The 54,722-nt window shown below is 68.5% G+C and carries 62 protein-coding genes, 1 tRNA gene and 4 pseudogenes (2 of these 67 running past the window's edge); 60 read left to right on the top strand and 7 right to left on the bottom strand.

From position 1 onward, the window contains the following. Positions 1 to 104, top strand: partial view of a MaoC family dehydratase gene (locus HEK131_RS27850; RefSeq protein WP_244337530.1) — the final stretch only. The gene continues 325 nt to the left of window position 1, outside the view; the window shows 104 of its 429 coding nt (coding positions 326-429); the start codon falls outside the window, past its left edge; its stop codon occupies positions 102 to 104. Positions 105 to 180: 76 nt separating this feature from the next. After that, on the top strand, positions 181 to 1,236 hold the full coding sequence (locus HEK131_RS27845; protein ID WP_244337528.1) for a UDP-N-acetylmuramate dehydrogenase: 1,056 nt from the start codon (positions 181 to 183) through the stop codon (positions 1,234 to 1,236). An 8-nt stretch (positions 1,237 to 1,244) separates the two neighbouring features. On the opposite strand, the gene HEK131_RS27840 is transcribed toward HEK131_RS27845, so the two are convergent. The 3 genes from HEK131_RS27840 to HEK131_RS27830 form a co-directional block, all read right to left on the bottom strand. Continuing rightward, entirely contained in the window at positions 1,245 to 1,877 is a 633-nt protein-coding gene (locus HEK131_RS27840; protein ID WP_244337526.1) for an NAD(P)-dependent oxidoreductase, read from the bottom strand. Next, on the bottom strand, positions 1,874 to 2,917 hold the full coding sequence (locus HEK131_RS27835; protein ID WP_244337524.1) for an adenosine deaminase: 1,044 nt from the start codon (positions 2,915 to 2,917) through the stop codon (positions 1,874 to 1,876). Before HEK131_RS27835 ends, HEK131_RS27840 begins: the two co-directional genes overlap by 4 nt. A 125-nt stretch (positions 2,918 to 3,042) precedes the next feature. Then, positions 3,043 to 4,269 (bottom strand): pyridoxal phosphate-dependent aminotransferase, encoded by a 1,227-nt coding sequence (locus HEK131_RS27830; RefSeq protein ID WP_244337522.1) that lies wholly within the window; start codon positions 4,267 to 4,269, stop codon positions 3,043 to 3,045. 260 nt (positions 4,270 to 4,529) lie between these two features. Here HEK131_RS27830 and HEK131_RS27825 point away from each other — a divergent pair. The 50 genes and pseudogenes from HEK131_RS27825 (at position 4,530) to truA (ending at position 42,279) form a co-directional block, all read left to right on the top strand. Beyond that, positions 4,530 to 4,602, top strand: a tRNA-Trp gene (locus tag HEK131_RS27825). Positions 4,603 to 4,712: 110 nt separating this feature from the next. Further along, entirely contained in the window at positions 4,713 to 4,997 is a 285-nt protein-coding gene (gene secE / locus HEK131_RS27820; protein ID WP_030811625.1) for a preprotein translocase subunit SecE, read from the top strand. An 80-nt stretch (positions 4,998 to 5,077) separates the two neighbouring features. Continuing rightward, the gene (gene nusG / locus HEK131_RS27815; protein ID WP_244337520.1) at positions 5,078 to 5,959 is read left to right on the top strand and encodes a transcription termination/antitermination protein NusG; all 882 of its coding nucleotides are present in this window, start codon (positions 5,078 to 5,080) and stop codon (positions 5,957 to 5,959) included. A gap of 170 nt (positions 5,960 to 6,129) precedes the next feature. Beyond that, positions 6,130 to 6,564, top strand: a complete 435-nt coding sequence (gene rplK, locus HEK131_RS27810) for a 50S ribosomal protein L11 (RefSeq protein ID WP_018543896.1) — start codon at positions 6,130 to 6,132, stop codon at positions 6,562 to 6,564. Positions 6,565 to 6,661: 97 nt separating this feature from the next. Beyond that, the gene (gene rplA / locus HEK131_RS27805) at positions 6,662 to 7,387 is read left to right on the top strand and encodes a 50S ribosomal protein L1 (RefSeq protein WP_217461853.1); all 726 of its coding nucleotides are present in this window, start codon (positions 6,662 to 6,664) and stop codon (positions 7,385 to 7,387) included. A 163-nt stretch (positions 7,388 to 7,550) separates the two neighbouring features. Continuing rightward, complete coding sequence (locus HEK131_RS27800; protein ID WP_244337518.1) at positions 7,551 to 8,417, top strand: hypothetical protein; 867 nt, start codon at positions 7,551 to 7,553, stop codon at positions 8,415 to 8,417. A 306-nt stretch (positions 8,418 to 8,723) separates the two neighbouring features. After that, complete coding sequence (gene rplJ / locus HEK131_RS27795) at positions 8,724 to 9,254, top strand: 50S ribosomal protein L10 (RefSeq protein WP_217461855.1); 531 nt, start codon at positions 8,724 to 8,726, stop codon at positions 9,252 to 9,254. 116 nt (positions 9,255 to 9,370) lie between these two features. Beyond that, positions 9,371 to 9,754 carry a 50S ribosomal protein L7/L12 gene (gene rplL, locus HEK131_RS27790; RefSeq protein ID WP_161146647.1) on the top strand — a complete coding sequence of 128 codons (384 nt, stop codon included), beginning with the start codon at positions 9,371 to 9,373 and terminating at the stop codon, positions 9,752 to 9,754. A gap of 567 nt (positions 9,755 to 10,321) precedes the next feature. Next, entirely contained in the window at positions 10,322 to 13,807 is a 3,486-nt protein-coding gene (gene rpoB / locus HEK131_RS27785) for a DNA-directed RNA polymerase subunit beta (protein ID WP_217461856.1), read from the top strand. Positions 13,808 to 13,904: 97 nt separating this feature from the next. Beyond that, on the top strand, positions 13,905 to 17,804 hold the full coding sequence (locus tag HEK131_RS27780) for a DNA-directed RNA polymerase subunit beta' (protein WP_161146649.1): 3,900 nt from the start codon (positions 13,905 to 13,907) through the stop codon (positions 17,802 to 17,804). Between the two features lie 326 nt (positions 17,805 to 18,130). Continuing rightward, positions 18,131 to 18,595, top strand: coding sequence for a DUF1707 and DUF4190 domain-containing protein (locus HEK131_RS27775; protein ID WP_217461940.1), 465 nt, complete (start codon positions 18,131 to 18,133; stop codon positions 18,593 to 18,595). Positions 18,596 to 18,917: 322 nt separating this feature from the next. Continuing rightward, on the top strand, positions 18,918 to 19,289 hold the full coding sequence (gene rpsL / locus HEK131_RS27770; protein WP_003948652.1) for a 30S ribosomal protein S12: 372 nt from the start codon (positions 18,918 to 18,920) through the stop codon (positions 19,287 to 19,289). A 2-nt stretch (positions 19,290 to 19,291) separates the two neighbouring features. Then, positions 19,292 to 19,762, top strand: a complete 471-nt coding sequence (gene rpsG / locus HEK131_RS27765) for a 30S ribosomal protein S7 (protein WP_003992340.1) — start codon at positions 19,292 to 19,294, stop codon at positions 19,760 to 19,762. Between the two features lie 39 nt (positions 19,763 to 19,801). Next, the gene (fusA, locus tag HEK131_RS27760) at positions 19,802 to 21,928 is read left to right on the top strand and encodes an elongation factor G (RefSeq protein ID WP_217461857.1); all 2,127 of its coding nucleotides are present in this window, start codon (positions 19,802 to 19,804) and stop codon (positions 21,926 to 21,928) included. Between the two features lie 143 nt (positions 21,929 to 22,071). Further along, complete coding sequence (tuf, locus tag HEK131_RS27755) at positions 22,072 to 23,265, top strand: elongation factor Tu (protein WP_031180867.1); 1,194 nt, start codon at positions 22,072 to 22,074, stop codon at positions 23,263 to 23,265. Positions 23,266 to 24,021: 756 nt separating this feature from the next. After that, complete coding sequence (gene rpsJ / locus HEK131_RS27750) at positions 24,022 to 24,330, top strand: 30S ribosomal protein S10 (protein ID WP_003948644.1); 309 nt, start codon at positions 24,022 to 24,024, stop codon at positions 24,328 to 24,330. Positions 24,331 to 24,347: 17 nt separating this feature from the next. After that, complete coding sequence (gene rplC, locus HEK131_RS27745) at positions 24,348 to 24,992, top strand: 50S ribosomal protein L3 (protein ID WP_018543906.1); 645 nt, start codon at positions 24,348 to 24,350, stop codon at positions 24,990 to 24,992. Between the two features lie 5 nt (positions 24,993 to 24,997). After that, entirely contained in the window at positions 24,998 to 25,654 is a 657-nt protein-coding gene (gene rplD / locus HEK131_RS27740; RefSeq protein ID WP_161146651.1) for a 50S ribosomal protein L4, read from the top strand. Then, on the top strand, positions 25,654 to 26,073 hold the full coding sequence (gene rplW, locus HEK131_RS27735; RefSeq protein WP_217461861.1) for a 50S ribosomal protein L23: 420 nt from the start codon (positions 25,654 to 25,656) through the stop codon (positions 26,071 to 26,073). The genes rplD and rplW overlap by 1 nt, the downstream gene beginning before the upstream one ends. Before the next feature lie 40 nt (positions 26,074 to 26,113). After that, a complete protein-coding gene (rplB, locus tag HEK131_RS27730; RefSeq protein ID WP_030811669.1) occupies positions 26,114 to 26,950 on the top strand; it encodes a 50S ribosomal protein L2 in 837 nt (278 codons plus the stop codon). Positions 26,951 to 26,962: 12 nt separating this feature from the next. After that, on the top strand, positions 26,963 to 27,244 hold the full coding sequence (gene rpsS, locus HEK131_RS27725) for a 30S ribosomal protein S19 (protein ID WP_005481224.1): 282 nt from the start codon (positions 26,963 to 26,965) through the stop codon (positions 27,242 to 27,244). A gap of 43 nt (positions 27,245 to 27,287) precedes the next feature. Then, entirely contained in the window at positions 27,288 to 27,635 is a 348-nt protein-coding gene (gene rplV / locus HEK131_RS27720; RefSeq protein WP_030619142.1) for a 50S ribosomal protein L22, read from the top strand. After that, positions 27,635 to 28,465, top strand: a complete 831-nt coding sequence (gene rpsC, locus HEK131_RS27715) for a 30S ribosomal protein S3 (RefSeq protein WP_030811675.1) — start codon at positions 27,635 to 27,637, stop codon at positions 28,463 to 28,465. The genes rplV and rpsC overlap by 1 nt, the downstream gene beginning before the upstream one ends. 5 nt (positions 28,466 to 28,470) lie before the next feature. Then, on the top strand, positions 28,471 to 28,890 hold the full coding sequence (gene rplP / locus HEK131_RS27710) for a 50S ribosomal protein L16 (protein ID WP_003956458.1): 420 nt from the start codon (positions 28,471 to 28,473) through the stop codon (positions 28,888 to 28,890). Next, positions 28,890 to 29,114, top strand: coding sequence for a 50S ribosomal protein L29 (gene rpmC, locus HEK131_RS27705; RefSeq protein ID WP_007494763.1), 225 nt, complete (start codon positions 28,890 to 28,892; stop codon positions 29,112 to 29,114). The genes rplP and rpmC overlap by 1 nt, the downstream gene beginning before the upstream one ends. Then, positions 29,114 to 29,398, top strand: coding sequence for a 30S ribosomal protein S17 (rpsQ, locus tag HEK131_RS27700; protein ID WP_030811683.1), 285 nt, complete (start codon positions 29,114 to 29,116; stop codon positions 29,396 to 29,398). Before rpmC ends, rpsQ begins: the two co-directional genes overlap by 1 nt. A gap of 128 nt (positions 29,399 to 29,526) precedes the next feature. Beyond that, positions 29,527 to 29,895, top strand: coding sequence for a 50S ribosomal protein L14 (rplN, locus tag HEK131_RS27695; protein ID WP_003992364.1), 369 nt, complete (start codon positions 29,527 to 29,529; stop codon positions 29,893 to 29,895). Positions 29,896 to 29,897: 2 nt separating this feature from the next. Then, positions 29,898 to 30,221: a 50S ribosomal protein L24 gene (gene rplX, locus HEK131_RS27690; RefSeq protein ID WP_161146652.1), complete on the top strand. Its 324-nt coding sequence runs from the start codon at positions 29,898 to 29,900 to the stop codon at positions 30,219 to 30,221. Continuing rightward, positions 30,221 to 30,778 (top strand): 50S ribosomal protein L5, encoded by a 558-nt coding sequence (rplE, locus tag HEK131_RS27685; protein ID WP_217461862.1) that lies wholly within the window; start codon positions 30,221 to 30,223, stop codon positions 30,776 to 30,778. Before rplX ends, rplE begins: the two co-directional genes overlap by 1 nt. A gap of 5 nt (positions 30,779 to 30,783) precedes the next feature. Continuing rightward, positions 30,784 to 30,969, top strand: coding sequence for a type Z 30S ribosomal protein S14 (locus HEK131_RS27680; RefSeq protein WP_003948630.1), 186 nt, complete (start codon positions 30,784 to 30,786; stop codon positions 30,967 to 30,969). 212 nt (positions 30,970 to 31,181) lie between these two features. Further along, positions 31,182 to 31,580 (top strand): 30S ribosomal protein S8, encoded by a 399-nt coding sequence (gene rpsH, locus HEK131_RS27675; protein WP_030420829.1) that lies wholly within the window; start codon positions 31,182 to 31,184, stop codon positions 31,578 to 31,580. Positions 31,581 to 31,604: 24 nt separating this feature from the next. Next, positions 31,605 to 32,144 (top strand): 50S ribosomal protein L6, encoded by a 540-nt coding sequence (gene rplF / locus HEK131_RS27670; RefSeq protein ID WP_217461863.1) that lies wholly within the window; start codon positions 31,605 to 31,607, stop codon positions 32,142 to 32,144. A 3-nt stretch (positions 32,145 to 32,147) separates the two neighbouring features. Further along, positions 32,148 to 32,531, top strand: coding sequence for a 50S ribosomal protein L18 (gene rplR, locus HEK131_RS27665; RefSeq protein ID WP_030811697.1), 384 nt, complete (start codon positions 32,148 to 32,150; stop codon positions 32,529 to 32,531). Positions 32,532 to 32,572: 41 nt separating this feature from the next. Next, positions 32,573 to 33,178 (top strand): 30S ribosomal protein S5, encoded by a 606-nt coding sequence (gene rpsE / locus HEK131_RS27660; RefSeq protein ID WP_007494753.1) that lies wholly within the window; start codon positions 32,573 to 32,575, stop codon positions 33,176 to 33,178. Next, complete coding sequence (rpmD, locus tag HEK131_RS27655; protein ID WP_052580766.1) at positions 33,178 to 33,357, top strand: 50S ribosomal protein L30; 180 nt, start codon at positions 33,178 to 33,180, stop codon at positions 33,355 to 33,357. The genes rpsE and rpmD overlap by 1 nt, the downstream gene beginning before the upstream one ends. Positions 33,358 to 33,359: 2 nt before the next feature. Beyond that, a complete protein-coding gene (gene rplO / locus HEK131_RS27650; RefSeq protein ID WP_161146654.1) occupies positions 33,360 to 33,815 on the top strand; it encodes a 50S ribosomal protein L15 in 456 nt (151 codons plus the stop codon). Positions 33,816 to 34,004: 189 nt separating this feature from the next. Continuing rightward, complete coding sequence (gene secY, locus HEK131_RS27645) at positions 34,005 to 35,318, top strand: preprotein translocase subunit SecY (RefSeq protein WP_217461864.1); 1,314 nt, start codon at positions 34,005 to 34,007, stop codon at positions 35,316 to 35,318. Next, entirely contained in the window at positions 35,318 to 35,983 is a 666-nt protein-coding gene (locus tag HEK131_RS27640) for an adenylate kinase (RefSeq protein WP_217461865.1), read from the top strand. Before secY ends, HEK131_RS27640 begins: the two co-directional genes overlap by 1 nt. Positions 35,984 to 36,084: 101 nt before the next feature. Continuing rightward, on the top strand, positions 36,085 to 36,921 hold the full coding sequence (map, locus tag HEK131_RS27635) for a type I methionyl aminopeptidase (protein ID WP_161146657.1): 837 nt from the start codon (positions 36,085 to 36,087) through the stop codon (positions 36,919 to 36,921). 106 nt (positions 36,922 to 37,027) lie between these two features. Then, positions 37,028 to 37,186: pseudogene (locus HEK131_RS27630) on the top strand (type I methionyl aminopeptidase); the annotation flags it as partial. A gap of 106 nt (positions 37,187 to 37,292) precedes the next feature. Beyond that, positions 37,293 to 37,451, top strand: a pseudogene (locus tag HEK131_RS27625) (type I methionyl aminopeptidase); the annotation flags it as partial. A 106-nt stretch (positions 37,452 to 37,557) separates the two neighbouring features. Beyond that, positions 37,558 to 37,716, top strand: a pseudogene (locus HEK131_RS27620) (type I methionyl aminopeptidase); the annotation flags it as partial. Positions 37,717 to 37,822: 106 nt separating this feature from the next. Further along, positions 37,823 to 37,981, top strand: a pseudogene (locus tag HEK131_RS27615) (type I methionyl aminopeptidase); the annotation flags it as partial. 153 nt (positions 37,982 to 38,134) lie between these two features. Beyond that, complete coding sequence (gene infA / locus HEK131_RS27610) at positions 38,135 to 38,356, top strand: translation initiation factor IF-1 (protein WP_003948620.1); 222 nt, start codon at positions 38,135 to 38,137, stop codon at positions 38,354 to 38,356. A 60-nt stretch (positions 38,357 to 38,416) separates the two neighbouring features. Then, positions 38,417 to 38,530, top strand: coding sequence for a 50S ribosomal protein L36 (gene rpmJ / locus HEK131_RS27605; protein ID WP_003974245.1), 114 nt, complete (start codon positions 38,417 to 38,419; stop codon positions 38,528 to 38,530). Between the two features lie 187 nt (positions 38,531 to 38,717). Continuing rightward, positions 38,718 to 39,098 carry a 30S ribosomal protein S13 gene (gene rpsM, locus HEK131_RS27600; protein WP_217461866.1) on the top strand — a complete coding sequence of 127 codons (381 nt, stop codon included), beginning with the start codon at positions 38,718 to 38,720 and terminating at the stop codon, positions 39,096 to 39,098. A gap of 70 nt (positions 39,099 to 39,168) precedes the next feature. Next, entirely contained in the window at positions 39,169 to 39,573 is a 405-nt protein-coding gene (gene rpsK / locus HEK131_RS27595; RefSeq protein WP_003956432.1) for a 30S ribosomal protein S11, read from the top strand. Positions 39,574 to 39,695: 122 nt separating this feature from the next. Beyond that, positions 39,696 to 40,718 carry a DNA-directed RNA polymerase subunit alpha gene (locus tag HEK131_RS27590; protein WP_003966937.1) on the top strand — a complete coding sequence of 341 codons (1,023 nt, stop codon included), beginning with the start codon at positions 39,696 to 39,698 and terminating at the stop codon, positions 40,716 to 40,718. A 116-nt stretch (positions 40,719 to 40,834) separates the two neighbouring features. Then, the gene (rplQ, locus tag HEK131_RS27585) at positions 40,835 to 41,320 is read left to right on the top strand and encodes a 50S ribosomal protein L17 (RefSeq protein WP_217461867.1); all 486 of its coding nucleotides are present in this window, start codon (positions 40,835 to 40,837) and stop codon (positions 41,318 to 41,320) included. A gap of 104 nt (positions 41,321 to 41,424) precedes the next feature. Next, on the top strand, positions 41,425 to 42,279 hold the full coding sequence (gene truA / locus HEK131_RS27580) for a tRNA pseudouridine(38-40) synthase TruA (protein ID WP_217461868.1): 855 nt from the start codon (positions 41,425 to 41,427) through the stop codon (positions 42,277 to 42,279). Between the two features lie 31 nt (positions 42,280 to 42,310). On the opposite strand, the gene HEK131_RS27575 is transcribed toward truA, so the two are convergent. After that, positions 42,311 to 43,186, bottom strand: a complete 876-nt coding sequence (locus tag HEK131_RS27575; RefSeq protein WP_244337516.1) for a hypothetical protein — start codon at positions 43,184 to 43,186, stop codon at positions 42,311 to 42,313. 331 nt (positions 43,187 to 43,517) lie between these two features. Here HEK131_RS27575 and rplM point away from each other — a divergent pair, with 331 nt between their 5' ends. The 3 genes from rplM (at position 43,518) to glmM (ending at position 46,063) form a co-directional block, all read left to right on the top strand. After that, positions 43,518 to 43,961: a 50S ribosomal protein L13 gene (rplM, locus tag HEK131_RS27570; RefSeq protein ID WP_161146661.1), complete on the top strand. Its 444-nt coding sequence runs from the start codon at positions 43,518 to 43,520 to the stop codon at positions 43,959 to 43,961. Positions 43,962 to 44,003: 42 nt separating this feature from the next. Continuing rightward, positions 44,004 to 44,525: a 30S ribosomal protein S9 gene (gene rpsI, locus HEK131_RS27565; protein ID WP_030811723.1), complete on the top strand. Its 522-nt coding sequence runs from the start codon at positions 44,004 to 44,006 to the stop codon at positions 44,523 to 44,525. A gap of 179 nt (positions 44,526 to 44,704) precedes the next feature. Further along, positions 44,705 to 46,063, top strand: coding sequence for a phosphoglucosamine mutase (gene glmM, locus HEK131_RS27560; RefSeq protein WP_244337514.1), 1,359 nt, complete (start codon positions 44,705 to 44,707; stop codon positions 46,061 to 46,063). Here glmM and HEK131_RS27555 read toward each other — a convergent pair. Together HEK131_RS27555 and coaA are read right to left on the bottom strand one after the other, a co-directional pair. Next, on the bottom strand, positions 46,060 to 47,007 hold the full coding sequence (locus HEK131_RS27555) for a DUF389 domain-containing protein (RefSeq protein WP_244337512.1): 948 nt from the start codon (positions 47,005 to 47,007) through the stop codon (positions 46,060 to 46,062). The genes glmM and HEK131_RS27555 overlap by 4 nt on opposite strands. A gap of 22 nt (positions 47,008 to 47,029) precedes the next feature. Then, positions 47,030 to 48,019: a type I pantothenate kinase gene (gene coaA, locus HEK131_RS27550; RefSeq protein ID WP_217461872.1), complete on the bottom strand. Its 990-nt coding sequence runs from the start codon at positions 48,017 to 48,019 to the stop codon at positions 47,030 to 47,032. A gap of 234 nt (positions 48,020 to 48,253) precedes the next feature. On the opposite strand from coaA, the gene HEK131_RS27545 reads away from it, so the two are divergent. After that, the gene (locus HEK131_RS27545; RefSeq protein ID WP_244337510.1) at positions 48,254 to 49,039 is read left to right on the top strand and encodes a hypothetical protein; all 786 of its coding nucleotides are present in this window, start codon (positions 48,254 to 48,256) and stop codon (positions 49,037 to 49,039) included. A gap of 24 nt (positions 49,040 to 49,063) precedes the next feature. Here HEK131_RS27545 and HEK131_RS30200 read toward each other — a convergent pair whose 3' ends face one another. Further along, entirely contained in the window at positions 49,064 to 50,593 is a 1,530-nt protein-coding gene (locus tag HEK131_RS30200; RefSeq protein WP_279614281.1) for an FG-GAP-like repeat-containing protein, read from the bottom strand. A gap of 173 nt (positions 50,594 to 50,766) precedes the next feature. On the opposite strand from HEK131_RS30200, the gene glmS reads away from it, so the two are divergent. From glmS to alr, 4 genes are all read left to right on the top strand, one after another. Next, complete coding sequence (glmS, locus tag HEK131_RS27525) at positions 50,767 to 52,614, top strand: glutamine--fructose-6-phosphate transaminase (isomerizing) (RefSeq protein WP_244337508.1); 1,848 nt, start codon at positions 50,767 to 50,769, stop codon at positions 52,612 to 52,614. A gap of 23 nt (positions 52,615 to 52,637) precedes the next feature. After that, a complete protein-coding gene (locus tag HEK131_RS27520) occupies positions 52,638 to 53,009 on the top strand; it encodes a holo-ACP synthase (protein WP_217461876.1) in 372 nt (123 codons plus the stop codon). A 46-nt stretch (positions 53,010 to 53,055) separates the two neighbouring features. Beyond that, positions 53,056 to 54,489: an NAD(P)H-hydrate dehydratase gene (locus HEK131_RS27515; protein ID WP_244337506.1), complete on the top strand. Its 1,434-nt coding sequence runs from the start codon at positions 53,056 to 53,058 to the stop codon at positions 54,487 to 54,489. 81 nt (positions 54,490 to 54,570) lie between these two features. Beyond that, a protein-coding gene (gene alr, locus HEK131_RS27510) for an alanine racemase (protein ID WP_244337504.1) crosses the window boundary here: on the top strand, positions 54,571 to 54,722 show its beginning. 1,003 nt of this gene lie beyond the right edge of the window; only the first 152 of its 1,155 coding nucleotides appear in the window; the start codon lies at positions 54,571 to 54,573; the stop codon falls past the right edge of the window.

The raw sequence follows: 54,722 nt of genomic DNA, 5'->3' as shown, positions 1-54,722 counted from the left end.
TCGCGGCCAAGCTGGACGACAACACCGTCCGCGTCGACCTGCTCGCCACCAGCGCCGGCCAGAAGGTCCTGGGCATGTCCAGGGCGGTCGTACGACTGGCCTGACGGCAGCGAGGGGCAAGGGGCGTCCGGCAATGGCGGGCGCCCCTCACCGTTTCCTCCGTCTCGTAGTCTTGGCCCCGTGCACGTACTCCACGACGCCCCCCTGGCCCCGCTGACCACCTTCCGGCTGGGCGGTCCCGCGACCCGGCTGGTCACCGCCACCACCGACGCCGAGGTGATCGACGCCGTCCGTGAGGCCGACGACAGCGGCACCCCGCTGCTGGTCATCGGCGGCGGCTCCAACCTGGTCATCGGCGACAAGGGCTTCGACGGCACCGCGCTGCGCATCGCCACCCGTGGCGTCGAACTGCGCGGCACCACCCTGGAACTGGCCGCCGGCGAGGTCTGGACCGACGCCGTCGCCCGCACCGTCGAGGCCGGGCTCGCCGGGATCGAGTGCCTGGCCGGCATCCCCGGCTCGGCCGGCGCCACGCCGATCCAGAACGTCGGCGCCTACGGCCAGGAGGTCTCCTCCACCATCACCGAGGTGGTCGCCTACGACCGCCGCGCGGGCGAGACCGTCACGCTCACCGGCGAGGAGTGCGCCTTCTCCTACCGGCACAGCCGCTTCAAGTCCGACCCCGAGCGCTACGTCGTGCTCCGCGTCCGCTTCGAGCTGGAGGAGGCGGGCGGCCTGTCGGCGCCGGTCCGGTACGCGGAGACCGCGCGCGTCCTCGGTGTCGAGCCCGGCGACCGGGTGCCGCTGGCCGACGCCCGCGAGACGGTGCTGAGGCTGCGGGCGGGCAAGGGGATGGTCCTCGACCCCGAGGACCACGACACCTGGTCCGCCGGGTCCTTCTTCACCAACCCGATCCTGGACGACGAGCACTTCGCCGCGTTCCGGGCCCGCGTGCACGAGCGCCTCGGCGCGGACGCCGAACCGCCCGCCTACCCGGCGGGGGAGGGGCGTACGAAGACCTCCGCGGCCTGGCTGATCGACAAGGCGGGCTTCACCAAGGGCTACGGCACCGGACCCGCCCGCATCTCCACCAAGCACACCCTCGCCCTCACCAACCGCGGCGAGGCCACCACCGAGGACCTGCTGGCCCTGGCCCGCGAGGTCGTCGCCGGGGTCCACGAGGTCTTCGGGGTCACGCTGGTCAACGAGCCCGTGACCGTGGGCGTCAGCCTCTAGTACGCCACCTAGTACGCCACCCCGACGCCCTGCCGGACCGTCGCCGGGTCACCGGTCATCGCCAGCATCGCGTGGGCCACGTCCGCGCGGCCGATGGTCCGGCCACCGGGCGGGAAGCCGCCCACCACCGTCCGGTAGCGGCCGGTCGGGGGCCGGTCCAGCAGGCGCGGCGGGCGTACCGAGGTCCACTCGGTGCCACTGCGGGCCAGCTCCGCCTCCGTCTCGCGCAGGTCGGCGTAGACGTCCTTGAAGACCGCCGACACCACGGACCGCAGCGCGCGGTCCAGGAGGCCGTCTTCCTCGGGGGCGGGGCCGACCGGGGCGGCGCTGACGATCAGCAGGCGCCGTACGCCCTCGGCCTCCATCGCGGCCAGCACCGCGCGGGTCAGCCGGGTCGTGACCCCCGCGGCCTTGCGGGACCGTGCGCCCAGACCCGACAGGACCGCGTCCCGGCCCGCCACGGCGGCCCGCAGCGCCTCCGGACCGGACAGGTCGGTACGGACGACGTGCAGCCGGTCCCCGGTGACGGTGAGCCGCGCGGGGTCCCGGACGACGGCCGTCACCTCGTGCCCCGCGTCGAGCGCCTGCCGGACGATCTCGCCACCGACACCGCCGGTGGCGCCGAGAACGGTCAGCCTCATGAGCCCGCCGGCTGGGCCAGCCAGTCGTCGACGCCCGCCAGGAGGCGTTCCTTCGTCTCCGCCGGGGCCGCCGAGCCGCGTACCGACTGGCGGGCCAGTTCGGCGAGTTCGGCGTCGGTGAAGGCGTGGTGGTGGCGGGCGATCTCGTACTGGGCGGCCAGCCGGGAGCCGAAGAGGAGGGGGTCGTCGGCGCCGAGGGCCAGCGGGACCCCGCTTTCGAACAGAGTGCGCAGGGGGACGTCCTCGGGCTTCTCGTAGACGCCGAGGGCCACGTTGGAGGCCGGGCAGACCTCGCAGGTGATGCCCCGATCCGCCAGCCGCTTCAGCAGGCGGGGGTCCTCCGCCGCGCGCACCCCGTGCCCGATCCGGGTGGCGTGCAGATCGTCCAGGCAGTCGCGCACCGACGCCGGGCCGGTCAGCTCACCACCGTGCGGCGCCGACAGCAGACCGCCCTCGCGGGCGATGTGGAAGGCCCGGTCGAAGTCGCGCGCCATGCCGCGCCGCTCGTCGTTGGAGAGGCCGAAGCCGACGATGCCCCGGTCCGCGTACCGCACCGCGAGCCGGGCCAGCGTGCGCGCGTCCAGCGGGTGCTTCATCCGGTTCGCGGCCACCAGCACCCGAATCCCGAGCCCGGTCTCGCGGGAGGCGGTGTCCACCGCGTCCAGGATGATCTCCAGCGCCGGGATCAGCCCGCCCAGCCGGGTGGCGTACGAGGTCGGGTCGACCTGGATCTCCAGCCAGCCCGAGCCGTCCCGGACATCCTCCTCGGCGGCCTCGCGGACCAGCCGCTGGATGTCCTCGGGCTCACGCACGCACGAGCGCGCCGCGTCGTACAGCCGCTGGAAGCGGAACCAGCCGCGCTCGTCGGTGGCCCGCAGTCTCGGCGGCTCGCCGCTGGTCAGGGCCTCGATCAGCGTCTCGGGCAGGCGCACGCCGTACTTGTCGGCCAGCTCCAGGACGGTGCCGGGGCGCATCGAGCCGGTGAAGTGCAGATGCAGATGGGCCTTGGGAAGCTCCGAGAGATCACGTACACGCTCCATCCAGAGATCCTGCCGTACTCGGGCGCCACACCGGAAGCCGGTTCCCCTTTAGTGGGCTTGCTCGCACACAGAAGCGGGGCCCTACCCACTCTTGAGAGTGGACAGGGCCCCGCTCATGGACGATCTCAGTCGCGGGCCTCCGCCAGGAGCTTCTGCATCCGGCTGACGCCCTCGATCAGGTCCTCGTCACCCAGCGCGTAGGACAGCCGCAGGTAGCCCGGCGTGCCGAACGCCTCGCCCGGGACGACCGCGACCTCGGCCTCCTCCAGGATCAGCGCGGCCAGCTCGACCGTGGTCTCCGGGCGCCTGCCCCGGATCTCCTTGCCCAGCAGGTCCTTCACCGACGGGTAGGCGTAGAAGGCGCCCTCGGGCTCGGGGCACAGCACGCCGTCGATCTCGTTCAGCATCCGCGTGATCGTCCGGCGGCGCCGGTCGAACGCCTCGCGCATCTCCGCCACGGCCTTCAGGTCACCGGAGACGGCGGCGAGCGCGGCGGCCTGGGCCACGTTGGAGACGTTGGAGGTGGCGTGCGACTGGAGGTTGGTCGCGGCCTTGACCACGTCCTTCGGGCCGATGACCCAGCCCACCCGCCAGCCGGTCATGGCGTACGTCTTGGCCACGCCGTTGACCACGATGCACTTGTCGCGCAGCTCGGGCAGGATCGCCGGGAGCGAGGTGAACGTGGCGTCGCCGTAGACCAGGTGCTCGTAGATCTCGTCGGTCAGCACCCACAGGCCGTGCTCGACGGCCCAGCGGCCGATGGCCTCGGCCTCGGACTCGCTGTAGACGGCGCCGGTCGGGTTGGAGGGGGAGACGAAGAGGACGACCTTCGTCTTCTCCGTGCGGGCCGCCTCCAACTGCTCGACGCTGACGCGGTAGCCGGTGGTCTCGTCGGCCACGACCTCCACCGGGACACCGCCCGCGAGGCGGATCGACTCCGGGTAGGTGGTCCAGTAGGGGGCCGGGACGATGACCTCGTCGCCCGGGTCGAGGATCGCGGCGAACGCCTCGTAGATGGCCTGCTTGCCGCCGTTGGTCACCAGGATCTGGGAGGCGTCGACCTCGTAGCCCGAGTCCCGCAGGGTCTTCGCGGCGATGGCGGCTTTCAGCTCCGGCAGGCCGCCGGCCGGGGTGTAGCGGTGGAACTTCGGGTTCCGGCAGGCCTCTACGGCCGCCTCGACGATGTAGTCCGGGGTCGGGAAGTCGGGTTCACCGGCGCCGAAGCCGATCACCGGACGTCCGGCGGCCTTGAGGGCCTTGGCCTTGGCGTCCACGGCGAGGGTGGCGGACTCGGAGATCGCGCCGACTCGGGCGGAGACCCGGCGCTCGGTGGGAGGGGTTGCAGCGCTCATACGCCCATCGTTCCAGACCGGAAACACGGCGGGCACACGGGTTTCACAGAGTGAACGGCACCGGGCGGGCACCGGAACAAGGGTCCGAATCCGGCCCGCGGCCAGGACGATCTTCCACACCGGGCGCCCGGCCGGGCACTTTCTGTTCGACGCCGGGCCGTTGAACACGTACACTCTCACCTCGTTGGCCTCCAGCAGCCACCGCACGACCGGTCTACACCGAGCGGTCGAGCGGATGCGGTAGGTTGGGGGACACACAAAGGGTCGTAGCTCAATTGGTAGAGCACTGGTCTCCAAAACCAGCGGTTGGGGGTTCAAGTCCCTCCGGCCCTGCTACACACACCGCCAGGATGTGTGCGCATGTACGTACAGCAATGCACCGCCGTGCGGCTCTGATTCACCGGGCGCGGCACGGCCACGATTCCGGGATCAGGTGAGGATGCATGACGGACGCCGTGGGCTCCATCGACACGCCTGATGCCCAGGACGAGCTGTCGGATGCCAAGAAGCCGCGCAAGGGCGGCAAGCGAGCCAAGAAGGGCCCGCTGAAGCGTCTTGCCACCTTCTACCGCCAGATCATCGCGGAACTCCGCAAGGTCGTCTGGCCGACCCGCAATCAGCTGACGTCGTACACGACCGTAGTGATCGTCTTCGTCGTCATCATGATTGGCTTGGTCACCGTGATTGACTATGGCCTCAACCACGCGGCCAAGTACGTCTTCGGCTGAGCCAAGAGCGAAGGGCGCCGTGGTACCGGCGCCTTTTTTCGCATGTTCCACCCCTATGTATCCAGGAAGAAGCAGCCATCGTGTCTGACCCGAACCTGAACGACGCCACCGAGCCTCGCCGAGACACCGTCGAGGCGGTGGACGCCGAGCTCGACATCGTCGAGGGCGCGGACGAGCAGGACGAGTTCGAGGCTGCCGAGGCCGCGGCGGGCGAGCCCGCCGAAGAGGCCGCTCTGCACGTCGACGGTGACGCCGAGGCGGTCGCCGAGACCGACGAGGACGTCGTCGAGGCGGACGAGACCGCCGAAGCCGTCGAGATCGTCGAGGAAGAGCCGGCCGAGCCGGTCGACCCGATCACCGCGCTCCGCGAGGAGCTGCGCACGCTGCCCGGCGAGTGGTACGTCATCCACACCTACGCGGGTTACGAGAACCGCGTGAAGACGAACCTGGAGCAGCGCGCCGTCTCGCTGAACGTCGAGGACTTCATCTTCCAGGCCGAGGTGCCGCAGGAAGAAGTCGCTCAGATCAAGAACGGCGAGCGCAAGACCATCAAGCAGAACAAGCTCCCGGGCTACGTCCTGGTCCGCATGGACCTGACGAACGAGTCCTGGGGCGTCGTCCGCAACACCCCCGGCGTCACCGGCTTCGTGGGCAACGCCTACGACCCGTACCCGCTGACCCTGGACGAGATCGTCAAGATGCTCGCCCCGGAGGCCGAGGAGAAGGCCGCCCGCGAGGCCGCCGAGGCCGAGGGCAAGCCGGCTCCGCAGCGCAAGGTCGAGGTCCAGGTGCTGGACTTCGAGGTCGGCGACTCGGTCACCGTCACCGACGGCCCCTTCGCCACCCTCCAGGCCACGATCAACGAGATCAACGCCGACTCGAAGAAGGTCAAGGGCCTCGTCGAGATCTTCGGCCGCGAGACCCCGGTCGAGCTGAGCTTCGACCAGATCCAGAAGAACTAGTTCTTTCTGGGCACACCGCTTCCGAAGCAGGTCAGACCGGCTGTCACAGCCGGTCTGACCTGCTCGGTTTTCAGCCGCGCATCTATACCCGTTATCGTTGTGCGGTATGCCTGCGTCCGGGTGGTTCACCGGACGTCGGCAGGACCCGAATCGAAAGGACCCGGAGAGCAATGCCTCCCAAGAAGAAGAAGGTCACGGGGCTCATCAAGCTCCAGATCAACGCCGGTGCGGCGAACCCGGCCCCGCCGGTCGGCCCCGCGCTCGGTCAGCACGGCGTCAACATCATGGAGTTCTGCAAGGCCTACAACGCCGCGACCGAGTCGCAGCGTGGCTGGGTGATCCCGGTGGAGATCACGGTCTACGAGGACCGTTCCTTCACCTTCGTCACCAAGACTCCGCCGGCCGCGAAGATGATCCTCAAGGCCGCGGGCGTGGAGAAGGGCTCCGGCGAGCCGCACAAGACCAAGGTCGCCAAGATCACCGAGGCGCAGGTCCGCGAGATCGCCACGACCAAGATGCCCGACCTGAACGCCAACGACCTGGACGCCGCGTCGAAGATCATCGCCGGCACCGCCCGTTCCATGGGCATCACGGTCGAGGGCTGATCACCCACCCCGTAGTCATGCGGCCGTGACGGTCGCACGTGGCAGGGCCTGCTCGGCCCGTACCACGCCTCCTTTTCAGAACCCCACAGGAGCAGTTGTGAGCAAGCGCAGCAAGGCTCTCCGCGCTGCGGACGCCAAGATCGACCGGGAGAAGCTCTACGCCCCGCTCGAGGCCGTCCGTCTCGCCAAGGAGACCTCCACGACCAAGTTCGACGGCACCGTCGAGGTCGCCTTCCGCCTGGGTGTCGACCCGCGCAAGGCCGACCAGATGGTCCGTGGCACCGTGAACCTCCCGCACGGCACTGGTAAGACCGCTCGGGTCCTGGTCTTCGCGACCGGTGACCGTGCCGAGGCCGCGCGTGCCGCCGGCGCCGACATCGTCGGTTCCGACGAGCTGATCGACGAGGTGGCGAAGGGTCGTCTGGACTTCGACGCCGTCGTCGCCACCCCGGACCTCATGGGCAAGGTCGGCCGCCTGGGCCGCGTCCTCGGCCCGCGTGGTCTGATGCCGAACCCGAAGACCGGCACCGTGACCCCGGACGTGGCCAAGGCCGTGACCGAGATCAAGGGCGGCAAGATCGAGTTCCGCGTCGACAAGCACTCGAACCTGCACTTCATCATCGGCAAGACGTCCTTCGACGACGCCAAGCTGGTGGAGAACTACGGCGCCGCGCTGGAGGAGATCCTCCGCCTGAAGCCGTCCGCCGCCAAGGGTCGCTACATCAAGAAGGCCGCCATCAGCACCACGATGGGCCCCGGCATCCTGGTGGACCAGAACCGCACCCGCAACCTCCTCGTCGAGGAGGACCCGGCCGCCGCCTGAGCCTTCGCTCACCGGTAGCCGCGTCAGCGACGCGCACGCAGGTCGAGGACCCCGCACCCTTCGAGGGCGCGGGGTCCTCCCCTTTTCCCGTCGATCTTGGCCTTCCGGCCGGACCCCTGGGTTACGGTGCGGGCAGAGGGCGCTGACAGGGGTGGGGGACCGGATGAGGAGCACGACCGTCCGCCGGGTGGGGATCGCGGCGCTGGCGCTGGCCACGCTCGGCCCGCTGGCCTCCTGCGGCGACGCCCGCGACGGCGGCCCGGACGGCTCCCTGGCCGCCCTGCGCTCCGCCGAGCGGTCCACCGACCACGCCGAGTCGGTCCGCGTCCGCTCCACGCTCAGCTACGGCAAGGCCCTCTCCCTGTCCTCCGACGGCGCCCTGCGCTGGGGCGACGGCGTCACCGGGCACCTCACCATCCGCTACACCGGCGGCACCCTGGCCGCCGCGATGCGCAAGGCCGGCACCTCCTCCCTGCGGGCCCGCTATCTCCCGGACGCCTACTACGCGCGCATGAGCGACACCTTCGCCCGTCGGGCCGGCGGCCGGCACTGGATCAGGTACGCGTATGCCGACCTGGCCCGCGGCGGCGACGGACTCGGGATGTATCTGAAGGACCAGATGCGCAACACCACCCCCAACCAGTCGGTGAAGATGCTGCTGGCCTCCGGGGACGTACGGAAGGTCGGCGCCGAGCGGGTCCAGGGCGCCGCGGCCACCCACTACCGGGGCCGGGTCCGCGTCGCCGACCTGACGGGCCGCAGCAGCGGTCTCAGCGCCCGCGAGCTGGCCGGCCTCAAGCGCCAGCTCGACCAGGCCGGGGTCACCACGGAGACCGTCGACCTCTGGATCGACCACCGGAACCTGCTGGTCAAGAAGGTGGAGCGGGCCGACACCGCGCAGGGCAGCCTGGTCAGCACCGCCTACTACCGTGACTACGGCGTCCGGATCGCCGCCGAGGCGCCCCCGGCCTCCGACACCCAGGACTTCACGAAGCTGGCGCGCTCCGAAGGCGTCACGGGCACCCGCTGAGCACCCCGTCCGAGGGTCCGCTCCGACCGGATTTGCTCGACGGCGCCCGAGTCCCGTACTCTCCTGGAGAAGCCAAAGACCGCTGGTCGTTGCCGCACGCTCACCTGAGGGTGTGGTGGCCGAAGGACCTACTGCAAAGTGGGCGACCCGCGTAGGTGTAAGTGGAAGAACTCCCGGAGCATGCGCGCTCACGCGTAAGCGCCCGGTCGAGTCCGCCCCGAGCGCCTGCGCCGGGGCGTTTCGTTTTCCCAGTCTCCTCCTTCGGGTCCGCGCGGTCAGAATCACCCGGAAGGAGGCCGAGGCTCTATGGCGAGGCCCGACAAGGCTGCCGCAGTGTCCGAGTTGACGGAGCAGTTCCGCAACTCCAACGCTGCCGTGCTTACCGAGTACCGCGGTCTCACCGTGGCGCAGATCAAGAACCTGCGCCGGTCGCTCGGTGAGAACGCCAAGTACGCCGTGGTGAAGAACACGCTGACCAAGATTGCGGCCAACGAGGCCGGGATCACCACGCTGGACGACCTGTTCAACGGTCCGACGGCTGTCGCCTTCGTCACCGGTGACCCGGTGGAGTCGGCGAAGGGTCTCCGTGACTTCGCCAAGGACAACCCGAATCTCGTCATCAAGGGCGGTGTCCTTGACGGTAAGGCGCTGTCCGCCGACGAGATCAAGAAGCTTGCGGACCTCGAGTCTCGCGAGGTTCTGCTCAGCAAGCTGGCCGGTGCCTTCAAGGGCAAGCAGTCTCAGGCTGCTCAGCTCTTCCAGGCGCTGCCCTCGAAGCTCGTCCGCACCGTGGACGCGCTCCGTGCCAAGCAGGCCGAGCAGGGCGGTGCCGAGTAATTCGGCTCGCTTTCTGACTCTTGCCGCATGAGGCGGCCGGAGTCGCAGCGGGCCGAAGTACGCCCGCCACATCCAGTACATACGGCACCCGCCGATCGAGTGGAAGGACCGCCATCATGGCGAAGCTCACCCAGGACGAGCTGCTTGCCCAGTTCGAGGGCATGACCCTCATCGAGCTCTCCGAGTTCGTGAAGGCCTTCGAGGAGAAGTTCGACGTCACCGCCGCCGCCGCGGTCGCCGTTGCCGGCCCCGCCGCCCCCGGCGCCCCGGCCGAGGCCGCTGAGGAGCAGGACGAGTTCGACGTCGTCCTCACCGGCGCCGGCGAGAAGAAGATCCAGGTCATCAAGGTCGTGCGTGAGCTGACCTCCCTGGGTCTGAAGGAGGCCAAGGACCTCGTCGACGGCACCCCGAAGCCGGTCCTCGAGAAGGTCACGAAGGAGGCCGCCGAGAAGGCTGCCGAGTCCCTCAAGGCCGCCGGCGCCTCCGTCGAGGTCAAGTAAGACCTCACGGGGTTCCGCGAACCTCACACGCGTGAGCACGGCCTTCTGAGGCTGTAACGCGAACGCACCGAAGAGCGATCATCCATCCGGGTGGTCGCTCTTCTGCGTGTCCGGAGGACGACCACGGTTGCCTTGCACTCGTCGTGGCGAGGGGTATGGTGATCTTCGTCGTGTCTCCGGAAGGCCCCGTTCCGGCTGGGGGGCCTTGACGAACCGCACGCAGCGCGCAATTCTCAGGACGCGTCGTCACAACGATCCGAATCCGAGGCATGGATCGACGGCGAAGAGGGCAGGATCATCCTGCGTCGAGGGCAGCAGGCCGAGGGCGTCGAAGACGAGGGCGTTGAGAAAAACGAGGGTCTCCGAAACCGGGACTGGACATCAGTGTGCCAAGTGGCTACACTGACCCTTTGCGCTGCCTGTTAGCTGTCCCCTGCCCGTCACCAGGGGTCTGCCCTCACTCGAGCACCGACGCCGAACTTCCCCTGAGCTGGGGTTTCCCGTCGTGAGCCTGGGAGAGGGACCGGTACGCGCGTAGTGAGTCCGAGCCCTCGGAAGGACCCCCTCTTGGCCGCCTCGCGCACTGCCTCGACCGCGAATACGAACAACGGCGCCAGCACCGCCCCGCTGCGCATCTCCTTTGCAAAGATCAAGGAGCCCCTCGAGGTTCCGAACCTTCTTGCGCTCCAGACCGAGAGCTTCGACTGGCTGCTCGGCAACGACGCCTGGAAGGCTCGCGTCGAGAAGGCTCTCGAGAACGGTCAGGACGTCCCGACCAAGTCCGGCCTCGAAGAGATCTTCGAAGAGATCTCGCCGATCGAGGACTTCTCCGGGTCGATGTCGCTGACCTTCCGCGACCACCGCTTCGAGCCGCCGAAGAACTCCATCGACGAGTGCAAGGACCGCGACTTCACGTACGCCGCGCCGCTCTTCGTCACCGCCGAGTTCACCAACAACGAGACCGGCGAGATCAAGTCCCAGACGGTCTTCATGGGCGACTTCCCGCTCATGACGAACAAGGGCACCTTCGTCATCAACGGCACCGAGCGTGTCGTGGTGTCGCAGCTCGTCCGCTCGCCGGGTGTCTACTTCGACTCCTCCATCGACAAGACGTCCGACAAGGACATCTTCTCCGCCAAGATCATCCCGTCCCGGGGTGCCTGGCTGGAGATGGAGATCGACAAGCGCGACATGGTCGGCGTCCGCATCGACCGCAAGCGCAAGCAGTCCGTCACCGTCCTCCTGAAGGCTCTCGGCTGGACCACCGAGCAGATCCTCGAGGAGTTCGGCGAGTACGAGTCCATGCGCGCCACCCTGGAGAAGGACCACACCCAGGGCCAGGACGACGCGCTGCTCGACATCTACCGCAAGCTGCGTCCGGGCGAGCCGCCCACGCGTGAGGCCGCGCAGACGCTGCTGGAGAACCTCTACTTCAACCCCAAGCGCTACGACCTCGCCAAGGTCGGCCGCTACAAGGTCAACAAGAAGCTGGGCGGCGACGCCCCGCTGAACGCCGGTGTGCTGACCACCGAGGACGTCATCTCGACGATCAAGTACCTGGTCAAGCTGCACGCCGGTGAGACCGAGACGGTCGGCGACAGCGGCCAGTCGATCGTCGTCGAGACCGACGACATCGACCACTTCGGCAACCGTCGCCTGCGCAGCGTCGGTGAGCTGATCCAGAACCAGGTCCGTACGGGTCTCGCCCGTATGGAGCGTGTCGTGCGTGAGCGCATGACCACCCAGGACGTCGAGGCGATCACGCCGCAGACCCTGATCAACATCCGGCCGGTCGTCGCCTCCATCAAGGAGTTCTTCGGCACCAGCCAGCTCTCGCAGTTCATGGACCAGAACAACCCGCTGTCGGGTCTCACCCACAAGCGCCGTCTGTCGGCTCTTGGTCCGGGTGGTCTCTCCCGTGAGCGGGCCGGCTTCGAGGTCCGTGACGTGCACCCCTCGCACTACGGCCGCATGTGCCCGATCGAGACGCCCGAAGGCCCGAACATCGGTCTGATCGGCTCGCTCGCCTCCTACGGCCGGGTCAACGCGTTCGGTTTCGTCGAGACGCCGTACCGCAAGGTCGTCGACGGCCAGGTCACCGACGAGGTGGACTACCTGACCGCCGACGAGGAGGACCGCTTCGTCATCGCGCAGGCCAACGCCACGCTCAACGACGACATGCGCTTCGAGGAGTCCCGCGTCCTGGTCCGCCGTCGTGGCGGAGAGGTCGACTACGTCCCCGGTGACGACGTCGACTACATGGACGTCTCCCCGCGCCAGATGGTGTCGGTCGCGACCGCCATGATCCCGTTCCTCGAGCACGACGACGCCAACCGTGCCCTCATGGGCGCGAACATGATGCGTCAGGCCGTGCCGCTCATCAAGAGCGAGGCCCCGCTCGTCGGCACCGGCATGGAGTACCGCTCCGCCGTCGACGCCGGCGACGTGGTCAAGGCCGAGAAGGCGGGTGTGGTCCAGGAGGTCTCCGCGGACTACGTCACGACCACCAACGACGACGGCACGTACATCACGTACCGCCTGCACAAGTTCTCCCGGTCCAACCAGGGAACTTCGGTCAACCAGAAGGTCATCGTCAACGAGGGCGACCGCATCGTCGAAGGCCAGGTCCTGGCCGACGGTCCGGCCACCGAGAACGGCGAGATGGCCCTGGGCAAGAACCTGCTCGTGGCGTTCATGCCGTGGGAGGGTCACAACTACGAGGACGCGATCATCCTGTCGCAGCGCCTCGTGCAGGACGACGTCCTCTCCTCGATCCACATCGAGGAGCACGAGGTCGACGCCCGTGACACCAAGCTCGGCCCCGAGGAGATCACGCGGGACATCCCGAACGTCTCCGAGGAGGTCCTGGCCGACCTCGACGAGCGCGGCATCATCCGCATCGGCGCCGAGGTCACCGCGGGCGACATCCTCGTCGGCAAGGTCACGCCCAAGGGTGAGACCGAGCTGACGCCGGAGGAGCGCCTGCTGCGCGCGATCTTCGGTGAGAAGGCCCGTGAGGTCCGCGACACCTCCCTGAAGGTGCCGCACGGCGAGACCGGCAAGATCATCGGTGTCCGCGTCTTCGACCGCGAAGAGGGCGACGAGCTGCCCCCGGGCGTCAACCAGCTCGTCCGCGTCTACGTCGCGCAGAAGCGCAAGATCACCGATGGTGACAAGCTCGCCGGCCGTCACGGCAACAAGGGCGTCATCTCCAAGATCCTGCCGATCGAGGACATGCCGTTCCTGGAGGACGGCACCCCGGTCGACATCATCCTGAACCCGCTCGGTGTCCCGTCCCGAATGAACCCGGGACAGGTCCTGGAGATCCACCTCGGCTGGCTCGCCAGCCGCGGCTGGGACGTCTCCGGCCTCGCGGAGGACTGGGCCGAGCGCCTGCAGGTCATCGGCGCCGACCAGGTCGACCCCGGCACCAACGTCGCCACCCCGGTGTTCGACGGCGCGCGCGAGGACGAGCTGGCGGGTCTGCTGCAGCACACCATCCCGAACCGGGACGGCGAGCGCATGGTGCAGCCGACCGGCAAGGCGAGGCTGTTCGACGGCCGCTCCGGTGAGCCGTTCCCGGACCCGATCTCCATCGGGTACATGTACATCCTCAAGCTGCACCACCTGGTCGACGACAAGCTGCACGCCCGCTCGACCGGTCCGTACTCGATGATCACCCAGCAGCCGCTGGGTGGTAAGGCCCAGTTCGGTGGCCAGCGCTTCGGTGAGATGGAGGTGTGGGCGCTTGAGGCTTATGGCGCCGCGTACGCCCTCCAGGAGCTGCTGACCATCAAGTCCGACGACGTGACCGGCCGCGTGAAGGTCTACGAGGCCATCGTCAAGGGCGAGAACATTCCCGAGCCCGGCATCCCCGAGTCCTTCAAGGTGCTCATCAAGGAGATGCAGTCGCTCTGCCTCAACGTGGAGGTGCTGTCCAGCGACGGCATGTCCATCGAGATGCGCGACACCGACGAGGACGTCTTCCGCGCTGCGGAGGAGCTCGGCATCGACCTGTCCCGGCGCGAGCCGAGCAGCGTCGAAGAGGTCTGACGGGAGTCCGGCGGGGTCCTCTCCCCGAGGACCCCGCCGACCCCCAGGCCCCCGTTTCAGACCACAGACTTACGACACTGAGAGGGATTGACGCATAGTGCTCGACGTCAACTTCTTCGACGAGCTCCGGATCGGCCTGGCCACCGCGGATGACATCCGCCAGTGGAGCCACGGCGAGGTCAAGAAGCCCGAGACGATCAACTACCGCACCCTCAAGCCCGAGAAGGACGGACTCTTCTGCGAGAAGATCTTCGGTCCTACCCGGGACTGGGAGTGCTACTGCGGCAAGTACAAGCGTGTCCGCTTCAAGGGCATCATCTGTGAGCGCTGTGGCGTCGAGGTCACGCGCGCCAAGGTGCGCCGTGAGCGGATGGGCCACATCGAGCTCGCCGCTCCCGTCACCCACATCTGGTACTTCAAGGGCGTTCCGTCGCGGCTGGGTTACCTGCTCGACCTCGCCCCGAAGGACCTCGAGAAGGTCATCTACTTCGCGGCGTACATGATCACGTACGTCGACGAGGAGCGCCGTCAGCGCGACCTGCCGTCGCTGGAGGCCCACGTCTCCGTCGAGCGTCAGCAGATCGAGAACCGCCGCGACTCCGACCTCGAGGCCCGCGCCAAGAAGCTCGAGACCGACCTGGCCGAGCTCGAGGCCGAGGGTGCCAAGGCCGACGTGCGCCGCAAGGTGCGCGAGGGTGCCGAGCGCGAGATGAAGCAGCTCCGTGACCGCGCGCAGCGCGAGATCGACCGCCTCGACGAGGTGTGGAACCGCTTCAAGAACCTCAAGGTCCAGGACCTCGAGGGCGACGAGCTGCTCTACCGCGAGCTGCGTGACCGCTTCGGCACGTACTTCGACGGCTCGATGGGTGCCGCGGCGCTGCAGAAGCGCCTGGAGTCCTTCGACCTCGAGGAGGAGGCCGAGCGTCTCCGCGAGATCATCCGCACCGGCAAGGGCCAGAAGAAGACCCGTGCGCTCAAGCGCCTCAAGGTCGTCTCCGCGTTCCTGCAGACCAGCAACAGCCCCAAGGGCATGGTTCTGGACTGCGTGCCGGTCATCCCGCCGGACCTGCGTCCGATGGTGCAGCTCGACGGTGGCCGCTTCGCGACCTCCGACCTGAACGACCTGTACCGCCGTGTCATCAACCGCAACAACCGCCTGAAGCGGCTTCTCGACCTCGGTGCTCCCGAGATCATCGTGAACAACGAGAAGCGCATGCTCCAGGAGGCGGTCGACGCCCTCTTCGACAACGGCCGTCGTGGTCGCCCGGTCACGGGCCCCGGCAACCGTCCGCTGAAGTCCCTCAGCGACATGCTGAAGGGTAAGCAGGGTCGTTTCCGTCAGAACCTGCTCGGCAAGCGAGTCGACTACTCGGCGCGTTCCGTCATCGTCGTCGGCCCGCAGCTCAAGCTGCACCAGTGCGGTCTGCCCAAGGCCATGGCGCTGGAGCTCTTCAAGCCGTTCGTGATGAAGCGCCTGGTCGACCTGAACCACGCGCAGAACATCAAGAGCGCCAAGCGCATGGTGGAGCGCGGCCGCACGGTCGTGTACGACGTCCTCGAAGAGGTCATCGCCGAGCACCCGGTTCTGCTGAACCGTGCTCCCACCCTGCACCGCCTCGGCATCCAGGCCTTCGAGCCGCAGCTCGTCGAGGGCAAGGCCATCCAGATCCACCCGCTCGTCTGCACCGCGTTCAACGCGGACTTCGACGGTGACCAGATGGCCGTGCACCTGCCGCTCTCCGCGGAGGCGCAGGCCGAGGCCCGCATCCTGATGCTGTCCTCGAACAACATCCTCAAGCCCGCCGACGGCCGTCCGGTGACGATGCCGACCCAGGACATGGTCCTCGGTCTGTTCTTCCTCACCACCGACGGCGAACTGCGTGACACCAAGGGCGAGGGCCGCGCGTTCGGCTCCACGGCCGAGGCGATCATGGCGTTCGACGCCGGCGAGCTGGCCCTGCAGTCGCCGATCGACATCCGCTTCCCGGTGGGCACCATCCCGCCGCGTGGCTGGACGCCGCCGGCGCGCGAGGAGGGTGAGCCGGAGTACCAGACGGGCGACAGCTTCCGTCTGCGCACCACCCTGGGCCGCGCGCTCTTCAACGAGCTGCTGCCCGAGGACTACCCGTTCGTCGACTACTCGGTGGGCAAGAAGCAGCTCTCCGAGATCGTCAACGACCTGGCCGAGCGCTACCCCAAGGTCATCGTGGCGGCGACGCTCGACAACCTGAAGGCGGCGGGCTTCTACTGGGCGACCCGTTCCGGCGTCACCGTGGCCATCTCCGACGTCGTCGTTCCCGAGGCGAAGAAGGAGATCGTCAAGGGCTACGAGGCGCAGGACGAGAAGGTCCAGAAGCAGTACGAGCGCGGTCTGATCACCAAGGAAGAGCGCACTCAGGAGCTCATCGCGATCTGGACCAAGGCGACCAACGAGGTTGCCGAGGCGATGAACGCGAACTTCCCCAAGACGAACCCCATCTTCATGATGGTTGACTCGGGTGCCCGAGGAAACATGATGCAGATGCGTCAGATCGCCGGTATGCGTGGTCTGGTGTCGAACGCCAAGAACGAGACGATCCCGCGTCCGATCAAGGCCTCCTTCCGTGAGGGCCTGTCGGTGCTGGAGTACTTCATCTCGACTCACGGTGCTCGTAAGGGTCTGGCGGACACCGCCCTGCGTACCGCCGACTCGGGTTACCTCACCCGTCGTCTGGTGGACGTCTCGCAGGACGTCATCATCCGCGAGGAGGACTGCGGCACCGAGCGCGGCCTCAAGCTGTCGATCGCCGAGCGCGGCGCCGACGGTGTGCTGCGCAAGGCGGACAACGTCGAGACGTCCGTGTACGCGCGCTGCCTCGCCGAGGACATCGTCGTCGACGGCAAGGTGCTGGCCCCGGCCGGCACCGACCTGGGCGACGTGCTCATCGACGAGCTGGTCAAGCACGGCGTCGAGGAGGTCAAGACCCGCTCGGTCCTGACCTGCGAGTCCGCCGTCGGCACCTGCGCGATGTGCTACGGCCGTTCGCTGGCCACCGGCAAGCTGGTCGACATCGGTGAGGCGGTCGGCATCATCGCCGCCCAGTCCATCGGTGAGCCCGGTACCCAGCTCACGATGCGTACCTTCCACACCGGTGGTGTGGCCGGTGACGACATCACCCAGGGTCTGCCCCGTGTGGTCGAGCTCTTCGAGGCCCGTACCCCGAAGGGTGTCGCCCCGATCTCCGAGGCCTCCGGCCGGGTGCGGATCGAGGAGACCGAGAAGACCAAGAAGCTCGTGGTCACCCCGGACGACGGCAGCGACGAGACGGCGTTCCCGATCTCCAAGCGCGCCAAGGTCCTGGTCCGCGAGGGCGAGCACGTCGAGGTGGGCCAGCAGCTCACCGTGGGTGCCACCAACCCGCACGACGTGCTGCGCATCCTGGGTCAGCGTGCCGTCCAGGTCCACCTGGTCGGCGAGGTCCAGAAGGTCTACAACTCGCAGGGTGTGTCGATCCACGACAAGCACATCGAGATCATCATCCGGCAGATGCTCCGCCGCGTGACGATCATCGAGTCGGGCGACGCCGAGCTGCTGCCCGGCGAGCTGGTCGAGCGCTCGAAGTTCGAGACCGAGAACCGTCGTGTGGTCCAGGAGAACGGACACCCGGCCTCCGGCCGTCCGCAGCTCATGGGTATCACCAAGGCGTCGCTGGCGACGGAGTCGTGGCTGTCCGCGGCCTCCTTCCAGGAGACGACCAGGGTTCTGACGGACGCGGCGATCAACGCCAAGTCCGACTCCCTGATCGGCCTCAAGGAGAACGTCATCATCGGTAAGCTCATCCCGGCCGGTACGGGTCTGTCCCGCTACCGCAACATCCGGGTCGAGCCGACCGAGGAGGCCAAGGCCGCGATGTACTCGGCCGTCGGCTACGACGACATCGACTACTCGCCGTTCGGCGCGGGCTCCGGCCAGGCCGTTCCGCTGGAGGACTACGACTACGGTCCGTACAACCAGTGAGCGAGCAGCCGGTAGGCGCTTGATCTGCTTGATCTGAAGGGCGGCATCCTCTCGGGGGTGCCGCCCTTCGGCGTTTCCCCCCACCCGGCGGACATTTGGGCGCATCATGGAAGAACCCCGGTCGGGGGTTCGGGAGGTGCTCCGTGTCGCATCCGTCGTGGCAGCCGTCGTGGCCGGACAACAACGACCCGGCGGCCGCCGGCACACCACCGGTGCCGCCGCGCCCGCAGGGATGGCCCCTGGCGCCCTTCACCGGCCCCTTCCGGCCCCAGTCACCCGCGCCCTGGCCGGGGCCGCCCCAAGGCCAGGGGAGCGCGGCCTCGTTCATGCTGGCCTCGCACGCCGACCGGGAGCGGGCCGCGGACGTGCTGCGGGCCGGGTTCGCCGAAGGGCGGCTGGAGAAGGACGAGTTCGACCGGCGCGTGGGCCGGGTGTACGCGGCCCGTACGGTCGGCGAGCTGGCGCTGGTGGTGGCCGACCTGCCGCAGGGTCCCGTGCCGCATCCGGCGCCCGTGACGCCCGTACCGCAGGTGTTTCTGCCCACACCGAGGCCGGCGGCCAACGGCAAGGCGGTGGGTGCCGCGGTGTGCGGGCTGCTGTGCCTTCTGACGGCCGGGCTCACCGGAATCCCGGCCGTGGTGCTCGGGCACACCGCGCGCGCGGAGATCCGCCGCACCGGCGAGGACGGGGACGGACTGGCTCTGACCGGCCTCGTTCTGGGCTGGCTGTCCGTCGGCGGCTGGGCGCTGCTGTGGCTGCTGCTGATCGCGGTGGGCGTGCTGGACCGATGACGGGAGCGTGGCGGGGTGTGTGCGCTACGTGAAATCGAAGATCGTTGACGGCGTTGGGACTTGACATGCCCTGTCCGCCGCGGGTGGTCGCCTCGCATTTGTTTTGACCGAAGTCCGTGCGATAGGTACGCTCAGACCTTGTGCCTGGGGTGTGCCCTGGCTCCCGTGTGTGCCTCTCACCGCACGGCGAGCCGTCAACGGCCACCGTAATCCGCGCTCTTCCCTTTGCGGCGGGAGTCCGCGGGTTCGACACACCCGACCGCGTGGGTCGGCAATGTTCCAGGTTAGCTTCACCATTCGGCACACAGAAACCGGAGAAGTAGTGCCTACGATCCAGCAGCTGGTCCGGAAGGGCCGGCAGGACAAGGTCGAGAAGAACAAGACGCCCGCACTCGAGGGTTCGCCCCAGCGTCGCGGCGTCTGCACGCGTGTGTTCACGACCACCCCGAAGAAGCCGAACTCGGCCCTGCGTAAGGTCGCGCGTGTGCGTCTGACCAGCGGCATCGAGGTCACGGCCTACATTCCGGGTGAGGGACACAACCTGCAGGAGCACTCCATCGTGCTCGTGCGCGGCGGCCGTGTGAAGGACCTGCCGGGTGTTCGCTACAAGATCATCCGCGGCTCGCTCGACACCCAGGGTGTCAAGAACCGCAAGCAGGCCCGCAGCCGCTACGGCGCCAAGAAGGAGAAGTAAGAATGCCTCGTAAGGGCCCCGCCCCGAAGCGCCCGGTCATCATCGACCCGGTCTACGGTTCTCCTCTGGTGACCTCCCTCATCAACAAGGTGCTGCTGAACGGCAAGCGCTCCACCGCCGAGCGCATCGTCTACGGCGCCATGGAGGGTCTGCGTGAGAAGACGGGCAACGACCCGATCATCACGCTGAAGCGCGCGCTGGAGAACATCAAGCCGACCCTCGAGGTCAAGTCCCGCCGCGTCGGCGGTGCGACGTACCAGGTGCCGATCGAGGTCAAGCCCGGTCGCGCCAACACGCTCGCGCTGCGCTGGCTCGTCGGTTACTCCCGCGCCCGTCGCGAGAAGACGATGACCGAGCGTCTGCTCAACGAGCTTCTCGACGCTTCGAACGGCCTCGGTGCGGCCGTCAAGAAGCGCGAGGACACGCACAAGATGGCCGAGTCCAACAAGGCCTTCGCGCACTACCGCTGGTAGTCGCTACCCACATCGAGACCGAGAGAAGACTGAAGCCTTATGGCTACCACTTCACTTGACCTGGCCAAGGTCCGCAACATCGGGATCATGGCCCACATCGACGCGGGCAAGACGACCACCACCGAGCGGATCCTCTTCTACACCGGCGTCAGCTACAAGATCGGTGAGGTCCACGACGGCGCTGCCACCATGGACTGGATGGAGCAGGAGCAGGAGCGTGGCATCACGATCACCTCTGCTGCCACCACCTGTCACTGGCCGCTCGAGGGCAACGACTACACCATCAACATCATCGACACCCCCGGGCACGTCGACTTCACGGTCGAGGTGGAGCGTTCGCTCCGCGTGCTCGACGGTGCCGTCACGGTGTTCGACGGTGTCGCCGGTGTGGAGCCGCAGTCCGAGACGGTGTGGCGTCAGGCCGACCGTTACGGCGTGCCGCGCATCTGCTTCGTGAACAAGCTGGACCGTACCGGCGCCGAGTTCCACCGCTGCGTGGACATGATCAAGGACCGCCTCGGCGCCGTCCCGATCATCATGCAGCTCCCGATCGGTGCCGAGATGGACTTCCAGGGCGTTGTGGACCTCGTCCGCATGAAGGCGCTCGTGTGGTCCGCCGAGGCGGCCAAGGGCGAGATGTACGACACCGTCGACATCCCGGCTTCGCACGCCGAGGCTGCCGAGGAGTACCGCGGCAAGCTGGTCGAGACCGTCGCCGAGCACGACGACGAGATCATGGAGCTGTTCCTGGAGGGCCAGGAGCCCACCGAGGAGCAGCTCTACGCCGCGATCCGTCGCATCACCATCGCGTCCGGCAAGTCCGACGGCGTGACGGTCACCCCGGTGTTCTGCGGCACCGCGTTCAAGAACAAGGGCGTTCAGCCCCTGCTCGACGCGGTCGTGCGCTACCTGCCGACCCCGCTCGACGTCGAGGCCATCGAGGGCCACGACGTCAAGGACCCCGAGGTCGTCGTCAAGCGCAAGCCGTCGGAGGAGGAGCCCCTCTCCGCGCTCGCGTTCAAGATCATGAGCGACCCGCACCTCGGCAAGCTCACCTTCGTCCGGGTCTACTCGGGCCGCCTGGAGTCCGGCACCTCGGTGCTGAACTCCGTCAAGGGCAAGAAGGAGCGCATCGGCAAGATCTACCGCATGCACGCCAACAAGCGTGAGGAGATCGAGTCGGTGGGCGCCGGCGACATCGTCGCCGTCATGGGCCTGAAGCAGACCACCACCGGTGAGACGCTGTCCGACGACAAGAACCCGGTCATCCTGGAGTCCATGGACTTCCCGGCGCCGGTGATCCAGGTCGCGATCGAGCCCAAGTCCAAGGGCGACCAGGAGAAGCTGGGTGTCGCCATCCAGCGTCTCGCGGAGGAGGACCCCTCCTTCCAGGTCCACTCGGACGAGGAGACCGGCCAGACCATCATCGGTGGCATGGGCGAGCTGCACCTCGAGGTGCTGGTCGACCGTATGCGCCGTGAGTTCAAGGTCGAGGCCAACGTCGGCAAGCCGCAGGTCGCGTACCGCGAGACGATCCGCAAGGCCGTCGAGCGACTCGACTACACGCACAAGAAGCAGACCGGTGGTACCGGTCAGTTCGCCAAGGTGCAGATCGCGATCGAGCCGATCGAGGGCGGCGACGCCTCGTACGAGTTCGTGAACAAGGTCACCGGTGGCCGCATCCCGAAGGAGTACATCCCTTCGGTGGACGCGGGTGCGCAGGAGGCCATGCAGTTCGGCATCCTGGCCGGCTACGAGATGACCGGCGTTCGCGTCATCCTTCTCGACGGTGGCTACCACGAGGTCGACTCCTCCGAGCTCGCCTTCAAGATCGCCGGTTCGCAGGCCTTCAAGGAGGCCGCGCGCAAGGCTTCGCCCGTGCTCCTCGAGCCGATGATGGCCGTCGAGGTCACCACGCCCGAGGACTACATGGGTGAGGTCATCGGCGACATCAACTCCCGCCGTGGCCAGATCCAGGCCATGGAGGAGCGGATGGGCGCTCGCATCGTGAAGGGCCTCGTGCCCCTCTCGGAGATGTTCGGCTACGTCGGAGACCTCCGCAGCAAGACCTCGGGTCGCGCAAGCTACTCGATGCAGTTCGACTCCTACGCCGAGGTTCCCCGGAACGTCGCCGAGGAGATCATCGCGAAGGCCAAGGGCGAGTAACGCACCCCGTTTACACGCTTTAGGCTTGACACCGACCGCCGGGGTCGGACCACTCGGAAAAACCCCGGCGGGCGGCATCCCAGCAAAGATCACCTGGCGCCGATGAGTAAGGCGTACCAGAACCACTCCGCAGGAGGATCCCAGTGGCGAAGGCAAAGTTCGAGCGGACTAAGCCGCACGTCAACATCGGCACCATCGGTCACATCGACCACGGTAAGACGACCCTCACGGCCGCCATTACCAAGGTGCTGCACGACGCGTACCCGGACCTGAACGAGGCCTCGGCCTTCGACCAGATCGACAAGGCTCCTGAGGAGCGCCAGCGCGGTATCACGATCTCGATCGCGCACGTCGAGTACCAGACCGAGACGCGTCACTACGCCCACGTCGACTGCCCCGGTCACGCGGACTACATCAAGAACATGATCACCGGTGCCGCGCAGATGGACGGCGCGATCCTCGTGGTCGCCGCCACCGACGGCCCGATGCCGCAGACCAAGGAGCACGTGCTCCTGGCCCGCCAGGTCGGCGTTCCGTACATCGTCGTCGCCCTGAACAAGGCCGACATGGTGGACGACGAGGAGATCCTGGAGCTCGTCGAGCTCGAGGTCCGTGAGCTCCTCTCCGAGTACGAGTTCCCGGGCGACGACCTGCCGGTCGTCAAGGTCTCGGCGCTCAAGGCGCTCGAGGGCGACAAGGAGTGGGGCAACACCGTCCTCGAGCTCATGAAGGCCGTGGACGAGAACATCCCGCAGCCCGAGCGCGACGTCGACAAGCCGTTCCTGATGCCGATCGAGGACGTCTTCACGATCACCGGTCGTGGCACCGTCGTCACCGGTCGTATCGAGCGTGGTGTCCTCAAGGTCAACGAGACCGTCGACATCGTCGGTATCAAGCAGGACAAGACCACCACCACGGTCACCGGCATCGAGATGTTCCGCAAGCTGCTCGACGAGGGCCAGGCCGGTGAGAACGTCGGTCTGCTCCTCCGTGGCATCAAGCGCGAGGACGTCGAGCGCGGCCAGGTCATCATCAAGCCCGGTTCGGTCACCCCGCACACCGAGTTCGAGGCCCAGGCCTACATCCTGTCCAAGGACGAGGGTGGCCGCCACACGCCGTTCTTCAACAACTACCGCCCGCAGTTCTACTTCCGCACCACGGACGTGACCGGCGTCGTGACCCTCCCCGAGGGCACCGAGATGGTCATGCCGGGCGACAACACTGAGATGACCGTTTCGCTCATCCAGCCCGTCGCCATGGAAGAGGGCCTGAAGTTCGCCATCCGCGAGGGTGGCCGCACGGTGGGCGCCGGCCAGGTCACCAAGATCGTCAAGTAAGCATCCGCTTGCCTGAGGGTCACTGACTGACCCGGAGAGGCCCGCACGACTTCGGTCGTGCGGGCCTCTCCGCTTTTGTCGTGCTTGCCGGGTCAGTGGTGCTGACTGCGCTGCCGGCGGGGTGCGGGGTCGACGGGACCGGGGGAGGGGCCGGGGGGTGCCTTGGCGGCCCCAGGGCGCTGGACGAGCACGGGGCGACGCTGCGCGGGCGGAGCAGATCGGATGACCGCGGTCACAGGAGTGGTGGACAAGTCCAAGGGTGAGGGGCTGGCGGCCATTTCTGTTGGTTCGCCCTGCTTCTCGGCCGCTTCGCCTGTCTCAGGCGGGAGTTGATGAGGACCCTTAGTGCGGAGGGAGTTTGACCTGCGTCACTATCGGGGTAATCTACTCGGCTCGATTGGCCAGAGGGGTACGCCATATGGCAGACTGTCGGAGTTGCTCGGTCGAGTGTTGATGCTGCGCGCCTCCCGCCGGGAGGACCGGAAGCGAGTCCCACAGTACTCGTCAACCCCCTGGGGTTGGACGTACGGGAATCTTCCGGGAAGTGTGGGCGCAACTTCGACCAGGCGCCCGGTGGGCCTTCCGCCCCCGGCCCGCGGTTCCGGCAGGGCCGTGTGCATTCCCTGAAGGGGTGTTCCAGTGATGGGCATCCGCGTCAGCGGCAGTGCGACACGCCCGACCGCGTGGGTCGGAGAGAAGGCAGTGTGAAACTGCCGGGTTCCAGAGCGTGAGAGAAGACAGGACTACTGAGTAGCCATGGCGGGACAGAAGATCCGCATCCGGCTCAAGGCCTACGACCACGAGGTCATCGACTCCTCGGCGAAGAAGATCGTCGAGACGGTGACCCGCACTGGTGCGTCGGTCGCGGGCCCGGTGCCGCTGCCCACTGAGAAGAACGTGTACTGCGTCATCAAGTCGCCGCACAAGTACAAGGACTCGCGCGAGCACTTCGAGATGCGCACGCACAAGCGCCTGATCGACATCCTCGACCCGACGCCGAAGACCGTTGACTCCCTGATGCGACTCGACCTCCCGGCCGGTGTCGACATCGAGATCAAGCTCTAAGGGTCGGTGATCTGAGAATGGCTAAGCAGATCAAGGGAATCCTGGGCGAGAAGCTCGGCATGACGCAGGTGTGGGACGAGAACAACCGTGTTGTTCCGGTCACCGTCGTCAAGGCCGGCCCCAACGTCGTCACCCAGGTCCGCACGAACGACGTCGACGGCTACGAGTCGGTCCAGATCGCCTTCGGCGAGATCGACCCGCGCAAGGTGAACAAGCCCCTCAAGGGCCACTTCGCCAAGGCCGACGTCACCCCGCGCCGCCACCTGGTGGAGCTCCGTACCTCCGACGCCAGCGAGTACACGCTGGGCCAGGAGATCACGGCCGAGGTCTTCGAGTCGGGCGTCAAGGTCGACGTCACCGCGAAGAGCAAGGGCAAGGGCTTCGCCGGTGTCATGAAGCGCCACAACTTCAAGGGTGGCAAGGCGTCCCACGGTGCCCACCGTGTGCACCGCATGCCCGGTTCCATCGGTGGCTGTGCCACCCCCGGTCGTGTCTTCAAGGGCATGCGCATGGCGGGTCGCATGGGCAACGAGCGGGTCACCACCCAGAACCTGACCGTTCACGCCGTTGACGCGGAGAAGGGCCTGCTCCTCATCAAGGGCGCGGTTCCTGGTCCGAACGGCGGCCTCGTCCTGGTCCGCACCGCGGCCAAGGGGGCCTGAGGACTATGAGCACCATTGACATCCTGTCGCCGTCGGGCGACAACGCCGGGACCGTCGAGCTCCCGGCCGACATCTTCGGCGTAGAGAAGATCAGCGTTCCGCTGCTTCACCAGGTCGTCGTCGCGCAGCTTGCCGCCGCCCGTCAGGGCACGCACAAGGTCAAGCGTCGTGGCGAGGTCCGTGGTGGCGGTCGCAAGCCTTACCGCCAGAAGGGCACCGGCCGCGCGCGCCAGGGTTCGACCCGTGCGCCGCAGTTCGCCGGCGGTGGCGTCGTCCACGGCCCCACGCCGCGTGACTACTCGCAGCGGACCCCGAAGAAGATGAAGGCCGCGGCTCTGCGCCACGCCCTCACCGACCGGGCCCGCAACGCTCGTATCCACGTCATCACCGGCGTGGTCGAGGGCGAGACCCCCTCCACCAAGGCCGCGAAGAGCTTCCTCGGCAAGGTCAGCGAGCGCAAGAACGTGCTCCTGGTCATCGAGCGCTCCGACGAGGCCGCGCTGCTTTCCGCGCGCAACCTGCCCCAGGTCCACATCCTGGAGCCGGGCCAGCTGAACACGTACGACGTTCTCGTCTCGGACGACGTGGTCTTCACCCAGGCCGCTTTCGAGTCCTTCGTGTCCGGCCCGAAGGCCAATGACACCGAAGGGAGCGAAGCCTGATGGCTACGCGCCACCCGAGCATCGCCTCGAAGGCCGCCAAGGCCGCCAAGGTCGCGCGCGTCGCCAAGGCGAAGCGCCACGCCACCGAGGGCAAGAACACGGTCGAGACCCCGCTGAGCAAGTCCTTCACGGACCCCCGTGACGTGCTGCTCAAGCCGGTTGTCTCGGAGAAGAGCTACGCGCTCCTCGACGAGGGCAAGTACACGTTCATCGTCGCCCCGGGTGCCAACAAGACCCAGATCAAGCAGGCCGTCCAGGCGGTCTTCTCGGTCAAGGTCACCGGGGTCAACACGATCAACCGCCAGGGCAAGCGCAAGCGCACGAAGACCGGCTTCGGTCAGCGTGCCGGCAGCAAGCGCGCGATCGTGACCCTCGCCGAGGGCGACCGTATCGACATCTTCGGCGGTCCGACCGCCTGACGGCGGTCTGGATCGTCCGATATCGGACGAGGACTGAGAAATGGGAATCCGCAAGTACAAGCCGACTACGCCGGGCCGTCGTGGCGCCAGCGTCGCCGACTTCGTCGAGGTCACGCGGTCCACGCCGGAGAAGTCGCTGGTCCGCCCGCTGCACAGCAAGGGCGGCCGTAACAACGCCGGTCGTGTGACCGTTCGCCACCAGGGTGGCGGACACAAGCGCGCCTACCGAGTGATCGACTTCCGTCGTCACGACAAGGACGGCGTGCCGGCGAAGGTCGCGCACATCGAGTACGACCCCAACCGCACCGCGCGCATCGCGCTGCTGCACTACGCGGACGGCGAGAAGCGCTACATCCTCGCCCCGCGCAACCTGCAGCAGGGTGACCGCGTCGAGAACGGTCCGGGCGCCGACATCAAGCCGGGCAACAACCTGGCGCTCCGCAACATCCCGGTCGGTACCACGATCCACGCGATCGAGCTCCGTCCCGGTGGCGGTGCCAAGTTCGCCCGCTCCGCCGGTGCGTCCGTGCAGCTCCTTGCGAAGGAGGGCTCCATGGCCCACCTCCGCATGCCGTCCGGCGAGATCCGTCTCGTCGACGTTCGCTGCCGCGCCACCGTCGGTGAGGTCGGCAACGCCGAGCAGAGCAACATCAACTGGGGTAAGGCCGGCCGTAAGCGGTGGCTGGGCGTTCGCCCGACCGTCCGTGGTGTGGTCATGAACCCGGTCGACCACCCGCACGGTGGTGGTGAAGGCCGGACCTCCGGTGGTCGCCACCCTGTGTCCCCGTGGGGCAAGAAGGAAGGCCGTACTCGTTCGCCCAAGAAGGCGTCGAACAAGTACATCGTCCGCCGCCGCAAGACGAACAAGAAGCGCTAAGGACGGGTTGAGATGCCTCGTAGCTTGAAGAAGGGGCCCTTCGTCGACGACCACCTGATCAAGAAGGTGGATGTCCAGAACGAAGCCGGCACCAAGAACGTCATCAAGACCTGGTCCCGTCGCTCGATGATCATCCCGGCCATGCTCGGCCACACGATCGCGGTGCACAACGGCAAGACCCACATCCCGGTGTTCGTCACCGAGTCGATGGTCGGCCACAAGCTCGGCGAGTTCTCGCCGACTCGCACCTTCCGCGGCCACGTCAAGGACGACCGGAAGTCGAAGCGCCGCTAACAGCGGATCGCATTCAGACACGTAAGTAACTGAAGGGACAACCATGGAAGCCAGGGCCCAGGCGCGGTACATCCGCGTCACGCCCATGAAGGCCCGCCGCGTGGTGGACCTCATCCGTGGCATGGACGCCACGGAGGCCCAGGCCGTCCTGCGATTCGCTCCGCAGGCCGCCTCCGTGCCGGTCGGCAAGGTGCTCGACAGCGCCATTGCCAACGCCGCGCACAACTACGACCACACCGACGCCGACAGCCTCGTCATCTCTGAGGCCTACGTCGACGAGGGCCCGACCCTGAAGCGGTTCCGGCCGCGCGCCCAGGGCCGTGCCTACCGGATCCGCAAGCGGACCAGCCACATCACCGTGGTCGTCAGCAGCAAGGAAGGAACCCGGTAATGGGCCAGAAGGTTAACCCGCACGGGTTCCGGCTCGGTGTCACGACCGACTTCAAGTCGCGTTGGTACGCCGACAAGCTGTACAAGGACTACGTCAAGGAAGACGTGGCCATCCGTCGCATGCTGACGCAGGGCATGGAGCGCGCGGGTATCTCCAAGGTGGAGATCGAGCGCACCCGTGACCGTGTCCGCGTGGACATCCACACCGCGCGTCCGGGCATCGTCATCGGCCGCCGCGGTGCGGAGGCCGACAAGATCCGCGGTCAGCTCGAGAAGCTGACGGGCAAGCAGGTCCAGCTCAACATCCTCGAGGTCAAGAACCCCGAGACGGACGCTCAGCTCGTGGCCCAGGCCGTGGCCGAGCAGCTTTCCTCGCGTGTCTCCTTCCGCCGTGCCATGCGTAAGAGCATGCAGTCGGCGATGAAGGCCGGCGCCAAGGGCATCAAGATCCAGTGCGGTGGCCGCCTCGGCGGCGCCGAGATGTCCCGCTCGGAGTTCTACCGCGAGGGTCGTGTGCCCCTGCACACGCTCCGCGCGAACGTGGACTACGGCTTCTTCGAGGCCAAGACGACCTTCGGCCGCATCGGCGTGAAGGTCTGGATCTACAAGGGCGACGTCAAGAACATCGCCGAGGTCCGCGCCGAGAACGCTGCGGCCCGTGCGGGTAACCGCCCGGCCCGTGGTGGCGCCGACCGCCCGGCCCGCGGTGGCCGTGGTGGCGAGCGTGGTGGGCGCGGTCGCAAGCCGCAGCAGGCTGCCGGCGCCGAGGCCCCCAAGGCCGAGGCTCCCGCCGCCGCCGCTCCGGCTGAGAGCACCGGAACGGAGGCCTGACCGAAATGCTGATCCCCCGTAGGGTCAAGCACCGCAAGCAGCACCACCCGAAGCGCAGTGGTATGGCCAAGGGTGGCACGCAGGTCGCGTTCGGCGAGTACGGCATCCAGGCGCTGACCCCGGCGTATGTGACGAACCGTCAGATCGAAGCGGCTCGTATCGCCATGACCCGCCACATCAAGCGTGGCGGCAAGGTCTGGATCAACATCTACCCGGATCGTCCCCTCACCAAGAAGCCTGCCGAGACCCGCATGGGTTCCGGTAAGGGTTCGCCGGAGTGGTGGATCGCCAACGTCAAGCCCGGACGCGTCATGTTCGAGCTGTCGTACCCCAACGAGAAGACTGCGCGTGAGGCTCTCACTCGTGCGGCCCACAAGCTGCCGATGAAGTGCCGGATCGTCAAGCGCGAGGCAGGTGAAGCGTGATGTCGGCCGGTACCAAGGCGTCCGAGCTGCGCGAGCTGGGCAACGAGGAGCTTCTTGCGAAGCTCCGCGAGGCCAAGGAAGAGCTGTTCAATCTCCGCTTCCAGGCGGCGACTGGTCAGCTCGAGAACCACGGCCGTCTGAAGGCGGTCCGCAAGGACATCGCGCGGATCTACACCCTGATGCGCGAGCGTGAGCTGGGCATCGAGACGGTGGAGAACGCCTGATGAGCGAGAAGAACGTGACTGAGAACGCTGAGGCCCGTGGCTTCCGCAAGACCCGTGAGGGTCTCGTCGTCAGCGACAAGATGGACAAGACCGTCGTCGTCGCTGTCGAGGACCGCGTGAAGCACGCGCTGTACGGCAAGGTCATCCGCCGTACGAACAAGCTCAAGGCCCACGACGAGCAGAACGCCGCCGGTGTCGGCGACCGTGTCCTCCTTGCGGAGACCCGGCCGCTGTCGTCGACGAAGCGCTGGCGCATCGTCGAGATCCTCGAGAAGGCCAAGTAGGCAATCCCCTCAGGGGACTGCTCAAGCAAGATTCCTGCGGGGAAAATCCGCAGGTCAGTTCCGCCAGGCTCGGTCGGGGTCCCTCACAGGACCCCGGCCGGGAACCGGCAGACAATCAGGAGATAGACGTGATCCAGCAGGAGTCGCGGCTGCGTGTCGCCGACAACACTGGTGCGAAGGAGATCCTTTGCATCCGTGTGCTCGGTGGCTCCGGTCGCCGCTACGCGGGCATCGGTGACGTCATCGTCGCCACCGTCAAGGACGCGATCCCCGGCGGCAACGTGAAGAAGGGTGACGTCATCAAGGCGGTCATCGTTCGGACCGTCAAGGAGCGTCGCCGTCCGGACGGCTCGTACATCCGCTTCGACGAGAACGCCGCTGTCATTCTCAAGAACGACGGCGACCCTCGCGGCACCCGTATCTTCGGCCCTGTCGGCCGTGAGCTGCGCGAGAAGAAGTTCATGAAGATCATCTCGCTCGCGCCGGAGGTGCTGTAAGCATGAAGATCAAGAAGGGCGACCTGGTCCAGGTCATCACCGGTAAGGACAAGGGCAAGCAGGGCAAGGTCATTGCCGCTTTCCCGCGCGACGAGCGTGTCCTGGTCGAGGGTGTCAACCGGGTCAAGAAGCACACCAAGGCCGGCCCGACCGCCAGCGGTTCGCAGGCGGGCGGCATCGTCACGACCGAGGCGCCTATCCACGTCTCCAACGTCCAGCTGGTCGTTGAGAAGGATGGCAACAAGGTCGTCACGCGTGTCGGCTACCGCTTCGACGACGAAGGCAACAAGATCCGCGTTGCCAAGCGGACGGGTGAGGACATCTGATGGCTACCACCACCACTCCGCGTCTGAAGACGAAGTACCGCGAGGAGATCGCGGGCAAGCTGCGTGACGAGTTCCAGTACGAGAACGTCATGCAGATCCCCGGCCTCGTCAAGATCGTGGTCAACATGGGTGTGGGCGACGCCGCCCGCGACTCCAAGCTGATCGAGGGCGCCATCCGCGACCTCACCACGATCACCGGTCAGAAGCCGGCCGTCACCAAGGCCCGCAAGTCCATCGCGCAGTTCAAGCTGCGTGAGGGTCAGCCGATCGGTGCCCACGTCACGCTCCGTGGCGACCGCATGTGGGAGTTCCTGGACCGCACCCTGTCGCTGGCGCTTCCGCGCATCCGCGACTTCCGCGGCCTGTCCCCCAAGCAGTTCGACGGCCGTGGCAACTACACCTTCGGTCTCACGGAGCAGGTCATGTTCCACGAGATCGACCAGGACAAGATCGACCGTGTCCGGGGTATGGACATCACCGTGGTCACCACGGCGACCAACGACGCTGAAGGCCGTGCCCTTCTCCGTCACCTCGGCTTCCCGTTCAAGGAGGCGTAAGCGAGATGGCGAAGAAGGCTCTCATTGCCAAGGCTGCTCGTAAGCCCAAGTTCGGTGTGCGTGGCTACACCCGCTGCCAGCGCTGCGGCCGCCCGCACTCCGTGTACCGCAAGTTCGGCCTCTGCCGCGTGTGCCTTCGTGAGATGGCTCACCGTGGCGAGCTGCCGGGCGTGACCAAGAGCTCCTGGTAATCCCCCTAATCAGGGATTGCTGGAACTCTCGGTAAGCAACTGGGTCGGCAGAGGCCCTTCCCCACATGCCGTAGGCTTGCGGGGTTGGGCGTCTGTCGCGCCCGTACGACTTACTACGCCGTAGGTCCACCGCGCCGCACCCGCCCCGTCTCGGATCGGGGAGAGGGATGGCGCACCAGGAAACCCCGGCGAGAGAGGCCGAAGGCCAATTCATGACCATGACTGATCCGATCGCAGACATGCTTACGCGTCTGCGGAACGCGAACTCGGCATACCACGACTCTGTGACGATGCCGGCGTCCAAGATCAAGTCTCACATCGCAGAGATCCTCCAGCAGGAGGGCTTCATCACGGGCTGGAAGGTCGAGGACGCCGAGGTTGGCAAGAACCTCGTCCTGGACCTGAAGTTCGGGCCCAACCGTGAGCGCTCCATCGCGGGCATCAAGCGGATCTCCAAGCCCGGTCTCCGGGTTTACGCGAAGTCCACCAACCTGCCGAAGGTGCTCGGCGGCCTGGGCGTGGCGATCATCTCCACGTCGCACGGTCTCCTCACCGACAAGCAGGCCGGCAAGAAGGGCGTGGGTGGGGAAGTCCTCGCCTACGTCTGGTAGCGGAAGGGAACGGAGGAAACAGCTATGTCGCGTATTGGCAAGCTCCCCATCACGGTTCCCGCCGGCGTGGACGTCACCATCGACGGCCGTACGGTCGCGGTCAAGGGCCCCAAGGGCTCGCTGACCCACACCGTCGTCGCGCCGATCGACATCGTCAAGGATGAGGACGGCACCCTCGCGGTGACCCGCCCCAACGACGAGCGTCAGAACAAGGCCCTGCACGGCCTGTCCCGCACGCTGGTGGCGAACATGATCACCGGCGTGACCCAGGGTTACGTGAAGAAGCTCGAGATCAGCGGTGTCGGTTACCGCGTTACGGCCAAGGGCTCGAACCTCGAGTTCGCGCTCGGCTACAGCCACCCGATCGTCATCGAGGCGCCCGAGGGCATCACCTTCAAGGTGGAGTCCCCGACCCGCTTCCAGGTCGAGGGCATCGACAAGCAGAAGGTCGGCGAGGTTGCGGCCAACATCCGCAAGCTGCGCAAGCCTGACCCGTACAAGGCCAAGGGCGTCAAGTACGAGGGCGAAGTCATCCGCCGCAAGGTCGGAAAGGCGGGTAAGTAAGCCATGGCATACGGACAGAAGATCCTCAAGGGCGACGCCTACAAGCGCGCCGCGATCAAGCGCCGCCACATCCGGATTCGCAAGAACATCTCCGGTACGGCGGAGCGTCCGCGTCTGGTCGTCACCCGCTCCAACCGCCACATCGTGGCGCAGGTGATCGACGACCTCAAGGGCCACACCCTGGCTTCCGCGTCCACGCTGGACGCGTCGGTCCGGAGCGGCGAGGGCGACAAGTCCGCGCAGGCCAAGCAGGTCGGCGCCCTGGTCGCCGAGCGTGCCAAGGCCGCCGGTGTCGAGGCTGTCGTGTTCGACCGTGGTGGCAACCAGTACGCCGGGCGCATCGCCGCCCTGGCGGACGCCGCCCGCGAAGCCGGTCTGAAGTTCTGAGCCGGTTCCGTAGCTAGCGGAAACAGAGAGAGGTAATTCCAATGGCTGGACCCCAGCGCCGCGGTGGCGGTGCCGGTGGCGGCGAGCGGCGGGACCGGAAGGGCCGTGACGGCGGCGCTGCTGCCGCCGAGAAGACCGCGTACGTTGAGCGCGTTGTCGCGATCAACCGCGTCGCCAAGGTTGTGAAGGGTGGTCGTCGCTTCAGCTTCACCGCGCTGGTCGTGGTGGGCGATGGTGACGGCACCGTCGGTGTCGGTTACGGCAAGGCCAAGGAGGTGCCGGCCGCCATCGCCAAGGGTGTTGAGGAGGCCAAGAAGCACTTCTTCAAGGTCCCCCGTATCCAGGGCACCATCCCGCACCCCATCCAGGGTGAGAAGGCTGCCGGCGTCGTGCTGCTCAAGCCCGCGTCCCCGGGTACCGGTGTTATCGCCGGTGGTCCGGTGCGCGCCGTGCTCGAGTGCGCCGGTATCCACGACATCCTGTCGAAGTCCCTGGGCTCCGACAACGCGATCAACATCGTGCACGCGACCGTGGCGGCCCTCAAGGGCCTGCAGCGTCCCGAGGAGGTCGCGGCCCGCCGCGGTCTGCCGCTCGAGGACGTCGCCCCCGCGGCTCTGCTGCGTGCGCGTGCCGGGGCTGGTGCGTAATGGCGCAGCTCAAGATCACGCAGGTCAAGTCGTACATCGGCAGCAAGCAGAACCACCGTGACACCCTGCGTTCCCTTGGTCTCAAGGGCATCAACACGCAGGTCGTCAAGGAGGACCGCCCCGAGTTCCGCGGAATGGTGCACACCGTCCGCCACCTCGTGACGGTTGAGGAGGTCTGATCATGGCGGAGCAGAACCCGCTCAAGATCCACAACCTCCGTCCCGCCCCGGGCGCCAAGACCGCCAAGACCCGTGTGGGTCGTGGTGAGGCGTCGAAGGGTAAGACGGCTGGTCGTGGTACCAAGGGCACGAAGGCCCGTTACCAGGTTCCGGAGCGCTTCGAGGGTGGCCAGATGCCCCTCCACATGCGTCTCCCGAAGCTGAAGGGCTTCAAGAACCCGTTCAAGACCGAGTTCCAGGTCGTGAACCTCGACAAGCTGGCCGCGCTCTACCCCGAGGGTGGCGAGGTCACCGTCGAGGGTCTGGTGGCCAAGGGTGCCGTTCGCAAGAACAGCCTCGTCAAGGTGCTCGGCCAGGGCGAGATCTCCGTGGCGCTGCAGGTGACGGTGGATGCCGTCTCCGACTCCGCCAAGGAGAAGATCACCGCTGCCGGCGGTACGGTCACCGAGCTGGTCTGAGTCCCTCAGGTCTCTCGATGACGTAGACGATCCCGACCGGGGATACCCCACAATGGGGTATCCCCGGTTGGTCGTTCCTAGGGGGGCGGTGTCGCCGGTAAGGTGGCGTGCGCTGTTCCCTTTTCCTTATTCATCGAACCTCTAGACCGTCACCCTTGACGCAGTTGCGCGGGGGTCGCAGGAGGCACCGTGCTCACCGCGTTCGCCCGGGCGTTCAGGACGCCCGACCTGCGCAAGAAGCTGCTCTTCACGCTGGGCGTCATCGTGGTCTACCGGGTCGGTACCCACATCCCGATCCCCGGCGTCAATTACAAGGCCGTCCAGACCTGCGTGACCGAGGCCTCCGGCAACCAGGGCCTCTTCGGCCTGGTCAACATGTTCAGCGGCGGAGCGCTGCTCCAGATCACGATCTTCGCCCTCGGCATCATGCCGTACATCACGGCGAGCATCATCCTTCAGCTCCTGACCGTGGTGATCCCGCGCCTGGAAGCCCTCAAGAAGGAGGGGCAGGCCGGTACCGCGAAGATCACCCAGTACACCCGGTACCTGACCGTGGCGCTCGCCATCCTGCAGGGGACCGGCCTCGTGGCCACCGCCCGCAGCGGCGCCCTGTTCAGCGGGTGCACGGTCGCCGGGAACATCGTCCCGGACCAGGCGATCTTCACCACGATCACCATGGTGATCTGCATGACCGCCGGTACGGCGCTGGTGATGTGGCTCGGTGAGCTGATCACCGACCGCGGCATCGGCAACGGCATGTCGATCCTGATGTTCATCTCGATCGCCGCGACCTTCCCGTCCGCGCTGTGGGCCATCAAGAAGCAGGGCACCCTGGCCGGCGGCTGGATCGAGTTCGGCACCGTCATCCTGGTCGGCCTGGTCATGGTCGCGCTCGTCGTCTTCGTGGAGCAGGCCCAGCGCCGCATCCCGGTGCAGTACGCGAAGCGCATGATCGGCCGCCGTTCCTACGGGGGTACGTCGACGTACATCCCGCTGAAGGTCAACCAGGCCGGTGTGATCCCGGTCATCTTCGCGTCGTCGCTGCTCTACATCCCGGCGCTGATCGCGCAGTTCGCGGGCGGGGACTCGGGCTGGAAGCGCTGGATCACGGCGAACCTGACCAAGGGCGACCACCCGATCTACATCTCGCTGTACTTCCTCCTCATCGTGTTCTTCGCGTTCTTCTACGTGGCGATCTCCTTCAACCCCGAGGAAGTCGCCGACAACATGAAGAAGTATGGTGGCTTCATTCCGGGCATCCGGGCCGGTCGGCCGACCGCTGAGTACCTGAGTTACGTGCTCAACCGGATCACCTGGCCGGGTTCGCTGTATCTGGGTCTGATCGCTCTCGTACCGACGATGGCGTTGGTGGGCTTCGGGGCAAGTCAGAACTTCCCCTTCGGCGGGACCAGCATCCTGATCATCGTGGGTGTGGGTCTCGAGACCGTGAAGCAGATCGAGAGCCAGCTCCAGCAGCGCAATTACGAAGGGTTCCTCCGCTGATGCGTATCGTCCTCGTCGGGCCGCCGGGTGCCGGTAAGGGAACGCAAGCCGTCCGCCTCGCAGAGACGCTGGCCGTCCCGCACATCTCCACGGGCGACCTGTTCCGGGCCAACATCAGTCGGCAGACGGAGCTGGGCAAGCTGGCCAAGTCCTACATGGACGGGGGCAACCTCGTCCCGGACGAGGTCACCATCGCCATGGCCAAGGACCGCATGGAGCAGCCGGACGCCGAGAACGGCTTCCTGCTCGACGGCTTCCCGCGCAACGTCTCGCAGGCCCAGGCGCTGGACGAGCTGCTGCAGGGCGAGGGCATCAAGCTGGACGCCGTCCTGGACCTGGAGGTCCCGGAGGAAGAGGTCGTCAAGCGGATCGCCGGCCGGCGCATCTGCCGCAACGACTCCTCGCACGTCTTCCACGTGACGTACAGCGCGCCGAAGAAGGAAGGCGTCTGCGACGTCTGCGGCGGCGAGCTGTACCAGCGCGACGACGACTCCGAGGACACCGTCCGCAAGCGGCTCGAGGTCTACCACACGCAGACCGAGCCGATCATCGACTACTACAAGGCGCAGGGGCTCGTCGTGACGATCTCCTCCCTGGGTCCGGTGGACGAGATCACCAAGCGGGCGCTGGAGGCTCTCAAGCGCGAGAAGGCCGGCAGCGAGTAAGACCCCCGGTCCTTCCGGCCGCGGTGCCCGCCCAGGGCGCCGCGGCCGTAGTGTTGTCCAGGTAACCCAGTCGGTCCGAGTGACGGAGAGCGCAGGCCCCCATGGTGCAGATCAAGACCCCCGAGCAGATCGCCAAGATGCGAGCGGCCGGGCTGGTCGTCGCCGCGATCCACGCGGCCACCCGTGAGGCGGCTGTGCCCGGCGCGACGACCAAGGACCTGGACGACGTGGCGCGCAAGGTGCTGGACGAGCACGGCGCGAAGTCGAACTTCCTGGGGTACGGCGGCTTCCCCGCGACCATCTGCACGTCGGTCAACGACGTCGTGGTCCACGGCATCCCCTCCGAGGACGTCGTCCTGAAGGACGGCGACATCATCTCCATCGACTGCGGCGCGATCGTGGACGGCTGGCACGGTGACGCGGCCTACACGGCCTTCGTCGGTTCCGGCCACGCCCCCGAGCTGGTCGAGCTGTCCCGGGTGACCGAGGAGTCGATGTGGGCGGGGATCGCCGCGATGAAGCTGGGCAACCGCCTGGTCGACATCTCCCGCGCGATCGAGACCTACATCCGCCGCCAGCCGAAGCCGGGCGGCGGCAAGTACGGCATCGTCGAGGACTACGGCGGCCACGGCATCGGCACCGAGATGCACATGGACCCGCACCTGCTGAACTACGTCGAGCGGCGCCGCGGCAAGGGCCCCAAGCTGGTCCCCGGCTTCTGCCTCGCCATCGAGCCCATGGTCTCCCTCGGCACCCCCCGCACGAAGGTCCTCGAGGACGACTGGACGGTCCTGACGACCGACGGCACCTGGTCCTCCCACTGGGAGCACTCGGTGGCTCTCACCGAGCAGGGCCCCCTCGTCCTGACCTCCCCTGACGGCGGCCGGGCGAAGCTGGCGGAGTACGGCATCACGACGGCCCCCGATCCGCTCGCCTGACGGGCGGCTCCGTGCCGTGACCGCCGGTCGGAGGACGGCGCAGCCGCTCGAAGCTTGTGAGGCGCCTCGGCGCCGATACCCGCGAGAGGGGCGTCGAGGATTGGTCGACTGGACGGTCCTGACGACCGACGGCACCTGGTCCTCCCACTGGGAGCACTCGGTGGCTCTCACCGAGCAGGGCCCCCTCGTCCTGACGTCCCCGGACGGCGGCCGGGCGAAGCTGGCGGAGTACGGCATCACGACGGCCCCCGATCCGCTCGCCTGACGGGCGGCTCCGTGCCGTGACCGCCGGTCGGAGGGCGGCGCAGCCGCTCGAAGCTTGTGAGGCGCCTCGGCGCCGATACCCGCGAGAGGGGCGTCGAGGATTGGTCGACTGGACGGTCCTGACGACCGACGGCACCTGGTCCTCCCACTGGGAGCACTCGGTGGCTCTCACCGAGCAGGGCCCCCTCGTCCTGACGTCCCCGGACGGCGGCCGGGCGAAGCTGGCGGAGTACGGCATCACGACGGCCCCCGATCCGCTCGCCTGACGGGCGGCTCCGTGCCGTGACCGCCGGTCGGAGGGCGGCGCAGCCGCTCGAAGCTTGTGAGGCGCCTCGGCGCCGATACCCGCGAGAGGGGCGTCGAGGAATGGTCGACTGGACGGTCCTCACGACCGACGGCACCTGGTCCTCCCACTGGGAGCACTCGGTGGCTCTCACCGAGCAGGGCCCCCTCGTCCTGACGTCCCCGGACGGCGGCCGGGCGAAGCTGGCGGAGTACGGCATCACGACGGCCCCCGATCCGCTCGCCTGACGGGCGGCTCCGTGCCGTGACCGCCGGTCGGAGGGCGGCGCAGCCGCTCGAAGCTTGTGAGGCGCCTCGGCGCCGATACCCGCGAGAGGGGCGTCGAGGATTGGTCGACTGGACGGTCCTCACGACCGACGGCACCTGGTCCTCCCACTGGGAGCACTCGGTGGCTCTCACCGAGCAGGGCCCCCTCGTCCTGACGTCCCCGGACGGCGGCCGGGCGAAGCTGGCGGAGTACGGCATCACGACGGCCCCCGATCCGCTCGCTTAAGGATCAGTGGTATGGGGCAGAATTCTGCGATTCGTTTTTCCGGGTGCGCTGACGTAGACTGACTCGTCGGCTCTCGTGCACCCGCATGTCCGCATGCGCCCGTTAGGGAAAAGCGTGAGAGTCGATCAAGGTAGTCGATTCGAAGGGCGAAGCGTGGCCAAGAAGCAAGGTGCCATCGAGATCGAGGGCACTGTCGTCGAGTCTCTGCCGAACGCCATGTTCAAGGTCGAGCTCCAGAACGGCCACCAGGTCCTGGCACACATCAGCGGCAAGATGCGTATGCACTACATCCGCATCCTCCCTGACGACCGGGTCGTGGTGGAGTTGTCTCCGTACGACCTGACGCGTGGCCGGATCGTCTACCGGTACAAGTAGATCTTGCCCGCATCCCGGTTAACGCCGGGGTGGTGGCACTGACCCGGAGAACCTCACCCCATGAAGGTCAAGCCGAGCGTCAAGAAGATCTGCGACAAGTGCAGGGTGATCCGCCGTCACGGCCGGGTCATGGTCATCTGCGACAACCCGCGCCACAAGCAGCGCCAGGGCTGACGCACGGCCGAACCCTCTGCACTCCTCGCAGAGTTTCGCGCGACGCAAGCTGAATTGTTCATACGCAGAGCCCGAGCCAACCAGCTCGACACCCTCGGTCGGAGGCCGAGGACCCGGTTCGTACCTCGTACGGCGGCCGGGAACCGGTTCTGTGGAAGACCTCCGAAGATTCACCAGGAGCCATTGAATGGCACGCGTTTCCGGTGTTGACATCCCGCGCGAAAAGCGCGTGGAGGTCGCCCTCACCTACGTGTTCGGCATCGGCCGGACCCTCTCCCAGGAGACGCTGGCTGCGACCGGCGTCGACCCGAACACCCGCGTTCGTGACCTGAGCGAAGAGCAGCTCGTCGCGATCCGCGAGTACGTGGACAACAACTTCAAGACCGAGGGTGACCTCCGTCGCGAGATCCAGGCCGACATCCGCCGCAAGGTCGAGATCGGTTGCTACCAGGGTCTCCGTCACCGTCGCGGCCTGCCCGTCCGCGGTCAGCGCACCAGCACCAACGCCCGCACCCGCAAGGGCCCGCGTCGCGCCATCGCCGGCAAGAAGAAGCCGGGCAAGAAGTAGTCCTCAGCGGACAACGCTTCACCAGCGGTCTTCGCTGTAGGACCGACCACCTCCCCGTAGGAGTTAATAGATGCCCCCCAAGGGTCGTCAGGGCGCTGCCAAGAAGGTGCGCCGCAAGGAAAAGAAGAACGTCGCTCACGGCCACGCGCACATCAAGAGCACGTTCAACAACACGATCGTCTCGATCACGGACCCGTCCGGCAACGTGATCTCCTGGGCCTCCGCCGGCCACGTCGGCTTCAAGGGTTCCCGGAAGTCGACGCCGTTCGCCGCGCAGATGGCCGCCGAGTCGGCTGCCCGCCGCGCCCAGGAGCACGGCATGCGCAAGGTCGACGTGTTCGTCAAGGGCCCGGGTTCCGGTCGTGAGACCGCGATCCGCTCCCTGCAGGCCACGGGCCTCGAGGTCGGTTCCATCCAGGACGTGACCCCGACCCCGCACAACGGCTGCCGCCCGCCGAAGCGCCGCCGCGTCTGACGCAGGCCGCTTCACAGGCTGTGGTTCCGGGCGGTACGGCTCTTTCGGGCCGTGCCGCCCGTACCCTTGCAGGACAGAGTCGGGCGTCAAATAGCGGGCGCCCCTGACTGAAGGATTCACACATGCTGATCGCTCAGCGTCCCTCGTTGACCGAAGAGGTCGTCGACGAGTTCCGCTCCCGGTTCGTGATCGAGCCGCTGGAGCCGGGCTTCGGCTACACCCTCGGCAACTCGCTCCGCCGTACGCTCCTCTCCTCGATCCCCGGTGCCGCTGTCACCAGCATCCGGATCGACGGTGTCCTGCACGAGTTCACCACCGTGCCGGGCGTCAAGGAGGACGTCACCGACCTGATCCTCAACATCAAGCAGCTCGTGGTCTCCTCGGAGCACGACGAGCCGGTCGTGATGTACCTGCGCAAGCAGGGCCCGGGTCTGGTCACCGCCGCCGACATCGCGCCCCCGGCCGGTGTCGAGGTGCACAACCCCGACCTGGTCCTCGCCACGCTCAACGGCAAGGGCAAGCTGGAGATGGAGCTGACCGTCGAGCGCGGTCGCGGCTACGTCTCCGCCGTGCAGAACAAGCAGGTGGGCCAGGAGATCGGCCGTATCCCGGTCGACTCCATCTACTCGCCGGTTCTCAAGGTCACGTACAAGGTCGAGGCCACGCGTGTCGAGCAGCGCACCGACTTCGACAAGCTGATCGTCGACGTCGAGACCAAGCAGGCGATGCGTCCGCGTGACGCCATGGCCTCCGCCGGTAAGACGCTGGTCGAGCTGTTCGGTCTCGCCCGCGAGCTGAACATCGACGCCGAGGGCATCGACATGGGTCCGTCCCCGACGGACGCCGCCCTGGCCGCCGACCTGGCGCTGCCGATCGAGGAGCTCGAGCTCACCGTTCGGTCGTACAACTGCCTCAAGCGCGAGGGCATCCACTCCGTGGGTGAGCTCGTCGCCCGCTCCGAGGCCGACCTGCTCGACATCCGCAACTTCGGTGCGAAGTCGATCGACGAGGTCAAGGCGAAGCTGGCCGGCATGGGCCTGGCCCTCAAGGACAGCCCGCCCGGATTCGACCCGACCGCCGCCGCCGACGCCTTCGGCGCCGACGACGACGCGGACGCGGGTTTCGTGGAGACCGAGCAGTACTGAGTCCTCCACCACTCCGGGCGTCCGAAAGGGCGCCCGGATCTCCGACAGGCGACCGCCTGCTCGGATACTGACTCCGGTACCTGACACGGCCGGGGCAGACACTTAGGAGAAACACCATGCCGAAGCCTGCCAAGGGTGCCCGTCTGGGCGGCAGCGCCGCGCACGAGAAGATGCTCCTCGCGAACCTCGCGAAGTCGCTCTTCGAGCACGGCCGCATCACCACCACCGAGGCGAAGGCCCGCCGCCTGCGCCCGTACGCGGAGCGTCTGGTCACCAAGGCGAAGAAGGGCGACCTTCACAACCGCCGCCAGGTCCTCCAGGTCATCACGGACAAGGGCATCGTCCACACGCTCTTCACCGAGATCGGCCCGCGTTACGAGAACCGCCCCGGTGGTTACACCCGCATCACCAAGATCGGTAACCGTCGTGGCGACAACGCGCCCATGGCTGTCATCGAGCTGGTCGAGGCGCTGACCGTCGCGCAGCAGGCCACCGGTGAGGCCGAGGCCGCCACCAAGCGTGCGGTCAAGGAGTCCGACGAGGCGAAGGTCGAGCAGACCGAGGCCACCGAGGCTCCGGCCGAGGAGTCCAAGGACGCCTGAGGCTCTGCCTGACGCCTGAGAGCGGGCCTGCCCTTTCGGGGGCGGGCCCGCTTTCGCGTTTTTTCGTCGTTTTTCCAAGGGCGCGGCCCTGAGAGGATTTCTGCGTGAGTGACGAAGCACAGCCCGGCCGTGTCCGCATCCGCCTGGACCTGTCCTACGACGGCACCGGCTTCCACGGGTGGGCCAAGCAGGCCGGCGGCAAGCGGACCGTCCAGGGTGAGATCGAGGACGCACTGCGTACGGTGACCCGGTCGCAGGAGACGTACGAGCTGACCGTGGCCGGGCGGACGGACGCCGGGGTGCACGCGCGCGGCCAGGTCGCCCATGTCGACCTGCCGGAGACGGTGTGGGCCGAGCACCGGGAGAAGCTGCTGAAGCGGCTCGCCGGACGGCTCCCGAAGGACGTGCGCGTCTGGTCCCTGACCGAGGCCCCGCCCGGCTTCAACGCCCGTTTCTCCGCCGTCTGGCGCCGCTACGCCTACCGCGTCACCGACAACCCCGGCGGTGTCGACCCGCTGCTGCGCGGCCATGTGCTCTGGCACGACTGGCCGCTGGACGTGGACGCGATGAACGAGGCGGCCCGCGCCCTGCTGGGCGAGCACGACTTCGCGGCGTACTGCAAGAAGCGTGAGGGCGCGACCACCATCCGTACCCTCCAGGAGCTGAGCCTGGTGCGGGGAGCGGACGGGGTCATCACGGCGACGGTGCGCGCGGACGCGTTCTGCCACAACATGGTGCGCTCGCTGATCGGCGCGCTGCTGTTCGTCGGTGACGGGCACCGGGGGCCCGAGTGGCCGGGGAAGGTGCTCGGCGCCGGGGTGCGGGACTCCGCCGTGCATGTGGTGCGGCCGCACGGGCTGACGCTGGAGGAGGTCGGCTACCCCGCCGACGAGCTGCTGGCCGCGCGGAACAAGGAGGCGCGGAACCGGCGCTCACTGCCGTCGGCGGGGTGCTGCTGAGCTGAGCGGGGGCCCGGGCGGGCGGGGGCGGCTACTGGGCCGCCGCCGACGCCTGGGCCTCCCCGCGGCGCCGGATCTGGCGGAAGGAGAACTCGGCCAGGTCGTTGCCGGCGGCGAAGACCTTGGTGTCCTTGGTCGTCACGTCCTTGCCGTCGGTGAAACCGGCGATCGTGAAGTAGGCGTACCGGCCGAGGGTGTTGGTGGTGGAGCGGCAGATCGCGGAGTCGCAGAACGACTTCACGCCCTTGCCCGGCAGCGCGGCGACGATGCTCTTCTTGTCCGCCCGGTCCTTGAACCGGGTGGCGTCGGTGTCGTTGTCGAAGACCGCGACACCGACCGTGACGGCCACGCCGTCCTTGACGTAGCTGACCCGCATCAGCCGGGTGCAGTCGCCCGCGGCGAGCGCCTTCGGGAGGGTGCCGCCGGCGCCGGACGCGCAGTTCTTGCTGTCGGCGGTGGCGCCCTTCTTGTACACCGTCTCGCCCATGGTGAGCTGGGTCCCCGGGAACAGGGTCTCCGGGCTCAGCGGAGCGGTGTCCTTGTTGGCGCTGGCTATGAAGTCCTTGGGGTCCAGCGGCGGTGGCGCGCTGGTCGGCGCGAAGGACGGTGCCGTGGTCGCCGTGCCGCCCGGCAGGGAGGCGGTCGCGGGCAGGCCGGAGGGACCGCCGGCCCGGTCGTCGCCGCCCGCGTTCACCACGGCCATGGCGACGGCGGTGCCGACCGCTCCCGTGGCGAGCACGCCGCCCGCGATGAGCAGCACCTTGCGACGCTTCTTGCGGGTCTCGGAGGCGTCGGCGAGCGCCGCCCAGTCGGGGGTGCCGTCGTCGCCGCCGCTCTTCCACGGCTGCTCGGATTGAGGTGTCCAAGGGTCCCACTGAGACTGGGGACCCCCCTGCCCATAACTCATGGGGCGCATCTTAGAGGGGCCCGGAGGGTCCCGGCGCGCCCGAGGTGAGGCCGTGCGGAGGCGATAGGGGGACCTTCGGCGCACGGGGGAACATCTCGGCCGGGCGGCATTCCCGGCAAGCTCGTTTTGACCCGTCCGGGGGCGGCCCGGTAACCTAGCTCCTCGTTGTGTATTGGCTTGCTCATTCTCACGGGACGGGCCCTTACACCGGTCCACCGGGCCGATGACCAGCGATCAGCACGCGGTTGCGTCACCGCAGTGCGATCGAGGCTGTCGTGATCGTTTCGGTGACCTGTTCAGGACCATTCACTCGAAGCGAAGGCTACGAACCGTGCGTACGTACAGCCCCAAGCCCGGCGATGTGACGCGCCAGTGGTACGTCATCGACGCTCAGGACATCGTCCTGGGTCGTCTCGCCACCACCGCCGCGACCCTTCTCCGGGGCAAGCACAAGCCGATCTACGCGCCGCATGTCGACACCGGTGACTTCGTCATCGTCGTCAACGCCGACAAGGTGCACCTGTCCGGCAACAAGCGGACCCAGAAGATGGCCTACCGTCACTCCGGCTACCCCGGTGGTCTGCGCTCCGTCCGTTACGACGAGCTGCTCGACAAGAACCCCGAGAAGGCCATCGAGAAGGCCGTCAAGGGCATGCTCCCCAAGAACACCCTCGGCCGTCAGATGCTCTCGAAGCTGAAGGTCTACAAGGGCGACCAGCACCCCCACGCTGCCCAGCAGCCGGTGCCGTTCGAGATCACCCAGGTCGCGCAGTAATTCCGGCCACCCTTTAAGACTGAAGAGAATCTGAGGAGAATCGTGGCCGAGACCACCCCCGAGCAGCCGCTCGAAGAGACCGAGCTCGTCGACATCGAGAGCTACACCACCGAGACCGAGCTCCCCGTCGAGGGCGAGTACACGTCGGAGTCCCTGGCTTCCCGCTTCGGCGAGCCGCAGCCGGCCGCCGGCCTGGGCCGTCGCAAGAACGCCATCGCCCGCGTCCGGATCGTCCCGGGCACCGGCAAGTGGAAGATCAACGGTCGCACCCTCGAGGACTACTTCCCGAACAAGGTGCACCAGCAGGAAGTCAACGAGCCCTTCAAGGTGCTCGAGCTCGACGGTCGCTACGACGTCGTCGCCCGCATCGCCGGTGGCGGTGTCTCCGGTCAGGCCGGTGCGCTCCGTCTCGGTGTCGCCCGTGCGCTGAACGAGGCGGACGTCGACAACAACCGCGGCGCCCTCAAGAAGGCCGGCTTCCTCAAGCGCGACGACCGTGCGGTCGAGCGCAAGAAGGCCGGTCTGAAGAAGGCCCGTAAGGCCCCGCAGTACAGCAAGCGCTAAACAGCGGCGCTTCGCGCGTACTCCGAACGCCCCGACGGCACGCCCTGTGTGCCGTCGGGGCGTTCGTTTATCTGCGTCAAGGGCGTATAACGGCACAAGACGCTCAAAGGCTTGTGTGATCGGATGCTCGGGCGCATGCCATGATTCCTGGCAGCAGTGACGCTTCCTCGGGAGGACAAGTGGGACGACTCTTCGGCACCGACGGCGTGCGTGGCGTCGCCAACGCGGACCTGACGGCCGAGATGGCGCTCGGCCTGTCCGTCGCGGCGGCGCATGTACTGGCCGAGTCGGGCACGTTCGAGGGCCATCGGCCGACCGCGGTGGTGGGCCGTGACCCGCGCGCGTCCGGGGAGTTCCTGGAGGCCGCCGTCGTCGCGGGCCTGGCCAGCGCCGGCGTGGACGTGCTCCGCGTCGGTGTGCTGCCGACGCCCGCCGTCGCCCACCTGACCGGCGCGCTCGGCGCCGACCTCGGTGTGATGCTCTCCGCCAGCCACAACGCGATGCCGGACAACGGCATCAAGTTCTTCGCCCGTGGCGGCCACAAGCTCGCGGACGAGCTGGAGGGCCGTATCGAGGCCGTCTACGAGTCGCACCGCCACGGCGAGCCCTGGGAGCGCCCCACCGGCGCCGGGGTGGGCCGGGTCCGCGACTACGAGGCCGGCTCCGAGACCTACGTCTCCCACCTGCTGTCGGTGCTGCCGAACCGGCTGGAGGGGCTGAAGATCGTCCTGGACGAGGCGCACGGCGCGGCCGCGGGCGTCTCCCCGGAGGCGTTCACCCGGGCCGGTGCGACGATCGTCACGATCGGCGCCGAGCCGGACGGCCTGAACATCAACGACGGCTGCGGCTCGACCCACCTGGGTCTGCTGAAGGCCGCCGTGCTGGAGCACGGCGCGGACCTCGGCATCGCGCACGACGGGGACGCCGACCGCTGCCTGGCCGTGGACCACACCGGCGAGGAGGTCGACGGCGACCAGATCCTCGCGGTGCTCGCGCTGGCGATGCGGGAGCGCTCCGCGCTGGCCTCGGACACCGTGGTGGCCACCGTGATGTCCAACCTGGGCTTCAAGCTGGCCATGGAGCGGGCGGGCATCCGCCTGGTGCAGACGGCCGTCGGTGACCGGTACGTGCTGGAGGAGATGAAGCAGCACGGGTACGCGCTCGGCGGCGAGCAGTCCGGGCACGTCATCATCCTGGACCACGCCACCACCGGTGACGGCACGCTGACCGGCCTGCTGCTGGCGGCGCGGGTCGCGGAGACCGGGCGGGCCCTGCGGGAGCTGGCCTCGGTGATGGACCGGCTGCCGCAGGTCCTCGTCAACGTGCCGGACGTGGACCGCTCGCGGGTGCGCACCTCGGCCGACCTCGCGGCCGCCGTGGGCGAGGCCGAGCGCGAACTCGGTGAGACCGGCCGGGTGTTGCTGCGCCCCTCGGGCACCGAGCCGCTGGTCCGGGTCATGGTGGAGGCCGCCGACATCGACCAGGCCCGCACGGTCGCCGGGCGCCTGGCCGACGCGGTCAAGTCGGCGCTGGGCTAAGCCTTCTGGGCCTTCGGGCCGCTCCTGCCCCTCCTGGCCCAGAACGCCTTCTGCGCCAGGAGGGTGAGGACGCCGGCCAGCACGATCCCGAAGAGGTTCAGCAGGAGCTGCTCGCAGGAGCCGACGGTCTGCTCGGTGTCCCCGTAGGCCAGGGCGACGGCGGCGTTCGCGGCGGCCGGGACCGTGGTGACCGAGATGGCCACGCCGACCAGGGCGCCGGACTTGGCCGAGGTCAGGGAGAGCGTGCCCGCGGCGCCGGCGAGCAGGGCGACGATGAAGGAGAACGGGTCCGGCGCGTACACGAACCCGGTGTTGGGCCGGTCCGCCTCCAGCTTCGCCTCGCTGAACTGCCCGAGGGCGTCCATCAGGATGCTGAAGCCGACCGTCAGCCCTATGGCGACGGCGAAGCCCACCACCAGGGCGATCAGTGAGCGGGACGCAAGCTTGGGCTTGCGCCGCACCAGCGCGGTGCTGATCCCGGCCAGCGGCCCGAATTCCGGGCCCACGGCCATCGCGCCCACGATCAGCACGGCGTTGTCCAGCACCACACCGCAGGCCGCGATCATCGTGGCGATGGTGAGGAAGGCGACGTAGGTCACCGACAGGGTCGACTCCTCGTGGGTCTCCTCGACCAGGTGCTCCCACAGCACGGCGTCCGCGGCCTCGCCGGGCGCCTCCTCCTCGGCGCGGTCGGCGCGCCGGGACAGTGACAGGGCGATGTCGTCGGCGGCGATCGAGCCCGTGCGGTCGACACCGAGTTCCTGGAGCCGGGTGAGCAGGCCGTCGCCCGCCTCCCGGGCCACGTCGCACAGCACCACGTCCCCGGCGGGGTCGCGGGCGGCGCCGGGCAGGACGACGAGGTGGGTGGCGCCGACCGTGGACTCGATCAGGCGCACCACCTCGTCCGTGCGGTCGGACGGGACGATCAGACGCAAGTGCAGCATGCGCCCATCCAACCGTCCCGGGCTACAGCTTGCGCAGCCGCAGCCGCTGCACGGTGTGGTCGGGTCCCTTGCGGAGCTGGAGCGTGGCCCGGCCGCGGGTGGGGGCGATGTTCTCGGTCAGGTTGGGCTTGTTGATGGTCCGCCACAGTCCGCGCGCGTAGTCCACCGCCTCCTGCTCGGAGACCTGGGTGTACTTGCGGAAGTACGAGGAGGGGTTCTGGAACGCGGTCTGGCGCAGCTTCTTGAACCGCTCCAGGTACCAGCGCTCGATGTCCTCGGCGCTCGCGTCGACGTACACGCTGAAGTCGAAGTAGTCGGCGAGACCGACCCGGGTGCGGCCGTCGCTGCCGGGCAGGGCGGGCTGGAGGACGTTCAGGCCCTCGACGATGAGGATGTCCGGGCGGCGGACGGTGAGGCGTTCGCCGGGGACGATGTCGTAGATGAGGTGGGAGTAGACGGGCGCGGTCACCTCGTCCTTGCCGGCCTTGATGTCGGCGACGAAGCGGGTCAGGGCGCGGCGGTCGTAGGACTCGGGGAAGCCCTTGCGTGACATCAGGCCGCGGGCCTGGAGCTCCTTGGTCGGCAGCAGGAAACCGTCGGTGGTGACCAGCTCGACGCGGGGGTGCTCGGGCCAGCGGGAGAGCAGGGCCTGGAGCAGGCGGGCCACGGTGGACTTGCCGACCGCGACCGAGCCGGCGACCCCTATGACGAAGGGGGTGCCGGACTGGGAGCCCTGTTCGCCGAGGAAGGTGTTCAGGGCGCCTCTGAGGCCGTCGGTGGCGCCGACGTAGAGGTTGAGCAGGCGGGAGAGCGGGAGGTAGATGTCCCGCACCTCGTCGAGGTCGATGACGTCGCCGAGGCCGCGCAGCTTCTCCACCTCCTCGGCGGTGAGCGGCTGCGGCGTCTTGTCGCGCAGCGCGCTCCATTCGGCGCGAGTGAGGTCGACGTAGGGAGTCGCCTCCGGCCTGTGCCGGTGGGCGCTCCGGGGGATCGAGGAGACCGGTGAGATCACATTCCATTGTTAACGCTGTTTGAACGGGGGTGGGCGTGGGGTGCGTCACGCGTGTGGGGGCGGAGATCACGCGGCCGTCACGGTCGGGTACCGGGCGGGCCTCCCCATGATCATCTGTGTGTCCGCTGTGCTTAAAGTGCGAGGTATCCGTGCGCAAAGCGCGGGAAAAGTGTCGCGGGCGCCGTCGGTCGGCAGATGAGACGCCGTCCGTCAGCAGAAGAGAAGAGTGCCCACGTGAGTGCCACCGCCGTCCGCCGTTCCGTCCTCGCCGCGTCCGCCGCCGCGCTGGCCCTGCTCGCCACCGCCTGCGGCGGTTCCGGTGACGCGGACAAGGGCGCCGGGGGCAAGGGTGACGGCGCCCCGGCCGCGGCGTCCGCCCCGGCGCTCAAGGCGCTGACCGCCGCCGAGCTGGAGAAGGCCGGGCTGGCCCAGTCCGACGTGAAGACCGGCAAGGTCACGGCCAAGGTTCCGGGCGGCGACGACATCGCTGCGGGCAAGGTCACCACGGACGACGCGGCGTGCCTGCCGCTGGCCCGCGCCCAGGCGGGCGTGGCGCAGGGCGAGCCGGCGTCGACGGCGAAGCGGTCCTGGCTCGGTACGCCGAAGAAGCCGGCGCCCGGCACCAAGCCCGAGGACGCGCTGCTGGCCGCGCTCGACGTGGACAAGACGCTGATCGGGCTCGCCTCCTACGACGGCGGCGCGGCACCGGCCGCCCTCAAGGGGCTGACCGCGGCGGCGCAGAAGTGCGCGGGCGGCTTCACGGCCACCATCGCGGGCGAGAAGACCCGGTTCCTCAAGGCCGCCACGGCCGCCGCGCCGCAGGGCGGGGACGAGGGTGTCGCGGTGAACCTGACCATGGCCGCCGACGAGGGCGTGAAGGCCGTGAGCAAGGTCGTCGTCGTCCGTCAGGGCGCCACGGTGGCCACCTTCAGCACGATCAACATGGCGGCGATGGCCTCGGGCAAGGACTACGAGGTCCCGGCCGAGGTCATCGCCGCGCAGGTGGCCAAGCTGGGCTGATCCGCCCGCCGCGGCCGGCCGGGCTCAGGTGTTGATGAGCGACTCCTGGCGGGAGGTCTGCAGCACGCTGCCGAACTGGGGGATGCCCGTCGTGTCCATCCCCGTCTGGCCGAGCCGCAGGAGCTGCGCGCCCACGGTGCCGATGCGGTGCTGCCCGTCCTGGGCGGGCTCGGAGGGCAGCACGGTGACGGTGCCGTCGCCGTTGTCCTGCCACGGGCTGCCCGCGATCAGGTCGGCCCCGCCGTCGTGGTCGAGGTCGGACAGCAGCGCGGCGGTGCCGAAGTTCCCTCCCGGTGTACCGGGGACGCCGTGGTTGCCCTGGTAGAAGTACTGCGGGGAGGTCTTGGTGTCGATGCCGGAGGCGGTGCCGTACAGCACGGTGACGGTGCCCATGTTGTAGTACATCTGCCCCCACAGGCGCATGTTCTCCTGCTGGGCGCCGACGGCGAGGTCCAGCCGGCCGTCGCCGTTGACGTCGCCGAGCGTGACGGAGCTGCCGAACTTGTCCCAGTCCTCGGAGTCGCCGGGGATGGCGCCGGACTCCTGGGTGATGGTCTGGACGCGGGACGAGGGGCCCGAGGCCGATCCGTAGGTGATCTCCACCTTGCCGCCGATGGGGCCGGTGGCGGTGGTGCGGCCCCAGTAGACGCCGGTGACGATGTCGCCGCGGCCGTCGCCGTCGATGTCGCCGATGGCCGCCGCGAGGCCGCCGGGCATCCGCTTGGCGGTGGTGCGCGAGGGGCCCGTGGAGGTGCCCGGCACGTAGTAGTTGACGTTGTGGTACTTGCCGTCGGTCGTGGAGGCGGTGCGGTTCAGTCCGTCCACCATCAGGTCCGCGCGGCCGTCGCCGGTGACGTCACCGGCCGTGAGGTTGATGATCCCGGCTTCCGGGGCGCCGCGCAGCGACAGGGAGCGGGTGGCGAGGGCCCCGGCCCTGCCGTTCCTGCCGATGCCCTTGCGGAACGTGTAGAGGGTGGACGAGCTGGTGCCGACGGCGAGGTCGGTACGGCCGTCACCGTCGAAGTCGCCCGCCGCCAGCGAGGCGCCGAAGCGGTCGTGCTCGGCCGGGGCCGGGTCGGCGATGGTGGAGGCGCCGGCGAGCCCGCGCGGGGAACCCCAGACGATCTGCACCGTGCCGCCGTTGATGTCGCTGCCCACGTCCTCCAGCGGGCTGCCGACGGCGAGGTCGGTGTAGCCGTCCCGGTCGAAGTCGCCGGTGGTGGTGGCCGCGCCGAACAGGTCGCCGTTCTCCGCCGTGTCCGGCACACCGGAGGTGTCCTGGTCGATGGTGGTGTGCCGGGCGGGGGAGACGCCCTGGGCGGAGCCGTAGAACGCGGTGACCGAGCCGACCCGCCACTTCCCGTGCGCCCAGGCGGCGGGCGCGCTGACCACGAAGTCGTTGTAGCCGTCGCCGTTGAAGTCGGTCCTGGGCTGCTTGGCGGCCGCTCCCGCCGTGCCCGCCGCGACGGCGCTGCCGGAGAGCGCGCCGGTCATGCCTCCCACCAGGGTCGCGGCGACGACGGTGGCCAGGGCTGTGCGATGTCCACGCTTCATTCGTGAGTCTCCCGCTGTTCGCTTGGGTGTGCGGGTGGTAGACCCCCGACGGGCTCGCACGGTTGTGTGTCGGAGTGCGAATGGCTTCGGACGGTGCCGAAGGGCCGCAGAATTTCCGAATCCGGGCACGCGGTACCGCTTTTGACGGGCCGTCGGACCGTAGGCTGCCGAACATGTGCGGAATCGTGGGATACGTAGGGGCGCAGTCGGCGCTCGATGTGGTGATGGCCGGGCTGAAGCGGCTGGAGTACCGGGGATACGACTCGACCGGTGTCGCGGTGCTCGCGGACGGCGGGCTGGCCTCGGCGAAGCGGGCCGGGAAGCTGGTCAACCTGGAGAAGGAACTGGGCGAACGCCCGCTCCCGGCCGGCACCACCGGCATCGGGCACACCCGCTGGGCCACCCACGGCGGCCCGACGGACGCCAACGCCCACCCGCACCTGGACAACGCGGGCCGGGTCGCGGTCGTGCACAACGGCATCATCGAGAACTTCGCCGCGCTGCGCGCCGAACTCACCGAGCGCGGCCACGACCTGACCTCCGAGACGGACACCGAGGTGGTCGCGCACCTGCTGGCGGAGGAGTTCTCCGCGAGCGCCGACCTCGCGGAGGCGATGCGGCTGGTGTGCCGTCGCCTGGAGGGCGCCTTCACCCTGGTCGCCGTGCACACCGACGAGCCGGACGTGGTCGTGGGCGCCCGGCGCAACTCCCCGCTGGTGGTGGGCGTCGGCGAGGGCGAGGCGTTCCTCGCCTCCGACGTGGCCGCGTTCATCGCCCACACCCGTGAGGCCGTCGAGCTGGGTCAGGACCAGGTGGTCGAGCTGCGCCGCGAGGGCGTCACGGTGACCGGCTTCGACGGCAGCCCGGCCGAGACCCGCGCCTACCACGTGGACTGGGACGCCTCGGCGGCCGAGAAGGGCGGCTACGACTACTTCATGCTCAAGGAGATCGCCGAGCAGCCGAAGGCCGTCGCGGACACCCTCCTCGGCCGCATCGACCCCTCCGGCTCGCTCACCCTGGACGAGGTGCGGATCGGCGCGGCCGAACTGCGCGAGGTGGACAAGGTCGTCATCGTCGCCTGCGGCACCGCCTTCCACGCCGGTCTGATCGCCAAGTACGCCATCGAGCACTGGACCCGCATCCCCTGCGAGGTCGAGCTGGCCAGCGAGTTCCGCTACCGGGACCCGATCCTGGACGGGCGTTCGCTGGTCATCGCCATCTCGCAGTCCGGCGAGACCATGGACACCCTGATGGCGCTCAGGCACGCCCGCGAGCAGGGTTCCAAGGTTCTGGCCATCTGCAACACCAACGGCTCGACCATCCCGCGCGAGTCCGACGCCGTGCTCTACACGCACGCCGGCCCGGAGGTCGCCGTCGCCTCCACCAAGGCGTTCCTGACCCAGTTGGTCGCCTGCTACCTCGTCGCCCTCTACCTGGGCCAGGTGCGCGGCACCAAGTGGGGCGACGAGATCCGTGACGTCGTCCGGGACCTCTCCCGGATCTCCGGCGCGGTCGAACGCGTCCTGGAGACCATGGAGCCGGTGCGGGCGCTGGCCCGCTCCCTCGCGGAGAAGAACACCGTGCTCTTCCTCGGCCGTCATGTGGGCTACCCCGTCGCTCTGGAGGGCGCCCTCAAGCTCAAGGAACTCGCCTACATGCACGCCGAGGGCTTCGCGGCCGGCGAGCTGAAGCACGGCCCGATCGCCCTGATCGAGCAGGACGTGCCGGTCGTCGTGCTCGTGCCCTCCCCGCGCGGCCGGTCCGTGCTGCACGACAAGATCGTCTCCAACATCCAGGAGATCCGCGCCCGCGGCGCCCGCACCATCGTCATCGCCGAGGAGGGCGACGAGGCGGTCGTCCCGTACGCCGACCACCTGATCCGCATCCCGGCCACCCCGACCCTGCTCCAGCCGATGGTCTCCGCGGTGCCGCTGCAGGTGTTCGCCTGCGAACTGGCCACCGCGCGCGGCAACGAGGTGGACCAGCCCAGGAACCTGGCGAAGTCGGTGACGGTGGAGTAGGGCGGCCGCCGTAGGCTCCCGGCATGAGCATCATCGGGGTCGGGATCGACGTGGCCGAGATCGACCGCTTCCGGGCGGCGCTGGAGCGTACGCCGAATCTGGCCGCCCGGCTGTTCGTCGCGGGGGAGTTGACGCTGCCGGGCGGGGAGCGGCGGGGGATCGCCTCGCTCGCGGCCCGGTTCGCGGCCAAGGAGGCCCTCGCCAAGGCGCTGGGCGCCCCCGCCGGGCTGCTCTGGACCGACGCCGAGGTGTACGTCGAGGACAGCGGGCAGCCCCGGCTGCGGGTCAAGGGCACCGTCGCGGCGCGCGCGGCCGAGCTGGGGGTGCGGTCCTGGCACGTCTCGCTCAGCCATGACGCGGGCGTCGCCTCCGCCGTGGTCATCGCCGAGGCGTGAACCATCCGGGTGCGCCCTCCCGCGCTCCGGGGGCAGACTCGGACCCATGCGTACTGCGTACAGCGTGGAGACGGTACGGGCGGCCGAGCGCGCCCTGATGGCCCGGCTGCCCGAGGGCACCCTGATGCAGCGGGCGGCCGCCGGACTGGCCGCCGCCTCGGCCGAGTTCCTCGGGCGGGTGTACGGCAGCCGGGTGGTGCTGCTCGTCGGCAGCGGGGACAACGGCGGCGACGCGCTGTACGCCGGGGCCCGGCTGCGCCGGCGCGGTGCCGGGGTCACCGCGGTCCTCCTGACGCCCGACCGCGCCCACGCGGGCGGCCTCGCCGCGCTGCGCCTTGCGGGCGGCGCCGTCATCGGCCCCGACCGGGCCCCGGAGGCGATCGAGCGGGCCGACCTGGTGGTGGACGGCATCGTCGGCATCGGCGGCAAGGGCGGGCTGCGGCCGGACGCCCGGCACCTGGCCGAGGCCGCCGAGCGGTCGCGGGCCGCGATCGTCGCCGTGGACTTGCCCAGCGGGGTCGACGCGGACACCGGCGAGGTGTCCGGCGCCGCCGTCCGCGCCGACCTGACCGTCACCTTCGGCGCGTACAAGCCCGGCCTGCTGATCGACCCCGGCCGCGAGTACGCCGGGACGGTGCGGCTCGTCGGCATCGGCCTCGAACTTCCTCCGGACCCGGTGCTGGAGGCCCTCCAGCACGAGGACGTGGCCCGGCTGCTGCCCGCCCCCTCCGCCGAGAGCGACAAGTACCGGCGCGGGGTGCTCGGTGTCGCCGCCGGGTCCGCGCGCTATCCCGGCGCTGCCGTCCTCGCCGTCTCCGGCGCGCTGCGCGGCGGCGCGGGCGCCGTGCGGTACGTCGGCCCCGCCGGGGACGCCGTCATCGCCCGCTTCCCCGAGACCCTCGTCTCCGACCAGGGCCCCGACCACGCGGGCCGGGTGCAGGCGTGGGTGGTGGGTCCGGGCGCCGGGGAGGACGCCCCCACCGTGGCCAAGGTGCTCGCCGCCGACGTGCCCGTGCTGCTGGACGCCGACGGGCTGCGGCTGGCCGACCGGGACGTCGTGCGCGGGCGCACCGCGCCGACCCTGATGACCCCTCACGCGGGGGAGGCGGCCGCCCTGCTGGGGGTGCGCCGCGAGGAGGTGGAGGCGGCCCGGCTGACCTCGGTGCGGGAACTGGCGGCGGTCTACCGGGCGACAGTGCTGCTGAAGGGCTCCACCACACTGGTCGCCGACCCCGGCGGCGGCCCGGTCCGGGTCAACGCCACCGGCACCGGCTGGCTGGCCACGGCGGGCAGCGGTGACGTGCTGTCAGGGCTCGCCGGATCGCTGCTGGCCTCCCGTCTGTCGGCGCTGGACGCGGGCAGCGTCGCCGCGTATCTGCACGGCCTCGCCGGACGCCTCGCCTCGCAGGGCGCCCCCATCGCCGCCCTCGACATCGCCGAGCGGGTGCCCGAGGCGTGGCGGGACGTCGTACGGGACTGAGGCGCGGTCAGGCGGGCCCGCGCGGATCGCCGAGGAGTGCGGCCGGGGGCCGCCGACGCCCTCTGAGAGACTGGGGGCGCCATGAGTGAGACTTCTGCTGTGCCGACCGCGCCCCTGCGCGCCCGCGCCGAGATCGATCTGGGTGCCCTGCGCGCCAACGTCCGGGCGCTGCGCGCCCGTGCCGAGGGCGCGCAGCTGATGGCCGTCGTCAAGTCGGACGCCTACGGCCACGG

This window comes from Streptomyces seoulensis, from assembly GCF_022846655.1.
GTDB lineage: Bacteria > Actinomycetota > Actinomycetes > Streptomycetales > Streptomycetaceae > Streptomyces.
This window is presented reverse-complemented; position numbering and strand designations above follow the sequence as displayed.

Coding starts and splice junctions, on each gene's coding strand:
- HEK131_RS27840 (WP_244337526.1), bottom strand. CDS start 1,877: ATGAGGCTGACCGTTCTCGGCGCCACCGGCGGTGTCGGTGGCGAGATC.
- HEK131_RS27835 (WP_244337524.1), bottom strand. CDS start 2,917: ATGGAGCGTGTACGTGATCTCTCGGAGCTTCCCAAGGCCCATCTGCAT.
- HEK131_RS27830 (WP_244337522.1), bottom strand. CDS start 4,269: ATGAGCGCTGCAACCCCTCCCACCGAGCGCCGGGTCTCCGCCCGAGTC.
- secE (WP_030811625.1), top strand. CDS start 4,713: ATGACGGACGCCGTGGGCTCCATCGACACGCCTGATGCCCAGGACGAG.
- rplK (WP_018543896.1), top strand. CDS start 6,130: ATGCCTCCCAAGAAGAAGAAGGTCACGGGGCTCATCAAGCTCCAGATC.
- HEK131_RS27800 (WP_244337518.1), top strand. CDS start 7,551: ATGAGGAGCACGACCGTCCGCCGGGTGGGGATCGCGGCGCTGGCGCTG.
- rplJ (WP_217461855.1), top strand. CDS start 8,724: ATGGCGAGGCCCGACAAGGCTGCCGCAGTGTCCGAGTTGACGGAGCAG.
- rplL (WP_161146647.1), top strand. CDS start 9,371: ATGGCGAAGCTCACCCAGGACGAGCTGCTTGCCCAGTTCGAGGGCATG.
- HEK131_RS27775 (WP_217461940.1), top strand. CDS start 18,131: ATGCTGGCCTCGCACGCCGACCGGGAGCGGGCCGCGGACGTGCTGCGG.
- rpsG (WP_003992340.1), top strand. CDS start 19,292: ATGCCTCGTAAGGGCCCCGCCCCGAAGCGCCCGGTCATCATCGACCCG.
- fusA (WP_217461857.1), top strand. CDS start 19,802: ATGGCTACCACTTCACTTGACCTGGCCAAGGTCCGCAACATCGGGATC.
- rpsJ (WP_003948644.1), top strand. CDS start 24,022: ATGGCGGGACAGAAGATCCGCATCCGGCTCAAGGCCTACGACCACGAG.
- rplC (WP_018543906.1), top strand. CDS start 24,348: ATGGCTAAGCAGATCAAGGGAATCCTGGGCGAGAAGCTCGGCATGACG.
- rplD (WP_161146651.1), top strand. CDS start 24,998: ATGAGCACCATTGACATCCTGTCGCCGTCGGGCGACAACGCCGGGACC.
- rplW (WP_217461861.1), top strand. CDS start 25,654: ATGGCTACGCGCCACCCGAGCATCGCCTCGAAGGCCGCCAAGGCCGCC.
- rplB (WP_030811669.1), top strand. CDS start 26,114: ATGGGAATCCGCAAGTACAAGCCGACTACGCCGGGCCGTCGTGGCGCC.
- rpsS (WP_005481224.1), top strand. CDS start 26,963: ATGCCTCGTAGCTTGAAGAAGGGGCCCTTCGTCGACGACCACCTGATC.
- rplV (WP_030619142.1), top strand. CDS start 27,288: ATGGAAGCCAGGGCCCAGGCGCGGTACATCCGCGTCACGCCCATGAAG.
- rpsC (WP_030811675.1), top strand. CDS start 27,635: ATGGGCCAGAAGGTTAACCCGCACGGGTTCCGGCTCGGTGTCACGACC.
- rplP (WP_003956458.1), top strand. CDS start 28,471: ATGCTGATCCCCCGTAGGGTCAAGCACCGCAAGCAGCACCACCCGAAG.
- rpmC (WP_007494763.1), top strand. CDS start 28,890: ATGTCGGCCGGTACCAAGGCGTCCGAGCTGCGCGAGCTGGGCAACGAG.
- rpsQ (WP_030811683.1), top strand. CDS start 29,114: ATGAGCGAGAAGAACGTGACTGAGAACGCTGAGGCCCGTGGCTTCCGC.
- rplX (WP_161146652.1), top strand. CDS start 29,898: ATGAAGATCAAGAAGGGCGACCTGGTCCAGGTCATCACCGGTAAGGAC.
- rplE (WP_217461862.1), top strand. CDS start 30,221: ATGGCTACCACCACCACTCCGCGTCTGAAGACGAAGTACCGCGAGGAG.
- HEK131_RS27680 (WP_003948630.1), top strand. CDS start 30,784: ATGGCGAAGAAGGCTCTCATTGCCAAGGCTGCTCGTAAGCCCAAGTTC.
- rpsH (WP_030420829.1), top strand. CDS start 31,182: ATGACCATGACTGATCCGATCGCAGACATGCTTACGCGTCTGCGGAAC.
- rplF (WP_217461863.1), top strand. CDS start 31,605: ATGTCGCGTATTGGCAAGCTCCCCATCACGGTTCCCGCCGGCGTGGAC.
- rplR (WP_030811697.1), top strand. CDS start 32,148: ATGGCATACGGACAGAAGATCCTCAAGGGCGACGCCTACAAGCGCGCC.
- rpsE (WP_007494753.1), top strand. CDS start 32,573: ATGGCTGGACCCCAGCGCCGCGGTGGCGGTGCCGGTGGCGGCGAGCGG.
- rpmD (WP_052580766.1), top strand. CDS start 33,178: ATGGCGCAGCTCAAGATCACGCAGGTCAAGTCGTACATCGGCAGCAAG.
- rplO (WP_161146654.1), top strand. CDS start 33,360: ATGGCGGAGCAGAACCCGCTCAAGATCCACAACCTCCGTCCCGCCCCG.
- HEK131_RS27640 (WP_217461865.1), top strand. CDS start 35,318: ATGCGTATCGTCCTCGTCGGGCCGCCGGGTGCCGGTAAGGGAACGCAA.
- map (WP_161146657.1), top strand. CDS start 36,085: ATGGTGCAGATCAAGACCCCCGAGCAGATCGCCAAGATGCGAGCGGCC.
- rpmJ (WP_003974245.1), top strand. CDS start 38,417: ATGAAGGTCAAGCCGAGCGTCAAGAAGATCTGCGACAAGTGCAGGGTG.
- rpsM (WP_217461866.1), top strand. CDS start 38,718: ATGGCACGCGTTTCCGGTGTTGACATCCCGCGCGAAAAGCGCGTGGAG.
- rpsK (WP_003956432.1), top strand. CDS start 39,169: ATGCCCCCCAAGGGTCGTCAGGGCGCTGCCAAGAAGGTGCGCCGCAAG.
- HEK131_RS27590 (WP_003966937.1), top strand. CDS start 39,696: ATGCTGATCGCTCAGCGTCCCTCGTTGACCGAAGAGGTCGTCGACGAG.
- rplQ (WP_217461867.1), top strand. CDS start 40,835: ATGCCGAAGCCTGCCAAGGGTGCCCGTCTGGGCGGCAGCGCCGCGCAC.
- HEK131_RS27575 (WP_244337516.1), bottom strand. CDS start 43,186: ATGAGTTATGGGCAGGGGGGTCCCCAGTCTCAGTGGGACCCTTGGACA.
- HEK131_RS27555 (WP_244337512.1), bottom strand. CDS start 47,007: ATGCTGCACTTGCGTCTGATCGTCCCGTCCGACCGCACGGACGAGGTG.
- HEK131_RS30200 (WP_279614281.1), bottom strand. CDS start 50,593: ATGAAGCGTGGACATCGCACAGCCCTGGCCACCGTCGTCGCCGCGACC.
- glmS (WP_244337508.1), top strand. CDS start 50,767: ATGTGCGGAATCGTGGGATACGTAGGGGCGCAGTCGGCGCTCGATGTG.
- HEK131_RS27520 (WP_217461876.1), top strand. CDS start 52,638: ATGAGCATCATCGGGGTCGGGATCGACGTGGCCGAGATCGACCGCTTC.
- HEK131_RS27515 (WP_244337506.1), top strand. CDS start 53,056: ATGCGTACTGCGTACAGCGTGGAGACGGTACGGGCGGCCGAGCGCGCC.